At 67.8% G+C, this 57,671-nt stretch carries 42 protein-coding genes (2 of these 42 running past the window's edge); 36 read left to right on the top strand and 6 right to left on the bottom strand.

Annotated elements, in window-relative coordinates; translation table 11 throughout:
- Window positions 1-718, top strand: the 3' portion of a protein-coding gene (locus BG90_RS20285) for a sensor domain-containing diguanylate cyclase (RefSeq protein ID WP_010110881.1). It extends 218 nt beyond the left edge of the window; the window shows 718 of its 936 coding nt (coding positions 219-936); its start codon lies off the left edge, out of view; it ends in the stop codon at window positions 716-718.
- Window positions 719-906: 188 nt separating this feature from the next.
- Here the strand turns inward: BG90_RS20285 and BG90_RS20280 are convergent, their stop codons facing one another.
- Window positions 907-1,812 (bottom strand): alpha/beta fold hydrolase, encoded by a 906-nt coding sequence (locus BG90_RS20280; RefSeq protein ID WP_010117572.1) that lies wholly within the window; start codon window positions 1,810-1,812, stop codon window positions 907-909.
- Between the two features lie 705 nt (window positions 1,813-2,517).
- Here BG90_RS20280 and hpnD point away from each other — a divergent pair.
- From hpnD to BG90_RS20230, 10 genes are all read left to right on the top strand, one after another.
- Window positions 2,518-3,366: a presqualene diphosphate synthase HpnD gene (gene hpnD / locus BG90_RS20275; RefSeq protein ID WP_010110872.1), complete on the top strand. Its 849-nt coding sequence runs from the start codon at window positions 2,518-2,520 to the stop codon at window positions 3,364-3,366.
- A gap of 4 nt (window positions 3,367-3,370) precedes the next feature.
- The gene (locus tag BG90_RS37430) at window positions 3,371-3,703 is read left to right on the top strand and encodes a hypothetical protein (RefSeq protein WP_045568374.1); all 333 of its coding nucleotides are present in this window, start codon (window positions 3,371-3,373) and stop codon (window positions 3,701-3,703) included.
- An 11-nt stretch (window positions 3,704-3,714) separates the two neighbouring features.
- Window positions 3,715-5,712, top strand: coding sequence for a squalene--hopene cyclase (gene shc, locus BG90_RS20265; RefSeq protein WP_010121032.1), 1,998 nt, complete (start codon window positions 3,715-3,717; stop codon window positions 5,710-5,712).
- A gap of 6 nt (window positions 5,713-5,718) precedes the next feature.
- Window positions 5,719-6,426: a phosphorylase gene (locus tag BG90_RS20260; RefSeq protein WP_010121031.1), complete on the top strand. Its 708-nt coding sequence runs from the start codon at window positions 5,719-5,721 to the stop codon at window positions 6,424-6,426.
- A gap of 619 nt (window positions 6,427-7,045) precedes the next feature.
- Window positions 7,046-7,798, top strand: a complete 753-nt coding sequence (gene glnH, locus BG90_RS20255; RefSeq protein WP_010110862.1) for a glutamine ABC transporter substrate-binding protein GlnH — start codon at window positions 7,046-7,048, stop codon at window positions 7,796-7,798.
- Window positions 7,799-7,862: 64 nt separating this feature from the next.
- The gene (glnP, locus tag BG90_RS20250) at window positions 7,863-8,519 is read left to right on the top strand and encodes a glutamine ABC transporter permease GlnP (RefSeq protein WP_010110861.1); all 657 of its coding nucleotides are present in this window, start codon (window positions 7,863-7,865) and stop codon (window positions 8,517-8,519) included.
- Window positions 8,516-9,244 carry a glutamine ABC transporter ATP-binding protein GlnQ gene (gene glnQ / locus BG90_RS20245; RefSeq protein ID WP_010121030.1) on the top strand — a complete coding sequence of 243 codons (729 nt, stop codon included), beginning with the start codon at window positions 8,516-8,518 and terminating at the stop codon, window positions 9,242-9,244. Before glnP ends, glnQ begins: the two co-directional genes overlap by 4 nt.
- 12 nt (window positions 9,245-9,256) lie before the next feature.
- The gene (locus BG90_RS20240; RefSeq protein ID WP_010121029.1) at window positions 9,257-10,327 is read left to right on the top strand and encodes a C45 family autoproteolytic acyltransferase/hydrolase; all 1,071 of its coding nucleotides are present in this window, start codon (window positions 9,257-9,259) and stop codon (window positions 10,325-10,327) included.
- Entirely contained in the window at window positions 10,324-11,670 is a 1,347-nt protein-coding gene (locus BG90_RS20235) for an aspartate aminotransferase family protein (protein WP_010110858.1), read from the top strand. Before BG90_RS20240 ends, BG90_RS20235 begins: the two co-directional genes overlap by 4 nt.
- A 42-nt stretch (window positions 11,671-11,712) precedes the next feature.
- Window positions 11,713-12,276, top strand: coding sequence for a carboxymuconolactone decarboxylase family protein (locus BG90_RS20230; RefSeq protein WP_010121028.1), 564 nt, complete (start codon window positions 11,713-11,715; stop codon window positions 12,274-12,276).
- Window positions 12,277-12,393: 117 nt separating this feature from the next.
- Here the strand turns inward: BG90_RS20230 and BG90_RS20225 are convergent, their stop codons facing one another.
- The gene (locus BG90_RS20225; protein ID WP_010121027.1) at window positions 12,394-13,395 is read right to left on the bottom strand and encodes an MlaA family lipoprotein; all 1,002 of its coding nucleotides are present in this window, start codon (window positions 13,393-13,395) and stop codon (window positions 12,394-12,396) included.
- Window position 13,396: 1 nt separating this feature from the next.
- On the bottom strand, window positions 13,397-16,030 hold the full coding sequence (gene hpnN / locus BG90_RS20220; RefSeq protein WP_025990423.1) for a hopanoid transporter HpnN: 2,634 nt from the start codon (window positions 16,028-16,030) through the stop codon (window positions 13,397-13,399).
- Between the two features lie 587 nt (window positions 16,031-16,617).
- On the opposite strand from hpnN, the gene BG90_RS20210 reads away from it, so the two are divergent.
- The 11 genes from BG90_RS20210 (at window position 16,618) to BG90_RS20160 (ending at window position 37,262) form a co-directional block, all read left to right on the top strand.
- Window positions 16,618-18,177, top strand: a complete 1,560-nt coding sequence (locus BG90_RS20210; protein ID WP_041281805.1) for an acyltransferase domain-containing protein — start codon at window positions 16,618-16,620, stop codon at window positions 18,175-18,177.
- Between the two features lie 102 nt (window positions 18,178-18,279).
- Window positions 18,280-24,894, top strand: a complete 6,615-nt coding sequence (locus BG90_RS20205; protein ID WP_010121017.1) for an SDR family oxidoreductase — start codon at window positions 18,280-18,282, stop codon at window positions 24,892-24,894.
- Window positions 24,891-29,006, top strand: a complete 4,116-nt coding sequence (locus BG90_RS20200) for a cytochrome P450 (RefSeq protein WP_045568373.1) — start codon at window positions 24,891-24,893, stop codon at window positions 29,004-29,006. The genes BG90_RS20205 and BG90_RS20200 overlap by 4 nt, the downstream gene beginning before the upstream one ends.
- A gap of 32 nt (window positions 29,007-29,038) precedes the next feature.
- Complete coding sequence (locus BG90_RS20195; protein ID WP_374189782.1) at window positions 29,039-30,520, top strand: flavin-containing monooxygenase; 1,482 nt, start codon at window positions 29,039-29,041, stop codon at window positions 30,518-30,520.
- Entirely contained in the window at window positions 30,520-31,221 is a 702-nt protein-coding gene (locus tag BG90_RS20190; protein ID WP_010121013.1) for an ABC transporter ATP-binding protein, read from the top strand. Before BG90_RS20195 ends, BG90_RS20190 begins: the two co-directional genes overlap by 1 nt.
- Window positions 31,221-32,648, top strand: coding sequence for an ABC transporter permease (locus BG90_RS20185; protein WP_010121012.1), 1,428 nt, complete (start codon window positions 31,221-31,223; stop codon window positions 32,646-32,648). The genes BG90_RS20190 and BG90_RS20185 overlap by 1 nt, the downstream gene beginning before the upstream one ends.
- A 56-nt stretch (window positions 32,649-32,704) precedes the next feature.
- Window positions 32,705-33,487 carry an outer membrane lipoprotein-sorting protein gene (locus tag BG90_RS20180; RefSeq protein WP_010121011.1) on the top strand — a complete coding sequence of 261 codons (783 nt, stop codon included), beginning with the start codon at window positions 32,705-32,707 and terminating at the stop codon, window positions 33,485-33,487.
- Window positions 33,484-34,806 carry a hypothetical protein gene (locus BG90_RS20175; RefSeq protein ID WP_010121010.1) on the top strand — a complete coding sequence of 441 codons (1,323 nt, stop codon included), beginning with the start codon at window positions 33,484-33,486 and terminating at the stop codon, window positions 34,804-34,806. Before BG90_RS20180 ends, BG90_RS20175 begins: the two co-directional genes overlap by 4 nt.
- A 38-nt stretch (window positions 34,807-34,844) precedes the next feature.
- The gene (locus BG90_RS20170) at window positions 34,845-35,243 is read left to right on the top strand and encodes a DUF4345 domain-containing protein (protein WP_010110838.1); all 399 of its coding nucleotides are present in this window, start codon (window positions 34,845-34,847) and stop codon (window positions 35,241-35,243) included.
- A 71-nt stretch (window positions 35,244-35,314) separates the two neighbouring features.
- Window positions 35,315-36,079 (top strand): 4'-phosphopantetheinyl transferase family protein, encoded by a 765-nt coding sequence (locus tag BG90_RS20165; RefSeq protein ID WP_025990422.1) that lies wholly within the window; start codon window positions 35,315-35,317, stop codon window positions 36,077-36,079.
- A 79-nt stretch (window positions 36,080-36,158) separates the two neighbouring features.
- On the top strand, window positions 36,159-37,262 hold the full coding sequence (locus BG90_RS20160) for a triacylglycerol lipase (RefSeq protein ID WP_010110836.1): 1,104 nt from the start codon (window positions 36,159-36,161) through the stop codon (window positions 37,260-37,262).
- A 99-nt stretch (window positions 37,263-37,361) separates the two neighbouring features.
- Here BG90_RS20160 and BG90_RS37425 read toward each other — a convergent pair whose 3' ends face one another.
- A complete protein-coding gene (locus tag BG90_RS37425) occupies window positions 37,362-37,595 on the bottom strand; it encodes a hypothetical protein (RefSeq protein WP_010110835.1) in 234 nt (77 codons plus the stop codon).
- Between BG90_RS37425 and BG90_RS20155 the strand changes: the two genes are divergently transcribed.
- The 3 genes from BG90_RS20155 (at window position 37,594) to BG90_RS20145 (ending at window position 41,690) form a co-directional block, all read left to right on the top strand.
- Window positions 37,594-40,017: a putative bifunctional diguanylate cyclase/phosphodiesterase gene (locus tag BG90_RS20155; RefSeq protein WP_010121005.1), complete on the top strand. Its 2,424-nt coding sequence runs from the start codon at window positions 37,594-37,596 to the stop codon at window positions 40,015-40,017. The genes BG90_RS37425 and BG90_RS20155 overlap by 2 nt on opposite strands.
- A gap of 33 nt (window positions 40,018-40,050) precedes the next feature.
- Complete coding sequence (locus tag BG90_RS20150; RefSeq protein WP_010110832.1) at window positions 40,051-40,791, top strand: iron-containing redox enzyme family protein; 741 nt, start codon at window positions 40,051-40,053, stop codon at window positions 40,789-40,791.
- Window positions 40,792-41,093: 302 nt separating this feature from the next.
- Window positions 41,094-41,690, top strand: a complete 597-nt coding sequence (locus tag BG90_RS20145) for an MlaC/ttg2D family ABC transporter substrate-binding protein (protein ID WP_010110830.1) — start codon at window positions 41,094-41,096, stop codon at window positions 41,688-41,690.
- A gap of 98 nt (window positions 41,691-41,788) precedes the next feature.
- Here BG90_RS20145 and BG90_RS20140 read toward each other — a convergent pair whose 3' ends face one another.
- Together BG90_RS20140 and BG90_RS20135 are read right to left on the bottom strand one after the other, a co-directional pair.
- Window positions 41,789-42,436: a response regulator gene (locus BG90_RS20140; RefSeq protein WP_010110829.1), complete on the bottom strand. Its 648-nt coding sequence runs from the start codon at window positions 42,434-42,436 to the stop codon at window positions 41,789-41,791.
- Window positions 42,433-43,833 carry a cache domain-containing protein gene (locus tag BG90_RS20135; RefSeq protein ID WP_010110828.1) on the bottom strand — a complete coding sequence of 467 codons (1,401 nt, stop codon included), beginning with the start codon at window positions 43,831-43,833 and terminating at the stop codon, window positions 42,433-42,435. Before BG90_RS20135 ends, BG90_RS20140 begins: the two co-directional genes overlap by 4 nt.
- A 1,204-nt stretch (window positions 43,834-45,037) precedes the next feature.
- Here BG90_RS20135 and BG90_RS20130 point away from each other — a divergent pair.
- From BG90_RS20130 to BG90_RS20080, 11 genes are all read left to right on the top strand, one after another.
- The gene (locus BG90_RS20130) at window positions 45,038-45,736 is read left to right on the top strand and encodes an energy transducer TonB (RefSeq protein ID WP_010110826.1); all 699 of its coding nucleotides are present in this window, start codon (window positions 45,038-45,040) and stop codon (window positions 45,734-45,736) included.
- A 72-nt stretch (window positions 45,737-45,808) separates the two neighbouring features.
- Window positions 45,809-46,705 carry a MotA/TolQ/ExbB proton channel family protein gene (locus tag BG90_RS20125; RefSeq protein WP_025990420.1) on the top strand — a complete coding sequence of 299 codons (897 nt, stop codon included), beginning with the start codon at window positions 45,809-45,811 and terminating at the stop codon, window positions 46,703-46,705.
- A 13-nt stretch (window positions 46,706-46,718) separates the two neighbouring features.
- Window positions 46,719-47,141 carry an ExbD/TolR family protein gene (locus tag BG90_RS20120; protein ID WP_010121000.1) on the top strand — a complete coding sequence of 141 codons (423 nt, stop codon included), beginning with the start codon at window positions 46,719-46,721 and terminating at the stop codon, window positions 47,139-47,141.
- A 9-nt stretch (window positions 47,142-47,150) separates the two neighbouring features.
- Entirely contained in the window at window positions 47,151-47,579 is a 429-nt protein-coding gene (locus BG90_RS20115) for an ExbD/TolR family protein (RefSeq protein ID WP_025990419.1), read from the top strand.
- Window positions 47,580-47,595: 16 nt separating this feature from the next.
- Window positions 47,596-48,795, top strand: coding sequence for a tetratricopeptide repeat protein (locus BG90_RS20110; protein ID WP_025990418.1), 1,200 nt, complete (start codon window positions 47,596-47,598; stop codon window positions 48,793-48,795).
- A gap of 341 nt (window positions 48,796-49,136) precedes the next feature.
- Window positions 49,137-49,712, top strand: coding sequence for a helix-turn-helix domain-containing protein (locus BG90_RS20105; RefSeq protein ID WP_010120994.1), 576 nt, complete (start codon window positions 49,137-49,139; stop codon window positions 49,710-49,712).
- Window positions 49,713-50,028: 316 nt separating this feature from the next.
- The gene (locus BG90_RS20100) at window positions 50,029-52,830 is read left to right on the top strand and encodes a TonB-dependent receptor (protein WP_025990417.1); all 2,802 of its coding nucleotides are present in this window, start codon (window positions 50,029-50,031) and stop codon (window positions 52,828-52,830) included.
- Between the two features lie 235 nt (window positions 52,831-53,065).
- On the top strand, window positions 53,066-54,982 hold the full coding sequence (locus BG90_RS20095; protein WP_010120990.1) for an extracellular solute-binding protein: 1,917 nt from the start codon (window positions 53,066-53,068) through the stop codon (window positions 54,980-54,982).
- Window positions 54,983-54,994: 12 nt separating this feature from the next.
- Window positions 54,995-56,047 (top strand): microcin C ABC transporter permease YejB, encoded by a 1,053-nt coding sequence (locus BG90_RS20090; RefSeq protein ID WP_010112927.1) that lies wholly within the window; start codon window positions 54,995-54,997, stop codon window positions 56,045-56,047.
- The gene (locus BG90_RS20085; RefSeq protein WP_010120988.1) at window positions 56,001-57,116 is read left to right on the top strand and encodes an ABC transporter permease; all 1,116 of its coding nucleotides are present in this window, start codon (window positions 56,001-56,003) and stop codon (window positions 57,114-57,116) included. Before BG90_RS20090 ends, BG90_RS20085 begins: the two co-directional genes overlap by 47 nt.
- On the top strand, window positions 57,113-57,671 hold the start of the coding sequence (locus tag BG90_RS20080) for an ABC transporter ATP-binding protein (protein WP_045568371.1). It continues 1,076 nt past the right edge of the window; only the first 559 of its 1,635 coding nucleotides appear in the window; it begins with the start codon at window positions 57,113-57,115; the stop codon falls past the right edge of the window. Before BG90_RS20085 ends, BG90_RS20080 begins: the two co-directional genes overlap by 4 nt.

Raw genomic sequence — 57,671 nt, 5'->3', positions numbered from 1 at the left:
CGGCAGCTTCGCGTTCAGCTCGTGGGAGCAGCGGCCGTATCTGTTTCGCTTCGATCACGACCGGCCGATCACGGGCGGCGTCGACTTCATGCAGCAGGATTGCACGTTCGTGCCGATCGCGCGCGGACGCGAAGTCGAGGCCGTCTGCGTGACGATCTCCGACGTCACGCACGTGAGCGTGATGCAGCGCGAGCGCGAAGAAGCCGTCGCGAAGCTGCAGGAATACGCGAACCGCGACGGGCTGACGGGCATCGCGAACCGGCGCTTTTTCGAGGCGCGGCTGCGCGACGAATTCGAGCGTTGGCAGCGCTACGGCGGCAATCTGTCGGTGCTGTTGTTCGATCTCGACCACTTCAAGGCGATCAACGACCGCTTTGGCCACGTCGTCGGGGACAACGTGTTGCGTGTAATGGCGCGCCGCGTCGCGGACGTCGTGCGATTGCAGGATACGTTCGGCCGCTTCGGCGGCGAGGAATTCGCGTTGCTGCTGCCGTGCACGTCGCTCGACGAGGCGATGCACGTCGCCGAGAAGATCCGGCAGACGATCGGCAACACGCCGATCGAAGCGGAAGGCGTGCGGGTGCCGGTGACGGCGAGCGTCGGCGGCGCGGCCGCGCACGCCGGCGCGCTCACGCACGAGACGCTCGTCAACGAAGCCGACGCCGCGCTTTATCGTGCGAAGCGGCAGGGGCGGAATTGTTCGGTTGCGTTTGGGTGAGGCGGCGGGTTCGATCGTTGCGGGATTCGATCATTCGATCGCTTGGGTGCCGGAGTGCCGGAGCGCTCGACTGTTCGTTCACCCGTTCGCTCGGACAACTCGCGCACCTTCGGCGACCGCGACACCGCGCACGAGGCGACGCAGCCGGCGCACCGCGTCCGCTGCGTCGCTGCGTCGCGTGAACGGCGTCAGCCGCGCGCGATCGCGGCCAGCGTATCGGCGACTGCGTCCGGCTGCGCGATGAACGGCGAGTGGCTGCTGTCGAGCGTGTGCACGTGCGTGCGGTTGCCGGGGGCGAGCGCGTCGGCCTCGTCGATGAAGCGCTGCTGCAGCGCAGGCAGCAGCACCCGATCGCGCAGGCACTTGATGTAATGACGCTCGATCGCGCCCCAGCGCGCGGCCGTCGTGTCGATGCGCGTCGCGAACGGCGCCGCCGGCACGTCGCAACTGAGCAGATGGCCGACCGCCGTGTGGTCGGCGTCGTTCGCGTCGTCGCAGAGCGCGCGCTTCGCGGCTGCGCGGTACGCCGGATCTTCGCTGCGCGGATCCATCCGCAGCGCGCCCGTCGCCTTCGGGCTCGCCATCATCAGCGGCGCCAGCATTTCGCCCTGGTTCTCCGGCGCGCGCACGTAGTCGAGCCCGGTCGCGCCGGCGGTCGGCATGAACGCGGCCAGATAGACGAGCTTCGCGATCTTCTCCGGTGCGCGCTCCGCGGCCATTGTGATCGCGATGCCGCCCATGCTGTGGCCGACGAGCACGACTCGCTCATGACCGAGCGCGCGAACCTGGTCGATGGTGTGCAGCACGTGGTCGACGTAATCGTCGAGCGTCGTGCCCGCGACGGGCGACGGCTCGCTCGCGAACGCGGCGGCGTCGAGCGGGCGCTTGAAAAACGACGCGGGGAAGCGGGCGTTGATGCCGTGCGCGGGCAGGTCGCGCGCGACGGCCGCGTGGCCGTGCACGGCGAGCGCGGGGATCACCCGCTCGTAGGCCCACGCGCCGTGCCAGGCGCCGTGCACCAGCACGAAAGGCAGCGGGGACGTTCCCGCGGGGTCGCGGCGGTCGGCGATGGTGTCGCGCGGTTCGGTCGGCAAGTTTGTCTCCTGTGATTATGGTTCGAGTGGTCGATTGCAGGCTTGCGCCATCTTAGTGAGGAATCGGCGTGGCGTGGCGGTCGATGGCGCCCCAAGGGCGTATTTTGTCGTGTGCCGGGTTGTTCCATGGCGAATGCCGGCCGCCAAACGCCGAACACTGATTGCCGAGCGCCAAGTACCCAATGCCCGCCCGACGGCGACAGGCGACAGGCGACAGGCGACAGGCGACAGGCGACAGGCGACAGGCGACAGGCGACAGGCGACAGGCGCGGATTTCGCTTGAGCGCATGATGAGGGCAGAACAAAGTCTGGCAACACGTCGATTGAATTCGACCGATCATCAATCCACATCCAAGCCGACGAATTGAGACTTTTGAGAGCTGTAATCCCCGCAGACCTCCAATCTCCGTCGCGCTTCGTCCCCTATTCACGACGACGTTCACGCCCGCACCGCCCGCAAAATCGAACCACTCGTCCGCACTGCCCACGAGAACGCACCACACCGTGCCCTCCGTCTGTAATTCGGCAGCCGAACCGGGCGGCAGCGACCTTTAAAGATTGCTATACTCTCGCCCAATTCCGGTTTCCCGCCGGTAATTTGTGCCTGTCTGCGCCCATCGTTCGCGCATCTCGCACGCATTTACCATCCCCAGCCGGGCATGGCTTCTTCAATCGCCCCGCGAGGGCGCCTTAGCGGAGCTCGTCTTGGCCGTTTCCAATCCCGTCGTGGACGATAACGAAACCGACGCCGCTGCCGTCACATCGGGCAGCTCTTTCTATCTCGCGATGCGCATCCTGCCCGCGGAGCAGCGCGACGCGATGTTCCAGGTCTACGCGTTCTGCCGCGCGGTCGACGACATCGCCGACGAAGGCGGCCCGCGCGCCGAGCGCGCGGCGCAGCTCGACCGCTGGCGCGCGGACATCGACGACTGCTACGCGGGCAAGCCGCGCGCGTCGCTCGTGCCGCTCGTGCGCGAGATCGGAAAGTTCGGACTGCATCGCGAAGACTTCCACGCGATGATCGACGGGATGGCGATGGACGCCGCCGAGGACATCTGCGCGCCCGACGAAGCGACGCTCGACCTGTACTGCGACCGCGTCGCGAGCTCCGCCGGCCGGCTATCGGTGAGGATTTTCGGGATGCCGGACGAGTCCGGCCGCGTGCTGTCGCACCACCTCGGCCGCGCGCTGCAATTGACGAACATCCTGCGCGACATCGACGACGACGCGGCGATCAACCGCTGCTACCTGCCGCGCGAGCTGCTCGCACGCGAAGGGATCGCGATCACCGATCCGCAGACGATTGCGCGCGATCCGAAGCTGCCGCGCGTCTGCGCGACGCTCGTCGAGCGCGCACAGCGGCATTTCGCGCAGGCCGATGCGGTGATGGACGCGTCGCCGCGCACGCAAGTTCGCGCGCCGCGCATCATGTCGGGCGCATATCGCCTGATTCTCGAAGCCGCGGTCGCACGCGGCTTCGCACCGCCGCGCACGCCGCTGCGCAAGCCGCGCGCGCGGATGCTGCTGCTCGTGGCGCGTTACGCGCTGTTCTGATTCGATGCGGGAGACCGTCGGCGCGGGCGGCGCGCGCTTGTCCGGCCGCGCCGCGACGTTCGAACGGCGGCGCGCACTGCGCACCGCATCGCAACCCGCCGCCGCGCGCGGGCGGCGCCGATCCGATCGCACGCGACGCATGACGATCGGAACCGGCGTCTGCGTCGCGCCGATGGCTTGTCGCGCGGCACCCGCGCGGCGCATGCAACGTCCCGGCACGCGCACGCGCGTGTCGAACCAGGTGTCCGCGGGCGCTTGGACGGCCGCAGGCCGGCCCGCGACGAACAGGCGCGCGCTTCGTCCAGGCGAGATCGCCCGACGCGCGCGCCGGCAATAAGAGAGGGACCGATGAACGACATGACCGAAATGCACACGCTCGACGCAGCCGCCGCGCCGGCCGCCGATGCGCCCGCCGTGACCGCCGGCCTCGACGCCGCCGTCGCGCGCGCGACCGACGCGCTCCTCGCCGCGCAGAACGCGGACGGCCACTGGGTCTACGAACTCGAGGCCGATTCGACGATCCCGGCCGAATACGTGCTGCTCGTCCACTATCTCGGCGAGGAGCCGAACGCCGAGCTCGAGCAGAAGATCGCGCGCTATCTGCGCCGCATCCAGCAGCCGGACGGCGGCTGGCCGCTCTTCACCGACGGCGCGCCGAACGTCAGCGCGAGCGTGAAGGCGTACTTCGCGCTGAAGGTGATCGGCGACGACGAGAACGCCGAGCACATGCAGCGCGCGCGTCGCGCGATCCACGCGATGGGCGGCGCGGAGACGTCGAACGTGTTCACGCGGATTCAGCTCGCGCTGTACGGCGTCGTGCCGTGGTACGCGGTGCCGATGATGCCGGTCGAAGTGATGCTGCTGCCGCAATGGTTCCCGTTCCATCTGTCGAAGGTGTCGTATTGGGCGCGCACCGTGATCGTGCCGCTCCTCGTGCTGAACGCGAAGCGGCCGGTCGCGAAGAATCCGCGCGGCGTGCGCATCGACGAGCTGTTCAAGAGCGCGCCCGTCAACACGGGCCTGCTGCCGAAGCAGCCGCACCAGAGCACCGGCTGGTTCGCGTTCTTCCGCGCGGTCGACGGCGTGCTGCGCCTCGTCGACGGCCTGTTCCCCCGCTACACGCGCGAGCGTGCGATCCGGCAGGCGGTCGCGTTCGTCGACGAGCGCCTGAACGGCGAGGACGGCCTCGGCGCGATCTACCCGGCGATGGCGAACGCGGTGATGATGTATGCGGCGCTTGGCTATCCTGAAGATCATCCGAACCGCGCGATCGCGCGCCAGTCGATCGAGAAGCTGCTCGTCGTCGGCGAAGAAGAGGCGTATTGCCAGCCGTGCCTGTCGCCTGTCTGGGACACGTCGCTCGCCGCGCACGCGCTGCTCGAGACGGGCGACGAGCGCGCGCGCGACGCGGCCGTGCGCGGCCTCGACTGGCTGATTCCGCGGCAGATCCTCGACGTGCGCGGCGACTGGATCTCGCGCCGTCCGCACGTGCGTCCGGGCGGCTGGGCGTTCCAGTACGCGAACCCGCACTATCCGGACGTCGACGACACGGCGGTCGTCGTGATGGCGATGGACCGCGTCGCGAAGCTCGATCAGTCGGATGCGTATCGCGAGCAGATCGCGCGCGCGCGCGAGTGGGTCGTCGGCATGCAGAGCAGCGACGGCGGCTGGGGGGCGTTCGAGCCGGAGAACACGCAGTACTACCTGAACAACATTCCGTTCTCGGATCACGGCGCGCTGCTCGATCCGCCGACGGCCGACGTGTCGGGCCGCTGCCTTTCGATGCTCGCGCAGCTCGGCGAGACGAACGCGTCGAGCGAGCCCGCACGGCGTGCATTCGACTACATGCTGAAAGAGCAGGAGCCGGACGGCAGCTGGTACGGCCGCTGGGGGATGAACTACATCTACGGCACGTGGACCGCGCTGTGCGCGCTGAACGCGGCCGGCCTCGGCCACGACGATCCGCGCGTGAAGCGGGCCGCGCAATGGCTCTTGTCGATTCAGAATCAGGACGGCGGCTGGGGCGAGGACGGCGAAAGCTACAAGCTCGATTACCGCGGCTACGAGCGTGCGCCGAGCTCGTCGTCACAGACGGCATGGGCGCTGCTCGGCCTGATGGCGGCGGGCGAAGTCGACAATCCGGTCGTCGCGCGCGGGATCGACTATCTGCTCGGCGCGCAGTGCGAGCACGGCCTGTGGGACGAGACGCGCTTCACCGCGACGGGCTTCCCGCGCGTGTTCTATCTGCGTTATCACGGCTACCGCAAGTTCTTCCCGCTGTGGGCGCTCGCCCGCTATCGCAACCTGAAGCGCGCGAACACGACGCGCGTGACGGTCGGGATGTAACGGGCGATGGCTGGTTCCGGCCATTCGGCCGCGCCCGTGATCGCCGTCGCCGGGATGGCGTTCGAGGCGCGGATCGCGCGCGGCGCGGGCGTCGAAGCGGTTTACGCGGCGCGCGCGGACCGGCTCGAGCGCGCGCTCGCCGAAGCGGCCGATGCGCACGGCTGCGCGGGCGTCGTCAGTTTCGGCACGGCGGGCGGCCTCGCACCCGATCTCGCGCCGGGCGTGCTGATCGTCGCCGATGCGGTCGATGGGCCGTTCGGCGTGCTCAATACCGATTCCGCCTGGAGCGCGCGCCTCGTCGCCGCGCTCGCCGGCACGCCGATCGCGGCGCGCACGCGGCGCGGCACGCTTGCGGCGGTCGGCGCGCCTGTCGTCGACGCGCGCGAGAAGGAATCGCTGCATCGGAGGAGCGGCGCGCTCGCGGTCGACATGGAATCGCATATCGCCGGCGCGTTCGCGGCGGCGCGCGGCGTGCCGTTCGCGGTGTGCCGCGCGATCGTCGATCCGGCGTGGCGCACGCTGCCGAAAGCGGCGACGGCCGGACTGCGCGAAGACGGCAGCACGGCGATCCTGCCGATCCTGCGCGAGCTTGCGAAGCAGCCGTCGCAGCTCGGCGCGCTGCTGCAGGTCGCGGGCGACGCGCGCGCGGCGCGCTCGACGCTCGTGCAGGCGCGGCAAGCGTTCGAACGCACGGGGGCGTGGCGGATCGGCTGAGCGCGGTTTGCGGGCTGTTGCTTCGGTTGCGTTGGCGCGGGGCGGGCGATGCGGCCGCATTTCGCGCTGCAGCGCGGCGCGAGTTGGTTCGTCGTTCGAAGCGATTGCGATGAATCGTTTTCGCGTATGTCTTTGCTTGGCTCGGCGATGCGGGATGTAAGCGGATGCTTCCCGCTTCCCTTTCTTCCGCCTGCCGCTCTTCTTCTCCCCTCCCAGTCCGAAGCCGAAGCCAGCGATTCGCAGTCCCGATCATCATCGTCATTCGCGCCGGTCGCCGTCTCGCGCCGCGCGCGCCGCTCCCCAAGCTCCGCGGTTCACGCATGCCGCAGGCTCCGGTTCGATTCGGTCGGACCCCGGCGGAAGTTTCCACTGCGCACCCGCCTCAGCCGGCGCGCCCGGCAATCCCGCACCCTTCCCATTGCCAGACGAAGCCCCACGCCTAGGGGTTTTTTGCGACGCAAATTCCTGTTGCTTTCTTTTTTGGCGGCGTAGCATCCGTCGTGACAACACATGTTGCACGAATTACAATAACGACATCGCGTGTTGCGGTGCGGCTGGTGTTCGTCGCCGTTCCCCGGCCAGATCGGGGCATCGCCACTCACTGCGGAGAAGATAAATCATGGGACGCCGTTCGTTCATCAAGACAGTCGTCGCGGTCGCGCTCGTCGGCGCGAGCCTCGCCAGCGCGCAGGCGAAGGAGCTCGTCGTCGGCACCGACACCTCGTTCATGCCGTTCGAGTTCAAGCAAGGCGACAAATACGTCGGCTTCGATCTCGACCTGTGGGCCGAGATCGCGAAAGACGCGGGCTGGACCTACAAGATCCAGCCGATGGACTTCGCCGGCCTGATTCCGGCGCTGCAGACGCAGAACATCGACGTCGCGCTGTCCGGAATGACGATCAAGGAGGAGCGCAAGAAGGCGATCGACTTCTCCGATCCGTACTACGACAGCGGTCTCGCCGCGATGGTCCAGACGAACAACGCGACGATCAAGTCGATCGACGACCTGAACGGCAAGGTGATCGCCGCGAAGACGGGCACCGCGACGATCGACTGGATCAAGGCGCACCTGAAGCCGAAGGAGATCCGCCAGTTCCCGAACATCGATCAGGCGTATCTCGCGCTCGAAGCCGGCCGCGTCGATGCCGCGATGCACGACACGCCGAACGTGCTGTTCTTCGTGAACAACGAAGGCAAGGGCCGCGTGAAGGTCGCGGGCACGCCGGTGAGCGGCGACAAGTACGGGATCGGCTTCCCGAAGGGCAGCCCGCTCGTCGCGAAGGTCAACGCCGAGCTCGCGAAGATGAAGGCCGACGGCCGCTACGCGAAGATCTACAAGAAGTGGTTCGGCTCCGAGCCGCCGAAGTCGTAAGCGGCGAAGCAGGCCGGCGCGGCGTGTTTCGCCGCGTCGATCGAAACTCAATCGGGAGCTGGATGTGCAATTCGACTGGTCAGCGATATGGGCTGCATTGCCGGACTTGATGGACGGCGTGAAGCTCACGGTTTTCATCGCATTTTTCGGGCTGGCGGGCGGTTTTCTCGTCGGCATGGTCGCCGGCATGTTTCGCGCGTACGGCCCTGCCGCGCTGAACGTGCTCGCGCAGGTTTACATCGAACTGATCCGCGGCACGCCGATCGTCGTGCAGGTGATGTTTCTCTATTTCGCGCTGCCGCTGCTCGCGCATATCCGGATCGACGGCCTGACGGCCGCAATCGTCGCGATCACGCTGAACTCGGGCGCGTATCTCGCCGAGGTCGTGCGCGGCGCATTGCTTTCCATTCCCAAGGGATTGACGGAAGCGGGGCTTGCGATGGGGCTGTCGATGCCGCGCGTGCTCGTGAAGATCGTCGGGCCGCTCGCATTTCGTCGGCTGATTCCGCCGCTCGGCAACCAATGCATCGTCAGTCTGAAGGACACATCGCTGTTCATCGTGATTGGCGTCGGCGAGCTGACGCGCAAGGGGCAGGAGATCATCGCCGGCAACTTTCAGGCGGTCGAGATCTGGAGCGCGGTCGCCGCGATCTATCTCGTACTCACCGGCGTGATGACGCTCACGCTTCGCTTCGTCGAAAGAAGGATGCGCATCCTATGAGCATGGTCGAATTCCGCAATGTGTCGAAGAGCTTCGGTCACGTGCCGGTGCTGAAGGACATCAGCCTGTGCATCGACGCGGGCGAGGTCGTGGTCGTCGTCGGGCCGTCGGGCTCGGGCAAGTCGACGATGCTTCGCTGCATCAACGTGCTCGAGAAGATCACCGGCGGCGATCTGCTCGTCGACGGGCAGAGCGTGAAAGGCAAGGCCGCGGTGGTCCACAACATCCGGCTCGAAGCCGGGATGGTGTTCCAGCAGTTCAATCTGTTTCCGCAGATGACCGCGCTCGAGAACGTGATGTTCGGGCCGACCCAGGTGCGCGGCGCGTCGCGTGCGCAGGCGCGCGATCAGGCGATGGCGCTGCTCGTGAAAGTGGGCCTCGAAGCACGCGCGAACCACTATCCGTCCGAGCTGTCGGGCGGCCAGCAGCAGCGCGTCGCGATCGCGCGCGCACTCGCGATCAAGCCGAAGCTGATGCTGTTCGACGAGCCCACGTCGGCGCTCGATCCCGAGCTGCGCCACGAAGTGCTGAAGGTGATGCGCGATCTCGCGAACGAAGGGATGACGATGATCGTCGTCACGCATGAGATCGGCTTTGCGAAGCAGGTCGGCACGCGGCTCTTGTTCATGGATCAGGGCGGCATCGCCGAGGACGGCGATCCGAGGACGCTGATCGATCATCCGCCGACGCCGCGCCTGAAGGATTTTCTCAAACACGTTTCGTGATCAGGACAACCGATGAAGTTTCTCAAGCCCGTCGTCGTGGCGGGTTCGCCGCATGACATCGGCAGGCAGCTCGGCGAGCTCGCCCGGCCGGCGATGGATGCGTACTTCGCGCAGAGCAGCGCATGGCGCGCGGTCGCGCGCTGGCGCGGCCATCCGTTCGTCGCCGAGCTGCGCCGCGCGGCCGAGACGGCGTTTCCGACGCTCGTCGCCGAGCTTGACGGGCTCGCGGCCGGCCTCGGCTGGCATGCGGAAGACGTGTTCGTCTGGAACTGCCGCGGCGAGTTGATCCACAACGCGCCGGACGGCTGCACGACGCTCGCGGTGCGCACGCCGCGCGAACGGATGATCGCGCACAACGAGGACGGCGATCCGCATCTGCGCGGCAAGTGCATGCTCGTCGACGTGCGGCCCGACGGCAAGCCGGGCTTCGTCAGTTTCTACTATCCGGGCTCGCTGCCGGGCCATACGTTTGCGGTGAATCGCGCGGGGCTCGTGCAGGCGATCAACAATGTCCGCATCGGCCGTCCGGCCGCGGGTGTGCCGCGGATGATCCTCGCGCGCGCGGTGCTCGACGCGTTGTCGCTCGACGACGCGCTGCGCATGCTGTGCGACACGCCGCGCGCGAGCGGCTTCCATCACACGCTCGGCTGCGCGGGCGAGCGGCGCGTCGTCAGCGTCGAGGCGAGCGTCGCGCGCACGTCGGTGCTCGACGTCGACGGCGTGTCCGGCCATGCGAACCATCTGGTTCATCCGGGCTGCGACGCCGAAGCGCAGATCGTCACCGCGTCGTCCGCCGATCGGCAAGCGCGGCTCGCGCAGCTTCTGCCGCCGCTCGACGGCGCAGCCGACGCATCCGCGCTGTGGCGCGTGCTCGCCGACCGCGCGGGCGACGGCCTGCCGATCTACCGCGACGATCCGAACGATCCCGACGACGAAAACACGCTTGCGACCGCGCTGTTCTCGATCGGCGACGACGGCGTCGCGTTCGAGGTGCGCGAGCAGGGCTCGGTGTGCTTTCAGCAATTCGTGCCGCGGGACGCGCAGCGTCCGTCGGCGCTTCGACACGAAGAAGGACACGCATGACCACCGTATTTCATCGCGCGCCGCGCGCGAACCTGCCGGTCGCGGTCGCGGGCGACGGCATCGAGATCGTCGATTCGACGGGCAAGCGCTACATCGACGCGTGCGGCGGCGCGGCCGTGTCGTGCCTCGGGCACAGCAATCAGCGCGTGATCGACGCGATCAAGCGGCAGGCGCAGCAACTGCCGTACGCGCACACGTCGTTCTTCACGACGCAGCCGGCCGAGGAACTCGCGGACCGGCTCGTCGCCGCCGCGCCGGCGGGGCTCGAGCACGTGTACTTCGTGTCGGGCGGATCGGAAGCGATCGAAGCCGCGCTGAAGCTCGCGCGTCAGTACTTCGTCGAAAAGGACGAGCCCGCGCGCCGGCATTTCATCGCGCGCCGGCAGAGCTATCACGGCAACACGCTCGGCGCGCTCGCGATCGGCGGCAACGCGTGGCGGCGCGCGCCGTTCCTGCCGCTTCTGATCGAAGCGCATCACGTGAGCCCGTGCTACGCGTATCGCGAGCAGCGCGCGGACGAAAGCGAAGAGGCGTTCGCGCAGCGCCTTGCCGACGAGCTCGAAGACAAGATTCTCGAGCTCGGGCCGGGCACGGTCGCGGCGTTCGTCGCGGAGACGGTCGTCGGCGCGACGGCGGGTGCGGTGCCGCCCGTGCGCGAGTATTTCCGCAAGATCCGCGCGGTGTGCGACAAGTACGGTGTCCTGTTGATTCTTGACGAGATCATGTCGGGAATGGGACGCACCGGCTATCTGTTCGCGTGCGAAGAGGACGGCGTCGCGCCCGATATCCTGACGATCGCGAAAGGGCTCGGCGCCGGCTATCAGCCGATCGGCGCAACGCTCGTCAGCGACGAGATCTACCGGACCATCGTCGGCGGTTCGGGCTTCTTTCAGCACGGCCACACGTATATCGGCCACGCGAGCGCATGCGCGGCCGCGCTCGAAGTGCAGCGCGTGATCGCCGAGGATCGGCTGCTCGACAACGTGAAGGCGCGCGGCGAGCAACTGCGTGCGCTGTTGCGCGAGCGCTACGCCGGTCATCCGCACGTCGGCGACGTGCGCGGCCGCGGGCTGTTCGTCGGCGTCGAGCTCGTGCGCGAGCGCGACACGAAGGCGCCGTTCGAGCCGCAGCAGAAGCTCCACGCGATCGTCAAGCGCGAAGCGATGCAGCGCGGGCTGATGGTGTATCCGATGGGCGGCACCGTCGACGGCAATTCGGGCGATCATATCCTGCTCGCGCCGCCGTTCATCTGCACCGCGCAGCAGATCGGCACGATCGTCGAGCGGCTCGCGGGCGCGATCGAGGCGGCGCTCGCATCGATCGGCGCGGCAGCCGTGCGTTGACGTGCGGCCGCACGTGCGCATCTTTTGCTCCGGTGAACCGACATGACGAAAACAAAGATGAGGCTTCCTGAATTCCAGCGCGAGACCGCGACCGATGAGCAGAAGGCGGTGCTCGACGAGATCCTGAGCGGGCCGCGCGGCAATCTGAACGGGCCGTTTCTCGGCTGGATCGCGAGTCCCGAGCTCGCGCAGCACGCGCAGCGGCTCGGCGCGTTCTGCCGGTATCGCACCGGGCTGCCGTTACGGCTGTCGGAGCTCGCGATCCTCGTGACGGCGGCGCGTTGGCGCTCGCAGGCGGAATGGCACATCCATCATCCGATCGCGCTCGATGCGGGCGTGCCCGCCGAGGTCGCCGAAGCGATCCGAACCGGCACGGCCCCGGCGTTCGACGACGCCGACGATGCGCTGATCTTCCGCTTCGCGACCGAGCTGTACGAGACGAAGCGCGTAGCCGACGCGACGTACGACGCGTCGGTCGCGCGTTTCGGCCACCCGGTGATCGTGAATCTCGTCGCGTTGCTCGGCTATTACGCGCTCGTCGCGATGACGTTGAACGTGTTCGAGATGCGCGCCGACGGGCAGACGACGCTGCCGTTCACCGAATAGCCGGAGGAAAAACGAAGGAACGATGCGACAGGCGGCGCGCGTTCGTCGCATCCGGGCAAGACAACGGCGGCCGTTTCGGATTCGAGACGGCCGCTGTGTCGATGGGCGGGGCGTGCGTCAGTTCGTCGTCGACGGAGACTTCGCGTCCGGCGCGGATGCCGGCGCTGCGGAAGAAGCCGCCGATGCGGGCGCGGCCGCCGAAGCAGACGCGGGAGCGGACGCCGCCGCCGGCTCCGCCGCGCCGCCGCTCGCGTGGGCATCGCCGGGATCCCGATACTGCGGCAGCCCGGCCGGCTCACGCCCGCCGCCTTGCGCGCCGCCCGACGGCATCCCGCTTGCGCCGTCGCCCGGATCCTCATACTGCGGCAAGCCGCCCGGCGCGCTGCCTCCCTTGCCGTCCGCCGGCTCGCCGCCGGGTTCGTTGTAGTTCGGCAGCGATTCCTCGTCGCTCCTGCCGTGATACGTGAGCGAGCGGCGCTGCTGCACGTACGCGTCACGGACGAACGAGTACTTGTCGAGCGCGGCCTGCTGCAGCAGGTCGGTTGCGGCGAGCAGATCCGAGCGCGCGCTGATGAATTGCGCGATATACATCGGATTGCGCGCGGCGGGCTCGATGTAGTTCAGCAGATTGAAGCGGACGTCGACCGCGCGGCCGACGCCGTCGCGGAACGAGCTCGGCCCGAAGACCGGCAGCACCAGATACGGGCCCGCCGGCACGCCCCAGCGTGCGAGCGTGAGCCCGAAATCCTGGTGGTGCTTCGGCAGCCCGGCGAGCGTCGCGACGTCGATCAGCCCGGCGACGCCGAACACCGAGTTCATCGCGACGCGCATCACGTCCTGCGTCGCGTCGGTGATCCGGAGCTGCAACAGGTTGTTCGCGATGTTGCCGAGATCGCCGAGGTTCGAGAAGAAATTGCTGATCGCCGTGCGCAGCGGCGTCGGCGTCACCTTCTGATAGCCCTTCGCGATCGGCACGGCGATCGTCGAATCGACCGCGTCGTTGAACTTGAAGACCGCGCGGTTCATCGGTTCGAGCGGGTCGCCGGGGTGGCGATTGGGGCCGGTCGCGCAGCCGCTCGCGAGCAGGCAGGCGGCGAGCGCCGACGCGGTAATTCGCATCTTATTCATCGATTCCTTGCGATTGATTCGTCACGCGCTTCGTGCGCGGCTTGCCCATCAGCACGGGCTGGAACACGACGGCGCCGATCAGCGTGCACGACAGCGCGAGCGCGAGGAGGCGCCCCATGCTCGCCGTGCCCGGATGATGCGACAGCCACAGGCTGCCGAACGCGGTGGCCGTCGTTGCGGCGCTGAACAGCACCGCGTGCGTGAGGCTCGACTGCAGCAGGCCCGTCTGGCCCGCGCGCCATGCCATCACGAAATACACCTTGAACGCGACGCCGACGCCGAGCATCAGCGGCAGCGCGATGATGTTCGCGAAGTTGAGCGGCATTCCGAACAGCACGCACAGCTCGAGCGTCACGACGCCCGACACGAGGAGCGGCACGAGCGTGCGCAGCACGTCGCCGAAGCGGCGCAGCGTGATCCACAGCAGCACCGTGATCGACACGACCGACAGCGCGGCCGCCTGCAGGAACGCGTGGATGATCGTGTCGGCCGAGTGCAGGATCGAGATCGGGCCGCCGATCGCGCCCGGCTCCGCCGCCTTCACGGCCTGCGCGAAGCGGCGCAGCATCGCGTCGTCGCCGGGATCGACGCCCTTCGGCACCTTCGGCGAAATCTGCACGAGCGCGCGGCCGTCCGGCGCGATCCAGTCGCGCACGATCTGCGGCGGCAGGTTCTCGCGCGTGATCTCCGACGGCTGCAGCAGCATCGCGAGCTGGTTCAGCGCGATCTTCAGCGGCGCGGAGAACGCGTGTTCCGCGCGGTCGCGCGTCGCGCCGTCGGCGGCGGCGAGCTTCGCGAGCGATTCGGACAGATGCTTCGCGGCCGCCGCGCCCGGGCCCGGATAGTCTTCGGACGCGTATTCGAGCAGGTTCGACGCGCGCTTCAATGCCGCGACGCGCTGCGCGTCGGGCACGGGCGCCGCGGCCGGCTGCGTGAGCGCGGGCAGCAGCTCGCGCGCGGTCGCGGCGATCGTCGCGAGCTTCGGCGGCTGCGCGTCGGGGATGAACGTCGACAGCGTCGTCGTGCGGCCGACTTCCGGCAGCGCTTCGAGACGCTTCGCGGCGGCGTCGGCGGCCGCGAGCGACGGCGCGAGCATCGACACGTCGTTGATCGACGCTTCCGGCGAATCCTTCAGCGCGAGCAGCGTCGCCATCGATTCGCTGCCCGGGTCCTTCAGATGCAGCGGGCTGAAGTCGAAGCGCAGGTGCGCGAGGAGCGGCAGCGCGCCGATCACGACGGCGAGCGTGCCGATCAGGATCGGCTTGCGATGATGGTCGAGATAGTCGTCGACGGGCGCGAGGCGCGGAAAGCCGGGCGGCTTGCGCTCGCCGGGCGGCGCGAACAGCCTGATGAGCGCGGGCAACAGCGTCATCGTCGTGAAGAGCGCGACGAACATCCCGACGCCCGCGATCAGGCCGAGCTCCGACACGCCGCGGTACGCGGTCGGCAGGAACGAGAAGAAGCTCGCGGCGACGGCCGCCGTCGCGAGCGTGAGCGGCATGCCCATCGCATGCGCGGCGCCGACGAGCGCGTGCTCGAGATTCGGATCGCGGTTGCGCTCCTCGCGATACTTCACGCCGTACTGGATCGCGAAGTCGACGCCGAGGCCGACGAACAGCACCATGAACGCGACCGAGATCATGTTCAGCGAGCCCACCATCATCAGCCCGAGCGCGGCCGTGACGACGAGGCCGACGAACAGCGTGACGAACACCGACGCGATCATCCGCTTCGAGCGCAGCGCGACCCACAGGATCACGAGCACGATCGCGAGCGTCGCGATGCCGTTGACGGCCGCGCCGTCTTCGACCGATGCGAACTCCTCGTCGGCGAGCGGCTGCTCGCCCGTCAGCCGCACGACGGCGCCGAAGCGCTTGTCGAGCTGCAGCGCCTGCGCGGTCGCGCGGATCGTCCGGGAGGTCTGCTCGCCCGCCTTCAGCGCGCCGTAGTTGACGACGGGCTGCACGGTCACGAACGCGCGCGCGGGCTCGCGGGCCGCGTCGGCGTCGACGAGCGCGCGCCACGAGAACGCGGCCGGCTTGCCGGCCAGCACGTCGTCGACGGTCGCCGCGCTGCGCGCGAGCAGCTTCGCCATCCCGGACAGCTTGACCTGGCCCGACTGCAGCGGCACGCCGAGCGTCGTCGACAGCGTCGTCGCGAGGCCGGTGATGCTCGGATCCTTCGCGAGCACGTTGATGAGCGGCCGCGCGCTCGCGAGCTGCGCGGTCGTCGTCGCGACGTCCTGTTCGGGCAGGAACAGCAGGCCGTTGTGCTCGAAGAGCGGGCCGCCGCCGGGCTCGGACACCTGGCCGATGCGGCCCGCTTCGGTTTCGCGGCGCAGGCCGTCGGCGAGCGCATCGGCGGCGGCGGTCGCGAATTCGGGCGCGGGCGCCTCGACGACGGCGAGGATCGTCTGGCTGCGCTGCGGGAACGCGCCGTCGATCGCGTTGCCGAGCGCGGCCCATTGCGGGTCGTTCTCGACGAGCTTGCTGATGTCGGTGTTGATCTTGAAATGGTGTGCGACATAGACGCTGCTGAGCGCGGCGACGACGAGCGACAGCACGACGACCCAGATAGGGCGCCGCACCGACCAGGCGACGAGTCGAACGAGGACGGAAGTCAGCATGAGGCGGCGGGTTGGGGGGCTGCGGAAAGGCAAAGTATCCAAGTATACCGGCGCGCGGGTTTCAGAGTCGGCAAGGTTCCGGCGCGTGTGAATTTCGCCGGATTGTTGCGAAATAGGGTTCGAATGTCGCGGAATGCGGCGGGGAGGCGGCACGAAGGCGGGCGCAGGGCTCGTGGAGCGGCGCGGCGGCGCGTGCGGGAGCATCGCGCACGCGGACGCCTGCCGGCGCGCGCCGATTCGATCGCGACGGCCGCCAATCGGCGGCGCCGCGCGTGAATATCGATTTTCAGTCGTTTAATTCAACATTTTTAACAAACAGTGCCGCGAAATTGACTTTCGATTCGGATCGGCGCGGCGCGATGTCATGCCTATTCGATGCGTAAATGCGCTCAGAAGATATGTAGTTTGGCGAACATAGGTGTGTAAGCACGCGTGTTACTTTACGTCAATGCATTATTGGATTTAAGGATTGCATATCGCCGGCGCGATGCGTAATCGAATAAATATTCAGCAGGAGGCTGAGGAGACGAATTCTCGACCGATCGACATCGGGCCGTTCGGCGTTGGTGGTGGGTAAAGGCAATCACATGGTGCAAGTTGCATTTCTGTTTCCCGGGCAAGGCGCATTCTATGCGGGCGCGACGCGGGCGTTGAGCGGCGCGTATCCCGTGGTGCAGCAGGCGATGCAGGCCATCGATGCCGTGTCCGTCCGGCGGCTGCGCCGTCCGCTGCTCGCGACGCTGCGGGACGAGCACATCGGCGTCGAGGACCTCCTGCAATACGCGCCGGACCTGCTGCAGCTCGCGATCTATGCGACGTCCGTCTCGTACTTCGAGGCGCTGCGCGCGCACGCGGTGCGGCCCGACGTGCTCGTCGGACACAGCTTCGGCGAGATCGCCGCGCTCGTGTGCGGCGGTGCGTTCTCGATCGAGGAAGGCGCCGACATCGTCTGCGACCGGATCGACGCGTTGCGCGCGGCCGCGCCCGCCGACGGCCGGATGGCGGCCGTGTCCGCGTCGCCCGACGCGGTGCGCGCGCATCTCGCCGCGTGCTTTAGCGGCGCGCCCGAAGAACGCAAGGGGCGCGTGCGGATCGCGGTCGAAAATCATGCGTCGCAGACCGTCGTATCGGGTGCGCAAGAATGCGTCGATGAATTCTCGGCCTATTGCGCTCGGAATAATATCTCCGCGCAAATATTGAATTCGCCTTACGCATTTCATCACGACGATCTGGAAAATGCGCGGATCGAATTCGGGCGACGTCTGAAAGCTTATAAAAACAAAGCGCTCGAATATCCGGTTTATTCACCGATATTGAATCGCTATTACGCGGCGGCCGACGATCTCGGCGCGTGTCTCGCGCGCCATCTCGTGCTGCCGGTCCGGTTCGGAGATGGGGTCGCAAGACTGAAAGCGGCCGGCATCGGCGCGCTCGTCGAGTGCGGTGCGCTGAACGCGCTCAGCAAGATCGCGGTGCGCGCGCTGGGGCCCGGCGCCATCAAGACCTTTTCGGGCGTGTCGAGCGTGGGAGGCGAACTCGGCGGCCTGGAGAACGTTCTCGCATATTTCAATGGGGGTAGTGTCATGAACGACGACATTCGCGCAAGCCATCTGCAACTCGATTTCGACGAGTTCTGGCGCAACAGTGGTCCGGGGATCGTCGACAAGATCAAGGGCGAGCTCAAGCGTTACTTCGACGCGCGGGGGCTGCAGGCGACGCCCGCGCCGCAAATCGTGACCGAACGCGGCGGCGCGGCCGGTTTCGCGCCGGCCGCGCCTGTCGCGCAGGCACCGGCCGCGCCCGTCGCGCCCGCCGCACAAGCACCGGCCGTGCCCGTCGCGGCCGCCGCACCCGCCGCGGCTCCGACCGCGCCCGTGCCGCGCGACCGGCTCTTCACCGAGCTCGTCGCGATCTACGCGGAGGCGATGGAGTATCCGGTCGAAGTGTTCACCGAGACGGTCGAGCTCGAAGCGGAGCTCGGGATCGACTCGGTCAAGCAGACCGAGATCATCCAGCGGATCAGCGCCCGCTACGGGCTGCCGCCGCTGCCGGCGAACTTCCGCGCCGGCGACTTCAAGGCGATGGGGCAGATCGTCGACTTCGTCCATGAGCACCAGGGCAAGGCGGCGGCGCTCGTCATGAGCTGAGCGCCGCGCACGCACCGCGCGCCACGAGAAAAACGAGAGGAGAGGGCCGGATCAGACGGAAAGTCTCGTCCGAATGTTTGGTAATCCTGACCACTGCGATTTATGTCGAATTCCTATCTGAAGGGGAAACGGGTTCTGGTGACGGGCGGGGCAAAGAATGTCGGCAAGGCGATCTGCCGCCGCTTTGCCGAACAAGGCGCGCATGTCATCGTCAATTTCTTTCATTCGCTCGACGCGTCGAAAGAGACCGCGGCCGAGTTGCGTGCGCTCGGCGCGACGGTCGATGTCGTGCGCGCGTCGGTCGCGCAGCCGGCGCAGGTCGAGCGGATGTTCGACGAAATCGAAGCGAAGTACGGCAAGCTCGACATCCTCGTCAACAACGCGGCGTCGGGTGCGCTGCTGCCCGTCGACGACATCGAGGCCGCGCATTTCGACCGCGCGCTCGACACCAATCTGAAAGGCGCGTTCTGGTGCGCGCGCCGCGCCGCGCGGCTGATGGCGCGCGCGGGCGGCGGCGCGATCGTCAACGTGTCGTCGGTCGGCTCGACGCTCGTACCGGCGAACTATCTCGTCGTCGGCACCGCGAAGGCCGCGCTCGAATCGCTGACGCGCTATCTGGCCGTCGAGTACGCGAGCCTCGGGATTCGCGTGAACGGCGCGTCGTCGACGCTGATCGACGGCGACGTCGCCGCGCAGTTTCCCGATCCCGACAACACGAAGCGCTCGAGCATCGCGGCGACGCCGCTCGGCCGCCTCGCGACCGCCGAGGATCTCGCGGATGTCGTGCTGTTCCTCGCGTCGGACGCGGCGCGCTGGATCACCGGGCAGGTGATCGTCGCGGACGGCGGACTGTCGCTGTGCAGCGAGGCGTTGTCGCCGCGGCGCGAGTGGCGCGCGGCGGCGGATTCCTCCGCGCCGAATGGCGATGCCGCGCCGTTGTCGACCGCGTTTTCGAGCCGGGCGAGCGCTGGCGTCGCGGCTGTGCCGGCTACGTCGGCCGCGCCGCATGATGCGGGCTTCGGCGCGCACGCGGCGAAGCACGGTGCCGACGTTGCCGGAACCGTGGCCGCATCAGCGGTCGCGCAAAATGCCATGAGCGCGCATGTGCCCGCGCCGTCGACCGATTCAGCCGCGGCGCATGCGCCGGCCGCATCGGCATCCGGCGCGCACGCGGCTTACCCGGCGCCGTCAGCCGCTTCGGCCCGGGCGGATGCGAGCATCGCCGCATCGTTGCCTTCTTCCTCCGTCGCGGCGGCGCTCGCGAACGAGAACGCGAATGCGAACGCATCGAACGCGCGCGGCGCACGCCCCGCGGTGTCGGCCGACGCAACCGGCGCGCCCGGCGCCGAAGGCGCGCTCGAAGACGACGCCGACGAAATCGCCGTCGTCGGCATGGGCGTCGCGCTGCCCGGCGCGAGCGATCCGGAAGCGTTCTGGCAGGCGCTGCTGAACGGCCCCGAGCTGTTCGGCAACGTGCCGCCCGATCGTTGGGATTACCGATCGTTCTATTCGCCGGATCCGTCGGCGGAGGACAAGAGCTATCAGTCGCGCTCGGTGTTCATCGAACGCTTCGAGCCCGAGGCCCGCCTGCGCGCCGAGATCGAAGCGGCCGCCGCGCCCGACGAGCTGACGACGCTCTGGCTGCGCCATTCGTTGCGCCAGGCGCTCGACGGCGTGCGCGTTCGTGCGGGCGACCGCACGTCGTTTCTCGTCGGCTACACGGCGGACGGCAGTCAGCACCTCGAAGAAGGGATGGTGCTCGCGGCGATGCGCGCGCGGCTGCGCGACGCGCTCGGCGAAGCCGGCGCGCCGCCCGACGAGCGCGAGCGCCGCATCGCGCAGATCGACGCCGTGCTGCGCGCGCGTTACGCACGCGGCACGGGCGAGCTGTCCGAGTTCTTCCCGCATCGCGTCGGCCTGAATGCGATGCGCGGCGTGCTGCCCGACGACGCCGAATACATGATGGTCGACACCGCGTGCTCGTCGTCGCTCTATTCGGTCGACCTCGGCATCAAGAGCCTGCTCGCCGGCAAGCACGACGTCGTCGCGTGCGGCGGCGCGTTCGCGCTCGCGCCGCGCGGCTCGATCCTGTTCTCGAAGCTGCACGGGCTGTCGAAGAGCGGCGAAGTGCGGCCGCTCGACAAGGCGTGCGACGGCGTGCTGTTCGCCGACGGCGCGGGCGTCGTGATCCTGAAGCGCCTGAAGCGCGCGCTCGCCGACGGCGACCGCGTGCTCGGCGTGCTGAAGGCGTTCGGCTCGTCGTCGGACGGCAAGGGCAAGGCGATCTACGCGCCGAACTCGGCCGGCCAGAGCATCGCGATCGATCGCGCGTACCGGCAGACCGACGTGCCGAAGGACGCGGTCGACTGGGTCGTCGCGCACGCGACGGGCACGCCCGCGGGCGATCTCGCCGAATTCCAGAGCCTGCGCGACATGCCGAAGCGCGACCGGCCGGTGTACGTGACGTCGAACAAGTCGCTCGTCGGCCATACCGGCTGGGCGGCGGGCGTCGTGTCGCTGATCCAGGTGCTGCTCGCGCTCGAGCACGGCCGCATTCCGCCGCAGCATCGTTTCTCCGAGCCGCCGCAAGAATTCGACATCGGCGCGAGCGGCTTCACGATTCCGACGCAAGCCGTCGACTGGCCGCGCAAGACCGATGCGGCGCGCGTCGCCGCGGTGTCGGGCTTCGGCTTCGGCGGCACGAACGGCCATCTGATCGTCGGCGAGCATCGGCCGGACCTGCGCGCGTCGAAGCCTGCCGCGCGCGTCAATCGCGAGCCTCTCGCGATCGTCGGCTGGTCCGCGAAATTTCCCGGGCTCGGCGGCCGCGACGCGATCGCCGCGTGGCTGAACGGCGCGGGCGCCGCGCCCGGCGCGAGCTTCGGCCTCACGTATCCGCTGCCGAGCTTCGATCGCGTGCGGATGCCGCCCGCGGTGCTGCGCGCGCTCGACCGCTGCCAGTTGATGGCGCTCGACGCCGCGCACGACATGCGCGAGCAGTTGCGCGACTACTGGGGCGCGCATGCGAACGCGATCGGCGTCGTGATGGGCCACATGGGGCCGACGCGCAACGCCGCGCTGTACGCGAGCCGCTGCTATCTCGACGACATCGCGACCGCCGTGCGCGCGAGCGTCGACGACGCGTCGCGTCCGGCGCTAGACGATGCGCTCGCGCGCGTCGCCGAAAAGACGAAGCGCCTCGTGCCGCCGACGACCGAAAACTCGTTTCCCGGCATGATGCCGAACGTGATTCCCGCGCGCGTCGCGAACTATCACGATCTGCACGGGATGAACATGACGGTCGACGCCGGGCACGCGTCGACGCTCGCCGCGTTCGAAGTCGCGTCGCGCTTCCTGAGAAGCGGCGAGCTCGACATGGTGATCGTCGGCGGCATCAACGGCAACTCGGCCGACGAAGTGCAGCCTGCGTTCGACCGGCTGCTCGCCGAAGGAATCGTGCTGTTCGCGGTGACGACCAAAGCGCAGGCCGACGCGGCCGGGCTGCCGGTGCTCGCGTGGGTCGAGAGCGGCCGCGCGTTCGCGGACGCTTGCGCGCCGCAACGCGCGCTGCGCGATGCCGACGGCCGCGAAGTCACGTACGCCGGCGCCGACGGCGCGCTCGCGGTGCTGCGCGCGCTCGTCGGCGGCGAGGACGCCGCGTCGGTCGCGTTCGGCAACGATCGCGATCGGGTGCGCTTCGGCTTGCGCATCGATCGCAACGCGCCGCCGGCAAGCGGCGAAAGCACGCGCACGCATGCCGTTCCGGATGCGCCCGGCACGTCGGCGGCGGCTTCGGCGCCGTCTTCGTCGGCTCCCGTTTCTTCTCACCTTTCGGCATCGCCGCCGGCATTTGCTTCGGTATCCGCATCGTCATCGCAGCCCGTTGCGCCGATCGCGACGGATGTCCGGGCGGAAACGCCGGCGCCTGTCGTGCCGTCCGCCGCCGGCGCGTCGACCGAGAAGCGCGTGCCGATCCCCGCCACGCTGAAGGCGACCGACGTCGCCGCCGACGGCGAGCCGCTCGGCGTCGCCCGATATCGGATCGATCTGCAGGAAACGCCGTGGCATGCCGGCGCGGGCGCGATCGCGTATCTGCCCGCGGGCAGCGTCGTCGTGACCGACGCGCCCGAGCTGCTCGACGGCATCGGCATGCTGCCCGCCGATCTGCTCGTGCTGTCCACTCGCGCGACGACGTTCTCGCGCGCGCGGCTCGCCGTCGTCGACACGCTCGGCGAAGCCGCGCTGCAAGGATTGATTCCAGCGGGCGCGCGTCACCTGCGGCTGCTGACGTCGCTGCACACGAGCGCGCTCGAGCCGGATCGTTTGTCCGCGCCGTCGCCCGGGCTGCTGAAGCTGCACGACCTCGCGTTCCTCGCGCTCAAGCAGTGCTACGACGGCGTCGCGCAGCAGGGCTCGTTCATCGCGCTGCTGCTCGACGCGGTGAAGGACGACGTGCTGCATCCGGATGCGGGGATGTTCACGGGCCTCGTGAAGGCGCTCGCGATCGAGCTGCCGCATGCGCGCTCGCTCGTCGTGCTGACGGACGACGCGGACATCCGGCAAGGCGTCGCGCAGGCCGAGCGCGAGAGCGGCGCGCAGCATCTGCTGCCCGTCGTCGCGCTGTGCGGCGGCCGGCGTCTGACGCCGCGCGTGACGCGCGACGCGGGCGAGCTGCCCGCCGACGGCTTCGCGCGGCTCGATCCCGATTCGGTCGTCGTCGCATTCGGCGGCGCGCGCGGGATCACGGCCGAGCTGATGAAGGCGGTCGCCGAGCACTTCCAGCCGACGATCTATCTGATCGGCAGCAGCGGGCTCGACACGTACGGCCCCGATGTGTTCGCGGGCAGCGACGAAGCGTTCGCCCGAGGTCGTCCCGACTACATCCGCGAGCAGAAGGCGCTCAATCCGCATCTGCCGTTGCCCGCGATCATCAAGGCGTTCGAGCGCCAGGCCGACGCGCGCGCCGCGCGCCGCAACATCGACGTGATGAAGTCGTACTGCGGCCCGAACAAGGTGTTCTATCTGCGCGCCGACGTGCTCGACGCGGGCAGCGTGCGCGCGGCGGTCGACAAGATCGTCGCGGCCGGCCAGCCGATCGATCTCGTCGTCAACGCGGCGGGCCTGAACCGCTCCGCGTCGATCAACGTGAAGTCGTTCGACGATTTCGTCGCGGTGCGCGACATCAAGATTCGCGGCTACTGGAACGTGCGCGACGCGTTCGGCGCCGCGCAGCCGCGCGCGTGGTGCAACTTCGGCTCGTTCATCGGCCTGACCGGGCAGGCGGGCGAGACCGACTACGCGTCGGGCAACGATTTCCTCAACACGCAGGCCGCCCATCATCGCGCGGCGCTCGCGCGCGACGAGTTCACGATCGGCTGGACGCTGTGGCGCTCGGTCGGCCTCGGCGCGAATCCCGTCACGCGCGCGTTCCTCGAGAAGAGCGGGCTCTTCACGAGCATGCGAACCAACGAGGGCATTCATCACTTCCTGCGCGAGATCAATCTGACCGAGCGCGCGGCGAGTTCCGTGCATCTCGGCGCGGCCGAGCGGCGCGCGATCGAAGCGCATCTGCCGACGTTCTTCGAGACGCCCGAGTCCGCGCCGGCCGCGCGGACGGAACGGTCCGTGCAACCGCCGGGCTACGCGCCGAACGTACAGGCCGCGCCGGGCGCGCACGCCGGGCAGCCGGCGCAGCGATCGCATCCGGCGCCGCCGCGCGAGCGCATCGCGCCGCCGCCGAGCCACGATTTCTATCTTGGCCGCGAAGTGCGCCGCACGAGCGACAGCGTGACGTTCGAGCGCGTCTTCGACCTGCGTACCGATGCTTACCTGCAGCACCACGTCGTGAATCGCTTCGCGACGCTGCCCGGCACGTTCGTGCCGGAGCTCGCGGCCGAAGCGGCGATGAAGCTGCTGCCGGGACTGCGCGTCGTCGGCTTCCGCGACGCCGCGTTCCGCCACTTCCTGCGCGTGTACGACGCGCAGCGGCCGAGCACGAAGCGCATCCACGCGCAGGTCGTCGGCCGCGAAGGCGATGCGGCGGTCGTGCAGGTGCGGATCACGGGCGACGTGCTCGCGCCGAACGGGCAGGTGCTCGTGCAGGACAAGCTGCACTTCGAGATCAAGGCGCTCGTCGCGCCGCGCTACGCGAGCGCGCCCGTCTGGCCGATGCGGCCGGACGAGCCGCGCACGCCGGTCGCCGATCCATACCATTTCGAATCGGCGCCCGTGCGCCTGACGGGCATGTTCGTGTCGACGGCCGATACGGGCGTCACCGCGTCGGGCAAGGTCGCGCGCTATCAGCTGAGCGTCGCCCCAGACGATCCGGTGTTTTCGCGTTTCGTCGTCCCGAGCATCATGCTCGACGGCCTCGCGCGCGTCGCGGTGCTGAACTATGTCGCGGGCGATTACATTCCGCTCGCCGCGCCGGTGTCGATCGGCCGGATCGATTTGTACGAAGGCGGCAACGACTGCGAACTCGCACGCCGCTACCGCCGGATCGACCTGTACGCGACGCCCCGCGAGTTCGCGCTCGAAGGCGCGCACAATGGCAACCGCTTCGCCGCGGTGCGGCCCGACGGCCGCATGCTGATGGAGATGAGCGACGTGTCGGGCGTCGTGATCGGCTACGTGCACCGGACGACGGGCGCGTACGCGACGAAGGCCGAGGTCGACGCGCGCGCCGCGCGCCTCGCAACCGATCGGGAGACGGCATGAGCAAGCACCGTCAGGCGCCGGGGCCGCGCGGCAGCCTCGTGATGGGCAATCTCGCCGCATACAAGCGCAATCCGATCACGATGCTGCTGCGCCTGCACCAGCAATACGGCGACGTCGCGCGCAACCGGCTCGGCCCGTTCATCACGCATGCGCTCGCGCATCCGGACCACGTCCAGTACGTGCTGCAGGAGAACCATCGCAACTACGTGCGCGGGCGTTTCTACGACAACTTCAAGATGTTCTTCGGCGACGGCCTGCTGACGACCGACGGCGAATTCTGGCGCCGGCATCGGCGCGCGGTGCAGCCGCTCTTTCACAAGAAGCAGGTCGACGCGCACACGGCCGCGGTCGGCGACGCGGCGCTCGCGCTCGCGCATCGCTGGAGTGCGCTTCCGCCAGGCAAGGCGGTGGACGTCGTCGAGGAGATGATGCACCTGAGCCTGCGGATGCTCGGGCTGATGGTGTTCAACACCGACGTGTCGACGCATGCGGAAGCGGTGGGGCCGGCGGTGCGCTTCGGGATCGAAGCGATGATGCCGCAGGGCAACATGAACGACTTCATCCCGCGCTGGGCGCCGACGCGCTTCAATCGCCGGATCGCGCACGCGCGCCGCGCGATCGACACGATCATCGCGAAGATCATCGCCGATCACCGCGACGAACGCTGCGAGCCGAGCGACGTGATCTCGCTGCTGCTGAACGCGCGCGATCCCGACACCGGCGCGCCGATGACGCAGCAGGAAGTGCATGACGAAGTGATGACCGTGTTTCTCGCGGGCCACGAGACGACGGGCGCGGGCCTCGCGTGGGCGCTGTATGCGCTCGCGCAGCATCCGGCGGTGCTGCGCCAGCTGCGCGATGAGCTCGACGCGCGCCTCGGCGGGCGCGCGCCGACCGTGCAGGACTTCGAACAATTGCCGTATCTGTCGCAGGTCGTCGACGAAGTGCTGCGCGTCTATCCGCCGATCTGGGGCTTCACGCGCGATCTCGTCGAAGACGACGAGATCGGCGGCTACCGGATTCCGGCGCGCTCATCGGTGTTCATGTCGCCTTACGTCACGCATCGTCATCCGGCGTTCTGGCGCAATCCGGACGCGTTCGATCCGGAGAACTTCGCGAGCGATGCGGCGGCCCGCCATCGCTTCGTCTATTTCCCGTTCGGCGGCGGGATGCGCAAGTGCATCGGCTTCCAGACCGCGCTGCTGCAGATGCGCGTGCTCGTTGCGGTGATCGCGCAGCATTTCGATCTGAACGTGCTGCCCGGCCATCCGATCGAGCTCGGCGCGACGATCTCGCTGCGGCCGATGCACGGCATCCGTCTGATCGTGAAGCCGCGCGAGCGTCAGCAGAGTCATCTCGCGCGCGTGCGCGAGCACGAGGCCGCGCGCGCGCTGCGGCCGCTCGGCGACACGATCGAGCCGACGGGCGCCGCGTGTCCGATGGCGGCGGCGGGCGCGAGCGCTGCGGCGGGGGCGGACGCTGCGGCGGGGGCGGACGCTGCGGCGGAATCGGCGCAAGCGCTCGATGTCGCGCACGCGAGCGGCGCCGCCGTCGCCGACGAGCGTGCGGCGGCCCGGCAACACGCCGACGCCGCGAGGCTGTCGCTCGCGACGCCGAGCGATGCCGCCGCCGACGCGAGCGCCCGCGGCGTGCCCGCATGGCGCTTCACGTGGCGGCCGGCGCCCGTCGATCCGGTGCCCGATGCGCCGTCGCCCGCGTTGAGCGGCAAGCGGATCGCGCTCGTCAACGGGCGCGGCGGCACGGTCGAGCGCATCGCGGCCGCGCTCGCGCGGACGTGCGCGAAGGTGTCGGTGTTCGCGCCCGCCGCGAACGCCGATGATGCGGAGGCTGCGCGGACGTTCGTCAACGAAGCGGGCCCGCTCGACGGCATCGTCGATCTCGGGCTCGAAGCGCCGTTCGCGCTCGACGATGCGAGCGCGTGGGAAGCGCCGATGCGACGCACGGTCGAGCTGCTGAAGGCGTGCTACGGCGACTGGGCGGCGGAGGACGACACGTCGCGGCTCTTCTACGTCGCGCTCACGTGGATGGACGGAATGATGGGCTACGGCGATGCCGCCGCGGGCGCGCAGCCGCTCGGCGGACTGTGGGCGGGACTCGCGAAGACGCTGCCGCAGGAGCTGCCGAACTGCAACGTGCGCGTGCTCGACATCTCGCCCGACGAGACGGGCCGCGTCGACCGGCTCGTCGTCAACGAGCTCTATCGCTGGGGCCTCTTCGAAGTCGGCTACCGGCGGGGCGTGCGCTACACGCTGCACGCGCGGCGCAATGAACTGCCGCCGCTTGCCGTGGATGCGCGCACGACGCTCACAGCGGGCGACACCGTGCTGTTCTCGGGCGGCGCGCGCGGAATCGGCCTGTTGTGCGCGCGCGCGCTCGCCGAGCGTCACGGCTGCGCGGTGATCGTCACGGGACGCGAGGCGCCGCCCGACGGCAGCGAGCCGTGGATGGCGCTCGACGACGCAGGCTTCAAGCGATACAGCCTCGAACAGCTGCGCGCGGCGACGCCCGACAACCCGCCGAAGGCGATCCGCGCGACGTTGCAGCGGCTCAAGCGGCGGCGCGAGCTGAAGGCCGCGCTCGACGAGATGGCCGCGCTCGATCTGCCGGTCCGTTATCGGGTCTGCGACGTGACCGACCGCGCGGCCGTGCGCGCGCTGTGCGACGAGCTCGGCGATTCGCTGCGAATGGTGATCCACAACGCGGGCGTCGACCAGCCGGTGCGCCTGATCCAGAAGGGCGCCGACGACTTCGCGCGCACGGTCCGCACGAAAGTGCTCGGCTTCGCGAATCTGTGCGATGCGGTCCGCGCGCGACCGCGGCTCGTGCAGTTCTGCAACGTCGGCTCGCTGACGGGCCGCTGGGGCGGGATGACGGGCGAGACCGACTACGCGGCCGCGAACGAAGCGCTCGCGCGCCTCGGCCTCTGGGCGGCCAAGCATGTGCTTCCGCCCGCGTGCGGCGTGAAGACGCTCGTGTGGCCGACGTGGGAAGGCGTCGGAATGATCACGAACTTCTCGGTCACGCAGCGCTACATCACGCCGATGAACGTCGACGAGGGCGTGCGGCATTGGCTGCGCGAGCTCGCGTCGCCGGGCAGCGGCGAAGTGATGTTCATGGGCGCGGTCGGCCGCGCGCCGACGCCCGTGCAGATCAAGGGTTTCCAGCCGATCCGCGAGCTGCCGAACATCGGCGAGCTCGTCACGCGCCGGCATCACGTCGGCGAGCCGCTGCGCTTCCGGCCGTTCAAGCGCTTCGAAGGCCGCTATGCGATCGATCCGGCGGTCGCGCCATACGCGTACGCGTTTCGCTTCAACGGCCGCGCGGTGCTGCCCGCATCGCTCGTGCTCGAGCACGCGTGCGCGGTCGGCGACTGGGTGATGCCGCCGACGGGCGAGCCGCGCGACCTGAGCGAGATGACGAACGTCGTGCTGCGCCTCGACGCGCTGCCCGACGTGCCGAACGGCGGCGCGCCCGTCGAGATCGGCAGCGAGGCGGCCGGCTACATGATCGGCGACGTCTGGTGCGTCGACGTGCGCTGCAGCGACGCGCGCACGCAAACCGAGCTGCTCAGCATGACGCTCGTCTACCGGCCGGAGCCGGAGCAGATCGGCGCCGCATATGCGCGGCCGCCCGGCGCGACGCCCGAACCGCCGCGGCTGACGAGCGCGCCTCACGCCGCGTGGAACGGCGATCTGCTGCCGGCGGGCGACTGGAGCGTGCCCGACGACGCGTCGGCCGGCATCGTGCGGATCGGCCGCGTGCCGCCCGCCGCGGTGCTGAGCCTGTGGACGCTGCCGTTTCCGCTCGAGCTGCGCCTGCCCGTCAATCACGTCGAGCACGTGCTGCGCGTACTGCTCGCCGAATGGGGCGCGGCGCAATCCGACGCGCCGGCCGTCTGGCGGATCGGCAGCGCGAAGCTCGCGCGGCTGCCGGCGTCGTCGGCCGACGGCGTCGTCGAGTACGCGACCGGCCGCTTCGCGGTGGTCGATGCGCGCGGCTACGTGCTGCTGCGCCTCGACGACACGCGCGTCGACGCCGCGCGCACGATGCAGCCCGAAGCGGGCGCGCTTGCCGATTCGATGACGGCATGACGCGCGACCGTACCAGTGGAGGAACCACAACGATGACAACGACGAAAACGACGACGAAAACGACGGCGGCGGCAGCGGCGGCAACGTCGACGAACCGGGACCGCAGCAACCGCTATTGCATCATCGGCGGCGGCGCGGCCGGCATCGCAACCGCGAAGAACCTGCGCGAGCACGGCATCGAGTTCGATCTGATCGAACGCGAAGACGACATCGGCGGCACGTGGTACTACGGCAAGCCGTGCAGCGCGATCTACAAGTCGGTGCACATGATCAGCTCGCGCGAGTTCTCCGAATACACGGACTACCCGATGCCCGCCGATTACCCGACCTACGCGCGCGGCGATCAGGCGCTCGCATACCTGCGCGACTACGCGCGCCGCTTCGGCGTCTACGAGCACGCGGAGTTCAACCGGACCGTGCTCGAAGTCGCGCCGCTCGCGGACGGCGGGCGGTGGCGCGTCGAACTCGACGGCCACGAGGTGCGCCACTACAAGGGCGTGTTCGTCTGCAACGGCCATCTGTCGAAGCCGCAGGTGCCCGACTATCCGGGCCGCTTCGACGGGCTGCAACTGCATTCGGCGCTGTACAAGACGCCCGACGTGCTGAAGGACAAGCGGGTGCTCGTCGTCGGCGCGGGCAACTCGGGCTGCGACATCGCGGTCGAGGCGGCCCATCATGCGCGCGCGGTGTTCCATAGCACGCGGCGCGGCTACTACTACTGGCCGAAATTCCTGTTCGGGATTCCTGCCGATCGCTGGGCCGAGTGGCCGTTGAAGCTGCGCCTGCCGCTATGGGCGCGGCGCTTTTTCGGCGTGCGGCTTCTGCGCCTGACGACGGCCGGCCAGCCGGAGGACTACGGCCTGCCGAAGCCGGACCACAAGCTGTTCGAAGCGCATTTCATCATCAACTCGACGCTGTTCTATCACCTCGGGCACGGCGATCTCGTCGCGAAGCCGGACGTCGTCGAGCTGAAGGGCGACCGCGTCGCGTTCTCGGACGGCAGCGAAGAGCAGATCGACGCGATCGTCTACGCGACGGGCTTCCAGCTCAGCTTTCCGTTTCTCGATCCGTCGTATCTGCTATGGGAAAAGATGCAGCCGCGCCTGTATCTGAACATCTTCGACCAGGCGCATCCGAACCTGTTCTTCATCGGCCTGTTCCAGACGTCGACCGGCAACTGGCCGCTGATGGATTATCAGGCGCAGCTCGTCGCGCGCTATCTGCGCGCGCGCGACGCGGCGCCGCGCAAGGCCGCGCGGATCGACCGGCTGATCCGGCGCGACCGCTCGAACTGGAACGGCGGGATTCACTTCAGCGACACGCAGCGGCACGTGATCGAAGTCGAGCATTTCGCTTACCGGCTGCAACTGAAGCGGCTGATTCGCGCGCTGCCCGATTCGCGCGCGGCGCCGCGGTCGCGGCGGCCGGTGGCCGTCGCGACCGCGGCGCAAGCGCCGGCGCCCGCCGCCGCTGCCGCGCCCGCCGCCGTGCGCGTGCAGACGGGAGACGCATGATGACGATCGTCTCCGTCGAGAACATCAGCAAGACCTATCTGCTCGACAGCGTGAAAGTGACCGGCCTGGCCGGCGTGTCGGTCGACATCGACGCGAACCGCTTCACCGTGCTGAGCGGCCCGTCCGGCAGCGGCAAGACGACGCTGCTCAACATGATCGGCTGCATCGATCGGCCCGACGCGGGGCGCGTCGTCGTCGCCGGGCAGGACACCGCGACGTTGACCGACGACGCGCTGTCCGACTTCCGCGCGCGGCAGGTCGGCCACGTGTTCCAGTCGTTCAACCTGCTGCCCGTGCTGTCCGCGTACGAGAACGTCGAATATCCGCTGCTGATGGCGCGCGCGCCCGCGCGCGAGCGCGCGGAGCGCGTCGCGTACCTGCTCGACGCGGTCGGCCTGACCGGCAAGGGCGCGCACCGGCCGAGCCAGTTGTCGGGCGGCCAGCGGCAGCGCGTCGCGATCGCGCGCGCGCTCGCGGCGGAGCCGTCGCTCGTGCTCGCCGACGAGCCGACCGCGAACCTCGACAGCGTCACGGGCCAGGCGATCATCGCGCTGATGCACCGGATGCAGCGCGAGAGCGGCGTGTCGTTCATCGTGTCGTCACACGACCGCCAAGTGCTGGACGCGGCCGACGATGTCGTGCAGATCCGCGACGGCCGCATCGTCGATCGCCGCCGCATCGCGCAGGAGGCGCAAAGCTGATGCATACCTTCATGTTGGCGCTGCGCAACCTGCAGCGGAACCGGCGGCGCTCGATCACGACGCTGCTCGCGATGATCGTCGGCGTCTGCGCGGTCCTGCTGTTCGGCGGCTTCAGCAAGGACATCACGTTCGGATTGCAGACCGATTTCGTGCGGCGCAGCGGGCACTTGCAGATTCAGCGGCACGGCTATTATCAGTACGGGAGCGGCAATCCGGTCGCGTACGGGATCGGTGGCTACGAGCGGCTGATCGCGCAGCTGCGCGACGATCCGGTGCTCGCGCCGATGATCGCGGTGATCACGCCGACGCTGCAGTTCGGCGGGATCGCCGGCAACTTCGAAGCGGGCGTATCGCGCACGGTGCTCGCGCAGGGCGCGATCGCCGACGAGCAGAACCGGATGCAGCAATGGAACGACTACGGCTTCCCGCTGACGCCGAAGCCGTATCCGCTCGTCGGCACCGTGCCCGATGCGGCGATCGTCGGGCACGGCGTCGCGCGCGTGCTGCATCTGTGCGCGCCGCTGCAGGTGCCCGATTGCGGCGATGGCGATAACGCGCAGAAGGCGGCGCGCGCGGCGTCCGGCGCATCCGCAGCCGACGCGCCCGCGGACGTGCTCGCGCTCGCGGCGGCCGAAGCGGACGCGCAACAGCGCGAGCGCAACGGCGAGCGCGCCGGCGCGACGCACATCGAGGTGCTCGCGGCGAACGCGTACGGCGCGCCGAACGTCGGCGGCTTCACGGTCGTCAAGGCCGAGCAGCAAGGCGTGAAGGAGCTCGACGACGTCTATCTCGCGATGCACCTGCCGCGCGCGCAGCGGCTCGTCTACGGCGGCGACGCGCCGCGCGTGACGGCGATCGAGATTCAGCTCGCGCACACCGCGCAACTGCCCGCCGCGCGCGCGAGGATCGACCAGTTGTTCGGCGGCCGCTTCGAAGGCCAGCCGCTCGACGTGCTCGACTTCGCCGCGCTGAATCCGTTCTACGACCAGACGAACCGGATGTTCTCGATGATCTTCGGCTTCGTGTTCGTGCTGATCGGCGCGATCGTGCTGTTCGTCGTCAGCAACACGATGAGCACCGCGATCCTCGAGCGGACCGTCGAGATCGGCACGCTGCGCTCGATGGGCGTGCGCCGCAGCGGCATCCAGGCGCTGTTCGTCTGCGAAGGCGCGCTGCTCGGCGTCGTCGGCGCGTCGATCGGCGTGCTCGTCGCGCTCGGGCTCGCGTTCGCGGTCAATCGCAGCGGACTCGCGTGGACGCCGCCCGCGCGGATCGACTCGGTCGCGCTGACGGTGCGCGTGTGGGGCGAATGGCGGCTGATCGCGCTGACGTTCGTCGGGCTCGCGTTCGTCGCCGGGTTGTCCGCGTGGCTGCCCGCGCGCCATGCGGCGCGGCTGTCGATCGTCGACGCGCTGCGCTACGTATGAGCGGCGGCAATTTTCAGTTTGAACAACGAAAGATCGAATCGATCGGGAGGTGGAGCGTGCGTCGCTTGTTTCGTACATGGTGGATCGGCTTGAGTCTCGGCGCGGCTGTGCTCGCGCACGCGCAGACGCCGCCCGATCCGCAGAAGCTGCTTGCGCAAAGCGACGCGATCCGGACACCGACGAAGGCGTTCGTGCTGACCGCGACGCTGACCGAATACCGGTCCGGCAAGCAGATCGACGGCAACACGCTGTCGATCTATTCGAAGCCCGACGCGCCGGGCGGCGCGTTCCGCACGCTGGTGCGCTTCGTCGCGCCCGCGCGCGACGCGGGCAAGCTGATGCTGAAGAACGGCAACGACCTGTGGTTCTACGATCCGGCGAACCAGGCGAGCATCCGCATATCGCCGGACCAGCGTCTGCTCGGGCAGGCGGCGAACGGCGACGTCGTCACCGTCAATCTCGCGCACGACTATCAGGCGGAGCTGAAAGGCGCCGAAGACGTGATGGACGGCGATCGGCAGACGCGGCATTGCTACAAGCTGTCGCTGACGGGCAAGGCCCAGGGTCTCACGTACCACCGGATCGAGATGTGGCTCGACGCGTCGAACAGCCGGCCGGTCAAGGCGAAGTTCTATTCGGAAAGCGATCGGCTGCTGAAGAGCGCGTTCTACCGGCGCTATACGATGGAGCTCGGCGTCGAGCGTCCGACCGAGACCGTGATCATCGACGGCCTCGATCCGAGCTGGGTGACGGTGATGCGCTTTTCCGGATACGCATGGCGCGACATTCCGGACGCGTGGTTGCAACGCGATTATCTGCCCCGCTTTCAGGTGCAATGACGCGCAGATCGTTGGCGATCCTGATTTGCGCGGTCGCGGCGGCGGCATCGGCGGCGATGCCGTCGCGCGCCGCCGATGCCGGCGACGCGGACGCCGCGAAGGAGGCGGCGAACGACGCGACGAATGCCGCGCTCGATCTCGCGGACGCGACGCCTGTTGCCGCGCCGGAAACGGCGCGGCCGTGGAAGTTCAGCGTGCAGGATGCAGTGCGCTGGAGCGACGATCGCGATGCCGCTTCATCGTGGCGTAATCAGCTATCGCTCGAATTCCAGTTCGAGCATGCATTGACGCCGACGCTGAACATGAACTTCGCGATGCGGTTCGACCGTTTCGATCCGCTGTCGTCCGGCGCGGCGTCGCACCGCGACGTGATGCTCGTGAAGGAGGCGTATGCGAGCTGGAAGCCTTCGCCGCTGCTGGCGATCGATGCGGGTCGGATCAACGAGCGCATCGGTGCGGCGATCGGCTACAACCCGACCGATTTCTTCAAGGCGGGCGCGGTGAGCCTCGACGTGCCGCCCGATCCGGACAGCCGCCACACGAACCGGCTCGGCAGCGTCGGCGTGCGTGCACAGCGCGTGTGGGACTCGGGCTCGATCGCGCTGATGCTGTCGCCGCGGCTCGCGAGCCGCAGCGTGCCGGGCGATCCGTTCGCGTCGTCGGACCTGCAGCGCACCAACGGCGTCGATCGCTGGATGCTCGTCGGCAGTCAGCGGATCACGCCGGCGATCCAGCCGCAGTGGGTGCTGTACGGCGAGAGCGGGCAGTCGCCGCAGTTCGGGCAGAATCTGAGCGTGTTGCTCGGCAATGCGGTCGTCGCATACGCGGAATGGACGGGCGGCTGGCGGCCGTCGCTGATCGGCGCCGCGACGGGCGGCGGCAACCGGGATCGTGCGTTTCGCACGCGCTCGGCGGTCGGCTTCACGTGGACGCTGCCGGTCGACCTGTCGTTGACGGCGGAACTGCAGAGCAACAGCGGCGGCGCGACCGCATCGCAGTGGCGCGCGCTGCAGGCGCGCGATCCGTATGCATGGGGCCGCGCGGTGCGCACGTCGATCGCCGCGCAGGAACTGCCGTCGCGGCACGGGCTGTTCCTGATGGCCGCGTGGCGCAACGTGTTCGTGCGCCGCCTCGACCTGACGGGCTTCGCACAGCTCGATCTCGGCGCGGGGCGGCAGTACTGGGTGGAGCTGCGGCGGCGCTTCGACAAGTTCGACGTCGCCGTGCAGTTCCTGCGGCAGACGGGACCGTCGTGGAGCCGCTTCGGCGCGATGCCGGAAGCGAGCAGCGTTCAGGTGCTGGGCATTTTTTATCAATAAGACGTCGTCAATCGTCCAATAACAAGGGCCACCATACGATGAGCAAACGCATTCTGCAAATCGCCACCGCGATTCTCGCGGCCGTGCCGGTCGTCACCGGCGCGCTCGGCATGATGGGCATCCACGATCCGCTGTACGCGTCGCTCGGCGTCGCACTGCCCGCCGATGCGACGCTCGACAGCAATCTGCGCTTCTACGCGGGCGTCTGGTTCGGGCTCGGGCTCGGCGCGTTCTACACGATCCCGAACATCGAGCGCAACGGCGTGCTGTTCCGCGCGCTGTGGACGATGATCTTCGTCGGCGGAATCGGCCGGCTGATCTCGCTCGTGTCGCTCGGCGCACCGTTCCCGCCGTTCATCGGCTTTACCGTACTCGAGATCGTCGGCGCGCCGCTGTTCGTCTGGTGGCAGAGCCGCGTCGCGGCGACGGCGGACTGACGGACGAGACGGAGCAGGAAGCGCGGCCGGTCCGGCCGGCGCGCGTTTGAAACACTTAGGTTGACTGACAAATGATGGCGGAAGGATTGCCGCACGCGAGATCGCACGACGACACGGCGGCGCTGCGGTTCGGCGTCGCGAGGCCGTCGGCTGCGCTGACGGAGCGGTTGGCGCGAGGCGAGGTGCACGTGTGGCGCGCACGCGCCGACGAGGCAGGGTCGTACCTGAAGCGCGATTGCCTGTCGCTCAGCGAGCACGAGCGCGCCGCGCGGCTCAAGTATGGCGCGCATCGCGAGCTGTTCGTGTTCGCGCGCGCGATGTTGCGGGTCGTGCTCGGCGAATACCTGAGCGTCGATCCGGCGCGGCTCGTGTTCGACGTCGAGCCGGGCGGCAAGCCGGTGCTGTTCGGCCGCGATCTCGAATTCAGCGTGAGCCACGGGAGCGGCGCGGTGCTGGTGGCGATCGCGAAGAAGCGGGTCGGTTGCGATCTCGAATCGCTCGACCGAAAGATCGACGTCGATGCGCTCGCGGCCGCCAGTCTCGGCGAACGCGAGCGCGATCTGTTCTCGCGAACGCCGGCCTGCGCGCGCCAACGGCTGCTGCTGCAGCTTTGGACGCGCAAGGAAGCGCTGCTGAAGGCGCGCGGCACGGGCCTGCGGCGCGATCCGCGCGAGCTGGAGATGCCGTGGCCCGCGCTGCCCGCCGCGCGGGACGAATGCGCGAGCGACGGCGTGCGCTGGGCGATCGCCGACGTCGCGCTCGGCGCGGCATGGCGCGCGGCAGTCGCGATGGAGGATCGCGGCGCCGACGTGCACGGATTCTGTTTGGGGTGGTGAGCCGCCGCCCGGCGCTGCGACTGCGGCGAACGGGCGTGCGGCATCGTTCGAATGTGGCTTGAAACAGGGGATATCAACGATGAAATCGATGTTCGAATGCGCCGCCGCGGCGGCGCGCGTCGCGAGGAAAAAACTGGGGAGCGCATGGGCGGCCGGGATCGTCGCCGCGTTTTGCGCGCTCGCCGCGCCGGCCGCGCATGCGGATACCGCGGCGGGCGCGGTCGACGACTACGCGGCGACGCGCAATCCGATCATTCTCGTCCATGGCCTCACGGGCACCGACGATTATTTCGGGATCCTGCCGTACTGGTATGGCATGCAGTCCGATCTGCGGCGGCACGGCGCGACCGTGTTCGTCGCCGATCTATCGGGATTCCAGAGCGATATCGGCCCGAACGGGCGCGGCGAGCAACTGCTCGCGTACGTGAAGCAAGTGCTCGCCGTCACCGGCGCGCAGAAGGTCAACCTGATCGGCCACAGCCAGGGCGGACTGTCGTCGCGCTACGTCGCGGCGGTCGCGCCGGATCTCGTCGCGTCGGTGACGACGATCGCGACGCCGCATCGCGGCTCGCCGTTCGCCGACTTCGTGCTCGGCGCGCTGAAGCTCGATCCGACCGGTCTGTCGACGCCGATCTTCGGCGAGTTGCTGAACATTTTCGGGGTCCTGACGAGCCACACGCACAACACGAATCAGGACGCGATCGCCGCGCTGAACGCGCTCAGCACGCCGTATGCGTCGCAGTTCAACGACCAGTTCCCGAGCGCTGGCCTGGGCGCGCCGGGCGCATGCGCGCCGGGCGCGCCGAGCGAGACGGTCGGCGGCAACGTGCACTTGCTGTATTCGTGGAGCGGCAGCGCGTACCAGCCGATCACGGTGTTCGGCCTCACGACGGGCGCCGTCGACAAGAGCACGATCCCGGTCGTCGATCCGGCGAACGTGCTCGATCCGTCGACGCTCGTGTTCCTGACGGCCGGCAACATCATGGCGCTCAAGCAGGCGGGGCCGAACGACGGCTTCACGTCGACCTGCAGTTCGCTGTACGGAACCGTGATTTCGACCGGCTACAAGTGGAACCACTTCGACGCGATCAACCAGTTGCTCGGCATCCGCGGCGCGTACGCGGCCGATCCGGTCGCGGTGCTGCGCACGCATGCGAACCGTTTGAAAATGCAGGGTGTTTGAAAGAAGGTCGAGCGGTGGCACGCCGCGCGTCGTATGATTATCCGACGATTGCGCGGCCGCTTGCGCGGGCGGCCGCGCGCGTGCATTCATGCAAACGCTTCATATGTAACGCGACGAGCAGACGAATGTGCGCAAGACGGCCAGTTTACGCAAGACCTCCGCGAGGAACAGCGGGACAGGCCACGCATCGAGCATCTGGCGGCGGACCGGCAACGGGTCGCCGCCGGTTTGTTTCCGGCGTTTGCGCGCGCCGGGGGAATACGTGACCGCCGCGACGAAGCGGCGCGGCGGCGGGGCTGAGGCAAGGTGGATGATGAACGGGACTTCCAGCATGCGCGAACAGGCGCTCGGCTTGAATGACGGGAGTGGCCAGGCGGCCGAGCTGAGGCCGGCGCTCGACGTATGGCCGATCCTGCTGATGGTGTCGGTGCTCGTATGCGTCGTGATCGTGAGTCTCACGGTGGTGTCCTTCCTGCGGGTCTACATCGGCGGCGAGAGCACGTGGTCGAAGTCGCAGAAGGACGCGGTCATCTATCTGATCCGCTACGCGGAGACGGGCGACGAGCATGCGTACCAGCTCTACGAGGCCGCGATCGACAAGCCGTATCGCCTGAGCCTCGCGCGCACCGCGCTGCAGCGCAAGCCGCCCGATCGCGCGACCGCGCGCGAGGCGATCATCGCGAGCGGCATCGATCCGACCGACGCGACGGCGGCCGCATGGCTGCTGCCCGCGCTCAGCTGGGTCGCGAAGATCAACTATGCGCTGCAGTGCTGGATGCAGGCGGACGTCGAGCTGGCGGAATTCCGCAATGTCGCGAGCCAGCTGCACGCGCTCGTCAGCAGCGGTCATCGCGACGATCCGCGCGTGAAGGAGCTCGAGCATCGCGCGTGGGACATCAACGAGCGTGTGTCCGGGCTGCCCGATCGCTTCTCGAAGGCGTTCAGCGACGAGTTCCGCTCGAGCGTCGCACTGCTGCTCGTCTGCTATTTCGCCGCGTCGCTGTTCCTGATGTATCTCGCGCTCGTCTGGGCGCGCAAGGCCGCGCTGCAACGGCTGTCGATCCAGTACGCGCTCGATCGCAGCGAGGCGTTCGCCGAGGCCGCGCTGAGTTCGGTCGCGGAGGCGGTGATCACCGTCGGGCTCGCGAAGAACGTCGACTTCATCAACAACGCGGCCGAGCAGCTGCTCGGCTATTCGGCGGCCGCGTGCGTCGGCGCGCCGGTGTCGAGCGTACTGATGCTGCTCGACAAGGAGACGGGGCTCGCGGTCGACATCGTCGACGAATTCTGGGCGCGCGACGTGCGCACGCCGATCAAGCGCGAGGTGCATCTGCTGCGCCGCGATCATTCGAAGATCGTTGTGCAGACAACCATCTCGGAAATGGGCGACCGCGTGCACGGCCACATCGGCTACGTGCTGATCCTGCGCAACATGACGCGCGAGCAGCAGTTCCTCGAGAGCCTTGCCTGGCAGGCGACGCACGACGTGCTGACGGGGCTCGTGAACCGCGTCGAGTTCGAGCGCCGTCTCGAAATCGCGCTCGCCGACGCGACGTCCGGCAAGGATCGCGCGGATTCGATGCTGCTGATGCTCGATCTCGACCGCTTCAAGGAGATCAACGACACGTGCGGCCACGCGGCCGGCGACGCGATGCTGCGCGAAGTCACGCAGCGCTTCCAGAACTGCCTCGACGACGAGGATGTGCTCGCGCGGCTCGGCGGCGACGAGTTCGGCGTGCTGCTGCCGCACGGCGCGGGCTCGTGGCCGTCGAAGAACAAGGCCGAGCGGCTGCGCCGCAGTCTCGAGGATTTCGTGTTCCTGTGGGAAGGCGAGCGCTTCACGGTCAGCGTCAGCATCGGCGTGCTCGAGCTCTGCAAGGCGCCGCGCAATCTCGAGATGGCCGTCAAGCTCGCCGACATCGCGTGCTACATCGCGAAGGAGCGCGGCCGCAATCGCATCCAGCTCGCGGATCCGAGCGATCTGCAGCAGGCGCGCCACGTCGGCGACGTGCAGTGGAGCCGGCGCATCAAGACCGCGCTCGAAACCGACGGCTTCCGCCTGTTCGTGCAGCCGATCGTCCACACGCGCCCCGACTCGCGGATTCCCGAGCGCGCGGAAGTGCTGCTGCGGATGACGGACGGCGCGGGCCGCGACATTTCGCCCGCCGCGTTCCTGCCGGCCGCCGAGCGCTACGGGCTGATGGGCCTCATCGACCGCTGGGTGATCCGCACGGTGTTCCGCAAGCTGAGCGCGCTGCGGACGCGCGAGTACCACGAGTACAACGTGAATCTGTCGGGGGCGTCGATCTCCGACGAGCGCTTTGTCGAATTCGTGATCGCCGAGCTGCTGAGCTCCGGTCTCGAGCCTTCGGTGATCTGCTTCGAGATCACCGAAACGATCGCCGTGAAGAATCTCGAGCTCGCATCGCGCTTCATGAGCGAGCTGCGCACGATCGGTTGTCGCTTCGCGCTGGACGATTTCGGCGCGGGCATGTCGTCGTTCCGCTATCTGCGCAACTTGCCGATCGATTACCTGAAGATCGACGGCGAGTTCGTGTCGAACATGATGTCGGACCGGGTGAGCTACGGCGTCGTCAGCGCGATCAACGAAGTCGCGCACTCGATGCGTTGCAACACCGTCGCCGAGCATGTCGAATCCGATGTCGAGCTCGGCATGCTGCGCGAGCTCGGCATCGATTTCTGCCAGGGATATTTCTTTGCCAAGCCTTCGCCTTGGCGTGAAGGCGGCTATTGACGTGGTTCGATGACTTTATCTAAGGAGAGGAAATTGCATATCCCTTTTGAACGCGACGGCGATTTGATGGATATCGGGAGCTATCCACACTGGCTACAGGACGTGGTCGGCACGGTGCGGGAAGCGCGCGATCGGGTACGCTTCCACGAAGTCTTCTCATTGATGCGCGACGGCCGTCTCGCGCCGCGGCAACTGGCCGGGTTCTTCGTGAACGGCTGGCCCGTCGTCGAGCAGTTCCCGAAGTACATGTCGATGAACCTGCTGAAGGCGAACGGCCCGAACTCGTCGGGCGAAGAGAAGGCGCGCCGCTACCTGATCCGCAACATTCGCGTCGAGCTGAACCACGTCGAGCATTGGGTCAACTGGGCGGAAGCGAGCGGCGTGCCGCGCCGGCAGCTGATCGACGGCGACAGCCCGCCTCCCGCGCTCGCGCTCAGCCATTGGTGCTGGAAGAGCAGCAGTGCGGATTCGCTCGCGGCGAGCATCGCGGCGACCAACTATGCGATCGAGGGCGTGACGGGCGAATGGAGCGCGGACCTGTGCCGCTCGGACGTCTACGAGCGCGGCTTCGCCGAGGCGGTGCGCGGCCGTGCGATGCGCTGGCTGAAGCTGCATTCGAGCTACGACGACAAGCATCCGTGGGAAGCGCTCGACATCGTCGCGACGATCCTCGGCCAATCGCCGAGCACCGAGCAGGTGCGCGACGTCGCGGCCGGCATCGAGCGCAGCTTCCGTTACTTCGAGATGAGCCTCTCCTGCTGCCTCGACGCGTGAGCGCCGCGCGTCGTCGCTAGGCGGCGGGCGTCGGAAAGCCCGGCCGGCGACGGCGAGGCGAGCGCGCGTCGCGGGCGGATCGCGACGGCATGCGTCGATCGGCCGCGCACGCACGTTCGCGCGCGTCGGCGACGGCGGCATGCGCCGCGCCGCCAGCCGCATCGAGCCGCATCGTAAGTATTTCGCCTATTCGGTAACAGACCGTCACGGCGCCGCGCGAGCGCGCCAAGCTCGGTATACTGTCTCGTCTGCGCCGGCGCCGTGCCGCGTCCGGCTTCTTCTCTTCCAGGTTCGATACACGCATGAAACGTCATCTGTTTGCTTTTGTGGCCGCGGCCGTCGTGTCCGTTTCGGCATTCGCTCAAACCGCGCCCGTCGAGGTGGTCAAGGACGCCGTCGAGGGCACCGTCGGCGCGATGAAGGCGGACCCCGCCGCGCGCGGCGGCGACATGGCGAAGATCACGCAGATCGTCGAAGCGCGCTTCCTGCCCGCGACGAACTTCGAGCGCACGACGCGCATCGCCGTCGGCGACGCGTGGAAGCAGGCGACGCCGCAGCAACAGCAAGAGCTGTACAAGCAGTTCCGGATCCTGATGACGCGCACGTACGCGGCATCGCTCGCGCAGCTCGGCAGTCAGGACGCGAAGTTCTCGTTCAAGGCAGCGGGTGCGGGCGGCGCCGACGCGCTCGTGCGCTCGACGGTGACGACGCCGGGCGACAGCCAGTCGGTCGGCTACCGGCTCGGCAAGATCGGCAACGACTGGAAGATCTACGACATCGACATGTCGGGCGCGTGGCTGATCCAGGTCTACCAGGGCCAGTTCAAGGCACAGCTCGCGCAGGGCGGCATCGACGGTCTGATCGCATTCCTGACGAAGCACAACGCGCGCACGAACTGAGCGCGCTGGCCGGTCCGGCATTCGTCATGCAAAAGGGTGCCGCGCGGCGCCCTTTTTTGTTGCGTTGCTCGCGCTTGCTTGCACACGGCGCCTGACGCTCAGCGCCGGCGATGCTCGACCGCGAACTTGATCAGCTCAGCCTGCCCCTCGATATCGAGCTTGCGTTTCAGGTTCAGCCGATGCGTCTCGACCGTGCGCACCGACAGGCCGTTCTGCTGCGCGATCTGCTTGCTCGACAGCCCTTGTGCGAGCGCATCGAGGATGTCGCGCTCGCGCGGCGTCAGCCGATCGAGCGGCGACGCTTCCGCGCTTGCATGAATCATCCGCGCGGCAAGGCCCTCGCTGAAAAACGTCTGCCCGGCGAGCACCGCGCCGATCGCGCGAACGATCTCGGTCGCGGGCGAATCCTTCAGCAGATAGCCGCTCGCGCCCGCGCGCACGGCCTGCGTCACGTATTCGACGTTGTCGTGCATCGACAGCATCAGCACGCGGATCGCCGGAAAGCGTTCGTGAAAGACGCCCGCGAGCGCGATCCCGTTCATCCCCTGCATGCCGATGTCCATCAGCGCGAGATCGGGTTCGAGCGATTCGGCGAGCGCGAGCGCTTCGTCGGCATTGCCCGCTTCGCCGACGACGGCGAGGCCGGGCGCCGCTTCGAGGCGCATCTTGAGGCCGTCGCGCACGAGCGGATGGTCGTCGACGAGCAAGAGGCGCGCGGTGCGCGGCGTGGAAGAGGCAGGGGTCATCGCGTGGTTCCTGTGGAGGCGGCGCCGGACAACGGCACGCGCGCGGCGACGACCGTGTGTCCGACTTGCGAGCTGATCGCGAGCGTGCCGCCGAGTGCGTCGAGCCGCTCGCGCATGTTGCGCAGGCCGACGCCGCCGCGCGCGTCCGCCTGCGCGCGCACGGCGTCGAAGCCGCGGCCGTTGTCGGCGATCGTCAGCACGACTTCGCGCGACGACATTTCGAGCGCGACGGCGGCACGCGTCGCGTGCGCGTGGCGCAGGATGTTCGTCAGTGCTTCCTGCGCGATGCGGAAGAGCGCGGTTTTCACGGGGGCGGGCAGCGGCGGCGCGCCCCCGTGATCGATCTGCGTGAAGCCGAGCTCGACGCCCGTCTCCGCGCCGAGCTCGCGCACCAGTTGCTCGAGCGCGGCCGCGAGTCCGAGGTCGTCGAGCATCGTCGGGCGCAGCGCGTGCGAGATGCGGCGCACTTCGCGCAGCGTGTCGCCGAGCCGCGCGATGCCTTTCGACAGCGCGGCTTCCGCCGCGTTCTCGCGCGCCGGCAAGCGCGTGAAGCGCTCGAGCGCCGATTCGAACATCAGCTTCGCCGACACCATCATCTGGCTGATGCCGTCGTGCAGCTCGCGCGCGAGGCGCGCGCGCTCCTGCTCCTGCGATTCGACGACCTGCTGCGCGAGGCGCTTGAGCTTCGCGTCCGCACTGCGCGACTCGCTGACGTTCAGCACGAGCGCACACAGCGCGATCACCGCGGCGCCCGCAAGCGCGATCGTGCTGAGCCAAGTCATCGTGCGTTCGATGTTCGCCGATGCGCGTTCGTCGATCCGCGCAAGCGCGGTGTCGACATCGTCGAGATAGATGCCGGTGCCGACCATCCAGCCCCAGCGCGGCAGCGAAACGACGTAGCCGAGCTTCGGCGCGAGCCTGCCCGTCGACGGACGCTGCCACACGTAGCGCACGTAACCGCCGCCGCGCGACGCGGCCGCAATCAGCTGCTGAATCGTCAGCGAGCCTTGCGGATCGCGCAGCGTCCAATAATTGTGTCCGACCCGTTCGGGCTCGCGCGGATGCATCAGCGAATTGCCGTGCAGGTCATAGACGAAGAAGTAGCCGTCGGGGCCGAACTCCATCTTTTGCAGCATCGCGAGCGCCTGCTGGCGCAGCAGCGCGTCGTCGCGCGCGTTGTCGCGGCCCGCCTGGTACAGCGGCGCGACCGCGCTCGTCGCGAGGTCGACGTAATGCTTGAGCTCGATTTCCTTGCTCGACAGATACGCGGCCTCGATCGTCGCGTGCTGCGTGCGCGCGAGCACGGTCGCCTGCTGGCGCACGCCGAGGCCGATCGCCGCGATCGTCACGAGGAAGGGCACGATCGCGAGCAGGAAGATCTTGAATTTCAGTTTCATCGCGACGGGTATCCGCGCATGGGTGCGTGCGCCGCGCGCGCACGGCGAGCCGTACGCGGTGACGCGTCGTCGATTGTCTGTCCGGTCGGCGGCGCGCCGCCTTCAATGATGTCGCGCGCGAGTCTCATCTGGGTTCCATCGCGGGGATTGGCTCATGCCGGCGGGCAGCTTGTGGTTGTCGTTCGGCGCTGCTCGTTCCGCCGAGCGCATTCTAGCGGAAGAATCGCCGGGTCGACTTGACGGCACGCGGCTCGCGCACGGCGAATGTCCGGCGGGCATGTCCGAAACGGTGTCGCTGTTCGATGTGCTTCGCTCGTGCGGATGATGCGTCGAGATGCGCATTCGGCGAGCACACCGGCTCGCGCTTCAAGCGTGAGACGATCGGGATACGGATGATGTGACGAGTGATGTTGCGTGACGCCGCGATGTTCCCGCCATGCCGGCGGCGATCGCGAACTACCGTCCGCGACGTGACGAGCGATCCCGCGTTTCGGCGATGTCGCCGAGATACCGATTCGAACACGCGACATCATGCTCGCAACGACGCCGTGTGCGATCGGCGTTCGTCGACGACGTCGATCCTCGCGAAATTAATTAGAGATGCAAACTGATTGATCGAAGCGAAACCGCCTAAGAAGATGCGAGCGCTCGATGAAATGCTGAAAATGCGAGGATGCACTGAAAACGTAATTTCGAAATTGCAGTGCACCAAATAAGATAATCAGGCTGCTTGGCAGATAATCGAATTGACGATCCATACAAATCAATTACTTTTTCGACGAATTCAATTCAAAACGCTTACTAAATCGTTTTTCGAATAAATGCTCCAAATTTTGTGTGGGCACATCAAATAAAGTTTGACGGCAAAATTTTTTCCTTGCTATCTTCTGCACCCAAGACATGCCTTATAGACAGGCCGCTTGAAGAAAGTAAAGAACGCGCATTTCGTCTGATGATTGCGACGCGAGCCTCTACCTGACGAAAACCTGTCTGATAAGCGTTGCTGCAACAGAAAACCGGCCAATGAGCCTGCGGGGCTAAATCAATAGCGTTGCATCGGCTGAATGCGCATCGAGTAACGAAGCCAATAATTTGTATTCCAAAACAAATTGAAAGCTTGAGATAAAATGGGCGAATGACGGATCTCGTACATCGCGCCGCAACTGAATGGCTGGACGAATCATGCTTGGGGGTGAAAGTGGGTATGAAAGTCGACGAAGGCTTGGCTGTTTCAAACGACGGACTCGCGCGGCTCGGTCGTCCGCGCGAATTCGGCAAAAGGCAGCAGAACCCGGCTCGGCGCTTCGGCGGCCTCGCGATTGTGCTCGCGCTGCACATCGTGCTGGTCTATGCGCTCCTCAACGGCCTCGCGACGAAAGTCGTCCAAGTCATCCAGCATCCGATCGAGACGCGCATCATCGAACCGGTGAAGCCGCCGCCTCCGCCGCCGATGCCGACGGTCAAGCTTCCGCCGCCGAAATTCGCGCCGCCGCCCCCGCCATTCGTCCCGCCGCCGGAAGTACCGGTGCAGGCGCCGCCGCAGCCGACGATCACGCATCAGGCAGCGCCCGTGCCGTCCGCGCCCGCCGTGCAGGCGCCGGTGGCCGCCGCACCCGCGCCGGCCAAGGCCGTCAGTCACGAAGTGGGCGTCGTGTGCCCGAATTCGGACCAGATCCGCGCCTCGATGCAGTATCCGAAGGAAGCCCAGGAGAACAACATCACGGGCGATGTGACGATCGAATTCGTCGTCGATGCCGAAGGACATGTCACGAACGAGCGCGTCGCGCAGTCGGCGGATTCGGCGCTCGATCGTGCGGCGTTCAATGCGGTCAAGCAGTTCAAGTGCGTTGCGCAGGGGCAGTCGGTGCGCGTGCAGGTTCCGTTCTCGTTCAACCTGAACTGAGCCCGTATGCGGGCCGGACAGGATCGGGGCCGAACCTTGTTATTAAGTTCAACGAAAAAATTTGGAGTGGGTATGACGAAGCGTTCACTGGCCGCTCTGGCGGCAAGCATGTTGATCTCCGTCGCGGCGGTTGATGCGCTTGTCGCGCCGCAGCAGGCTTTCGCTCAGGCGAGCGACGCGGCCGTCGCGGTGTCCGCGGCGACCGCGCCACAGACGGCGAACACCGCGGCGGCGCCGGCGCCGCCGCCCGCGCCCGCCGCGACGGAAGCGGTCGAGAATCCGTACGGCCTCGGCGCGTTGTGGAAAAACGGCGACTTCGTCGCACGCTTCGTGCTGCTGCTGCTCGTCGTGATGTCGATGGGAAGCTGGTACATCATGATCGCCAAGTTCCTCGAGCAGCTGCGCGCGAACCGCCGCGCGAAGGTCGCCGACGAGCAGTTGTGGAGCGCGCCGTCGCTCGCCGAAGGCGCGAAGCGGCTCGACGAGGCGTCGCCGTTTCGCTTCATCGCCGAAACGGCGATCGAGGCGGGCGAGCATCACGACAACGCGCTGCTCGAAGCGGTCGACCGCAATACATGGATCGACGTGTCGGTCGAGCGCGCGATCACGAACGTGTCGAATCGCCTGCAAGACGGGCTCGCCTTCCTCGGCACGGTCGGCTCGACGGCGCCGTTCGTCGGCCTGTTCGGCACCGTGTGGGGCATCTATCACGCGCTGACGGCGATCGGCATCGCGGGCCAGGCGTCGATCGACAAGGTTGCGGGCCCGGTCGGCGAGGCGCTGATCATGACCGCGATCGGCCTCGCGGTCGCGGTGCCCGCGGTGCTCGGCTACAACTTCCTCGTGCGTCGCAACAAGTCGGTGATGGAGCGCGTGCGCAACTTCGGCGCACAGCTTCACACGGTGCTGCTCGCGGGCGGCAAGCGCGTGCCGCGGGCGAACGTGCAGACCGCGTCGCTCGTCCGCTGAAGCGAGGTGCGCCATGGCCATGAGCGTCGGGCAGGACGATAACGACGAGGTGATCTCCAACATCAACACGACGCCGCTCGTCGACGTGATGCTGGTGCTGCTGATCATCTTCCTGATCACGATTCCGGTCGTCACGCACACGATCCAGCTGCAGTTGCCGAAGGAAACGATCCAGCCGCTGCAGACGACGCCGAAGAGCGTCGAAATCGCGGTCAATCGCGACGGCGACGTCTTCTGGAACGAGACCCTGGTCGATGCGTCGACGCTGCTCTCGAAGCTGAAGGCGGTATCGGCGATGAATCCGCAGCCGGACGTGCACGTGCGCGGCGACCAGAACACGCGCTACGAGTTCATCGGCCGCGTGATCACCGCATGCGAGCGGGCCGGCATCGCGAAAGTCTCGTTCATTACGGAACCGCCCGCGCGCGGCGGCTAGGAGGCGACGATGGGAATGAACGTATCTTCAAGCGGCGGTGGCGAGCCGGACGTGATGGTCGATATCAACACGACGCCGCTCATCGACGTGATGCTGGTGCTGCTGATCATGCTGATCATCACGATTCCGATCCAGATGCACTCGATCAAGATGAACCTGCCGATCGGCAATCCGCCGCCGCCGGCGACGCAGCCCGAGATCGTGCAGATCGACATCGATTTCGACGGCACGACGACGTGGAACGGCGCGCCCGTCCCGAACCGCGCGGCGCTCGAAGCAAAGCTCGCGCAGGTCGCGGCCGAGCCGGTACAGGCGGAAATCCATTTGCGGCCGAACAAGCTCGTGCCGTACAAGGACGTCGCCGCGGTGCTCGCGTCCGCGCAGCGCATCGGCGCGACGAAGATCGGGTTGATCGGTAACGAGCAGTACATGCAATAACGAAGCGAGCGATCCCATGATGCAACGATGGTTGAAGTGCGCCGTATTGGCGGCCGCGCTCGGAGGCTGCTGCGCGCTCGCAGTGCCGTCCGGCGCCGCGTCCGCCGCCGAAGCGCTGCGCCCGGACGTCGCGCGGCCGCTCGGCGCCGCGCAGGATCTGTATCGCGTGCACAAGTATCGCGATGCGCTCGGCAAGATCGCGCAGGCCGCGGCGGTGCCGAACAAGACGCCGTACGAGACCTACATGGTCGAAGAGATGCGGGGCGCGGTGGCGATGGCGGCGGGCGATACCGGCGCGGCGATCCAGGCGTACGAGGCGGTGCTGGGCTCCGGGCGGCTGTCGAAGGACGACGAGCAGCGCGCGACCGCGGCGCTCGCCGGCGTCTATTTCCAGCAGCGGAACTATCCGCAGGCGATCAGGATCGCGCAGCGCTATCTGAAGTCGGGCGGCGGCGATCCCGACATGCGCACGCTGCTGGTTCAGTCGTACTACCTGTCGAACGATTGCGCGGCGGTGATGGGCCAGCTCAAGCCGAGCGTCGATGCGCAGGTGCGCGCGGGATATGCGCCTGACGAGGCGCAATTGCAGATGCTCGGCACGTGCGCGCAGAAGATGAAGGACGGCGCGACTTATCGGGCGTCGCTCGAGAAGCTCGTCGCGTATCACCCGAATTCCGCGTATTGGGACGAACTGTTCCGTTCGATTCGCGACAAGCCCGGTTATCTGTCGTCGCTCGATCTCGACATGTATCGGCTGCGGCGCGCGACGGGGGCGCTGAACGGCGCCGACGCGTACATGGAGATGACGCAGCTCGCGCTCGTCGCCGGTACCGCCGCGGAAGCGAAGCAAGTGATCGACCAGGGCTTCGCATCCGGCGTGCTCGGCCGCGACGCAGGCGCGGACCGCGAGAAGCGACTGCAGGCGCTTGCGGCGAAGCGTGCGCAGTCGCCGGCCGGCAACGCGAATCCCGTCGCGCCGATCGACGCCGGTATGAACCTCGTGTTCGCCGGGCAGGCGAAGCAGGGCATTGCGGCGATGGAGGCGGCGCTCGCGAAGGGCGGCGTCGAGCATGTCGACGAAGCGCGGCTGCGGCTCGGCGAAGCGTATTACGTTGCGGGCGACAAGGCGCGCGCCGTGCAGACGTTCCGCGGCGTGCAGGGCGGCGACGGCTCGGCGGATCTTGCGCGTCTGTGGGCGCTTGTCGCGGCGAAGTAACGATACGGGATGCGGGACGCGGTTCGGCGTGCGTCGCGGCAGGCTCTCGCGTCGACGGTGCAGCGTTGCGCGGCTACTCGTGCGGGAAGCGCGAAAAACGGCGGTTATCGGCGAAACACGGGAAAGGAGCGGCTTTGCTGATCGGTGAAACGAACGATGTCGTGTTGCGCCGCGCATCCGTGCCCGGGGCGTTCGCGGGCCGCTTGCGCACGACGTCCGCGCGGCCCGCGCGGCCTGCGTCGCGCGCGCCGGCTCGCGGACCGGCTACGCGTGCGATGTGCGCGCAGCGGAGCCGGCTTCCTCATCACAAACGATTCTTGATCGCGGGATTGTGTGTTGTCATGGTTTTGCCACTCGACGAATCGGCGGTAGTCGCAGCCTCGATCGGAATCAAGATACGGGCGCTGCGTCAGCGACTCAAGCTCACGCTCGACGAAGCGGCCGCGGCGGCCGGCATATCGAAGCCGTTTCTGTCACAGGTCGAGCGCGGACGCGCGACGCCGTCGATCACGTCGCTCGTCGGAATCGCGCGGGCGCTCGGCGTGACGATGCAGTACTTCGTCGACGCGCCGACTGAAGCGCGTTCGGTATGCCGCAGCGAAGCACTTCAGTACTTCAGCCTCGCGAATTCGACGAACGCGTTCGCGCGCCTGACGAACGTCGTCGACGGCCGGCAGCTGGACGCGATCCTCGTCCGGATGCCGGCGGCGCAGCCGCTGTCGGAAGTCACGACGCACGCGGGCGAGGAGTTTCTATATGTGATGAGCGGCCGGGTCGAGCTGACGCTGGAGGACGTGACGTTCACGCTGGCGGCGGGCGACACCGCGCACTACGAATCGACGACGCCGCATGCGTGGCGCAACGGCGGCGACAGCGAGGCGCTGATCGTCTGGGTGGGGACGACCAGGTTGTTCTGAGCAGGTTGCGCGGCGCGTGGCGATTCATGAAGGCAAATGTAAGGATTCCTGATGTCATGGGGCGGCGATACGCCGCGACAGCCGGAACGAGAAGAAATGAAACAGCGGGACGTCGCTCCGTTGAAATTTCGTCAACCTAATAAATTGAAAAGAAGCGAAAGATCGTGACAGCGCAAATGCGTCGATGGTTAGGCGGCGTCCGGCGGGCAGTCGGGCAGCAGCGGGGGCGGTACGCGAGTGCCGCGAGTCGGGCGCGGAGTTCAAAAGATTGCCGCGCGCAACGGGTGGGGTCTTACTGACGAGTGAGAGGGGAAAGATGAAGCAAAGAGCATTGGCGTTGGCGATCAAGCGGATCGTCTGGGCCGAGTTGGCGTTGACGGCCACGCTGGCGGCGCCGGCGTTCGCACAGAACCAGCCGGCACCCGGCGCCGCCGCGGCGTCGGCGCAGAACCCGAGCATCGCGGTCGCGCAGGCGGATGCGGCAGCGAGCGCGACGGGCGCCGTTTCGGCGCCCGCGCCCGCTTCCGGCGCCGCGGAGGCGACGGGCGCGGCACCTGCCGCACCTGCCGCAAAGAGCGGCGTCGCGCAGATCAAGCGCTTCGAAGTGACGGGCTCGCTGATCCGCAGCGCCGACAAGGTAGGCTTTCAGCAAGTCCAGACCGTCACCGCGAAGGACATCCAGGACAGCGGCTACACGAACGTCGCGGACTTCCTGCGCGGCGTGTCGGCGAACTCCGCAAGCAGCTGGAGCGAAGGCCAGACGAACGGCTTTGCCGCGGGCGGCGCGGGCATCGCGCTGCGCGGCCTGAGCGAGAAGTACTCGCTCGTGATGGTCGACGGCCAGCGCGTCGCGCCTTACGCGTTCGCGTCGAACGGCACCGATACGTTCTTCGACCTGAACACGCTGCCCCTCAACATCATCGACCGCATCGAGATCGTGAAGTCAGGCGCCGTGTCGCAGTACGGCTCGGATGCGATCGCGGGCGTCGTCAACATCATCACGAAGCACAATTACCAGGGGCTGCAGCTCGACGGCAGCTACTCCGGCGCGACGCAAGGCGGCGACGGCACGACGAAGTTCAGCATTCTCGGCGGCTTCGGCGATCTGAACGCCGACCGCTTCAACATCACGGCGGCCGCGAGCTACTACAAATCGAACGGCTTCACGATCGCCGATCGCGACACGACGAAGAACCAGGACTTCACGAACCGGTCGGGTGGGCTGTCGCTGCTCGCGCCGTCGTTCTGGCAGACCAACGGCGGCGCGACCGCGCAGGCGCTCAGCAACTGCCCGTTCGGCGGCGCTGTGCGCCCCGCCGCGAGCAACTATCTGAGCGCGGGCGCCGGCATGGGCGGCACCGTGTGCGGCTTCAACTCGGCGGAGTCGACGTCGATCGCGCCGTGGACCGAGCGCCTGAGCGCGAAGGTGCATGCGGACTTCAAGATCGACGACAAGACGACCGCGTTCGCCGATCTGTGGGAAAGCAACAATACGACGGTGCAGAACAACGGCGTGCTGACGGTGGGCAGTCCGACGACGCCGAGCCTCGTCCTCAATCCGGCGACCGGCAAGCTGAGCCAGTTCAATTCGGTCGTCCCCGCGAGCAATCCGTACAACCCGTTCGGCGTCGACACGCCGCTCGCGTACACGTTCCCGGCAGCGGCGTCCGACCGGACGAGCTCGAACTTCTGGCGCGCCGCGACGGGCGTCAAGGGCTCGTTCGCGCTGCCGTACGGCGACTGGGACTGGTCGGCCGCGTACACGCACTCGCAGAGCGTCGTGTCCAACACGTTCAACAACGTGCTGAACGCATCCGTCGTCAACGACATCTACCAGAACGGCACGCTCAACTTCGCGAATCCGTCGGCGACGCCGAACGCGTTCAACGGCCTGTACATGAAGACGAGCAACCTGGGCATATCGAAGCTCGATGCGCTCGACGCGACGCTGTCGACGCCGAACCTGTTCAAGCTGCCCACGGGCGACGTCGGCTTCGGCCTCGGCGCGCAGTTCCTGCACGAAAGCGAGTTCATCGGCCAGGGTTCCGAGGCGCTGAGCGGACAGGTCCTGAATCCGCTCACCCAATCGGTGAACGGCTCGCGCAACGTCGCGGCGGTCTACTATCAGTTCGACATCCCGATCATCAAGAATCTGACGTTCAGCCAGTCGGGACGCTACGACCATTACAGCGACTTCGGCGGCGCGTTCTCGCCCCGCTTCGCGCTGCGCTATCAGCCGATCAAGGAATTCACGATGTACGGTTCGTACAATCGCGGCTTCCGCGCGCCGACGTTCGTCGAGAACACGCCGTCGCAGAACATCGGCCTGCAAACGTTCGGCAACTCGCTCGTCAACACGCTGCAGACCGGCAACACGAGCCTGCAGCCCGAGCGCACGCGCAACATCAACATCGGCTTCCAGGCTTCGCCGACGCGCTACACGGACTTCGGCTTCGACTTCTACAAGATCTTCATCGACAACGTGATCGGTCAGGCGAGCCTGAACTCGGTGATCGCGGGCAACAATCCGTCCCAGGTCGTGCGCGATCCGGTGACGGGGCAGATCACGTACGTCGTGCTGCCGTATCAGAACCTCGGCACGCTCGAGACCGACGGCTTCGAGATGACGTTCCGTCAGGCGCTGCCGACGAAGTACGGCACGTTCACGCTGTCGGCCGACTGGGCGTACGTGCATCACTTCAACATCGGCTTCCCGGGCGCGGCGACCGTCGATTCGGCGGGCAACAACTTCGCGATCACGCAGCCGTTCGGCGCGAGCATCCCGCGCTGGAAGGGCAATACGTCGCTGAACTGGGCGTATCGCAAGTGGAACGCGACGCTGAGCTGGGAGTTCACGGGGCCGTACGCGCAGGCGCTCGGCGTTTCCGCGCCGACGCAGGCGGCGGACCACGTCGGGTCGTACAGCCAGTTCAACCTGTATGCGAGCTACACCGGCTTCAAGAACTGGACGCTGTACGGCGGGATCAACAACATCTTCGACCGTGCGCCGCCGTTCGATCCGGTCTGGCAGAACGCGCTCAACCAGAACGGCTACGACCAGTCGCTGTACATGTACTACGGCCGTGTGATCCAGGTCGGCGCGACGTACAAGTTCTGACGCCGTTCCGCATCGTCCATCGACATTCGGCGGGCCGCTCCGCTTCCCTAACCACCCCTTTGGAGCGGCCTCTTTTTTGCCCGATGCCGAGAGACGAAGCAGCAGCGAAACAGCGGCGAGACGGGACCGGATGTGCGGCGCTGGACGCGAATCGTCCACGCCAATCCGTCACGTTCGAATTGATTTTTCATCGGCGTGACGCCGATATGATCGTACGCAGGTGACGATGAGACCAATGACGTTGCGTTTGCCGTCCGCGGCGTGCTTCGCGAGGCGCGCATGGGCCGCCGTGCGGATCGCGGCCGTCGCGTGCGGGACATTCGTCGTGTGCGCCGCCGCGCCGTCGAGCGCGCACGCCGCCGCGGCGCTCGCGCAATACGGCGAACCGAAGTATCCGCCCGCCTTCACGCATTTCGACTATGCGAGCCCCGGCGCGCCGAACGACGGCGCGCTGAATTTCGAGAACTACAACGAGGCGCAGAGCTACGATTCGCTGAATCCGTTCCTCGTGCGCGGCTCGCCCGCGCCGGACATCCAGAACCTGATGTTCGACACGCTGATGCAGCGCAGCTGGGACGAGCTCGCGTCCGAATACCCGCTGATCGCGGACGGCGTCGATGTCGCGCCGGACCGCGGCTCGGCGACGTTCCATATCAATCCGGCCGCACGCTTTTCGAACGGCGATCCGATCACCGCGGCCGACGTCAAGTATTCGTTCGATATGCTGATGAGTCCGCAGGCGTCGCCGCTCGTCAACGCGCAGTTCGCGATCGTCAAGCGCGCGACGGTCGTCGACCGGCTGACGATCCGCTTCGACTTCAAGCGCCCCGAGCGCGCCGCGCCGCTGATTGCGGGCGATCTGCCGGTGTTCTCGCCGAAATGGGGGAGGCGGGCGGACGGCACGCGGCCGCCGTTCGACCAGATCGTGAGCGACCCGCCGATCGCGAGCGGCGCGTACCTGATCGAGCAGCGCAAGAACGACAAGCAGATCGTCTACGCGCGCAATCCGCATTACTGGGCGGCCGATCTGCCGGCGCGGCGCGGGATGTTCCGGTTCGCGCGCGTGTCGTTCAAGCTGTATCTCGATCAATACACGATGCTCGAAGCGTTCAAGGCGGGCGACGTCGACGTGCGGATGGAATACAGCTCGACGCAGTGGGCGCGCCGCTACGTCGGCAAGAACTTCCGCAACGGCATGCTGAAGAAGGGCGAGTTCCCGGACGGTCCCGCGCAGATGCAGGGCTTCCTCATCAACATGCGCGAGCCGAAATTCCGGGACGTGCGCGTGCGCCACGCGCTGGCGCTCGCGTTCGATTACGACTGGATGAACCGGATGATGTTCTACGGTCAGTACCGGCGCACGAACAGTTTCTGGGAGGCGAGCCCGTTCGGCGCGTCCGGGATGCCGAGCGGGAAGGAACTCGCGCTGCTCGATCCGTATCGTGCGGAGCTGCCGCCCGAAGTGTTCGGCCCGATGGTCAAGCAGCCGACGACGCTGCCGCCCGGCTCGCTGCGCGAGAACCTGAAGCAGGCGCGCGACCTGCTCGCGCAGGCCGGCTGGCATTATCGCGACGGCGCGCTGCGCGACGCGAGCGGCGTGCCGATGACGATCGAGATCATGGACGACGAGCCCGGCATGGATCGATTGATCCTGCCGTACATCCAGGCGCTCGGGATGCTGGGCATCCAGGCGCACATGCACGAGATCGACAGCGCGCTGTACCAGAAGCGCCTCGACAACTTCCAGTACGACATGACGACGCTGATCTATCCGCCCGTCACGATTCCCGGCGCGGAGCTCGTGCGCCGCTTCGGCAGCGCGGCGGCGTCGGAGGTCGGTTCGGAGAACTATCCGGGCGTGCGTTCGAAGGCGGTCGACGCGCTGATCCGCGCGGCGCTCGCGGCGGACACGCTCGACGATCTGCAAACGGCGACGCACGCGCTCGACCGCGTGCTGATCAACCTGTACATCCTCGTGCCGCAGTACTACCTGCCGAACGCGCGGATCGCCTACAAGACGACGTACGGGCATCCGTCGGTCATTCCGGCGTCCTATCAATACGAGGACTGGATCATCGACTACTGGTACCGGAAGAAGCCGGCGGCCGGCCCGGCGCAGGCGCCGGCGTCGAACCCGGGCCCGGCCGCGTAGCGGGGAGCGACGATGCTTGCATACATTCTCAGACGATTGCTGCTGATGGTGCCGACGCTCGTCGGCGTCGTGACGATCACGTTCGTCGTCACGCAATTCGTGCCGGGCGGCCCGGTCGAGCAGGTGCTCACGCAACTGCGCCACGGCACCGCGCGCGGCGGCGAGGCGGGCGGCGGCGGGGGCGGCTATCACGGCAGCCAGGGCGTCGATCCGCAGCAGATCGAGCAGATCAAGAAGCAGTTCGGCTTCGACAAGCCGCCGCTCACGCGCTACGTGATGATGCTGAAGAGCTACGCGACGTTCGATCTCGGTCAGTCGTACTACGCGCATGCGAGCGTGTGGAGCGTGATCCGCGCGAAGCTGCCGGTATCGATCACGCTTGGGCTTTGGACGGTGATCCTCACCTACCTGATCTCGGTGCCGCTCGGCATCGCGAAGGCGGTTCGCAACGGCTCGCGCTTCGACACCGTGACGAGCGTGCTCGTGCTCGCCGGCTACGCGATTCCCGGCTTCGTGCTCGGCGTGCTGCTGCTGATGCTGTTCGGCGGCGGCACGTTCTGGCAGGTGTTCCCGATGCGCGGCCTCACGTCGGACAACTTCGACGAGCTGTCCGCGCTCGGCAAGGTGCTCGATTATCTGTGGCACGTCGTGCTGCCCGTCACCGCGTCGGTCGTCGGCAATTTCGCGATCGTCACGATCCTGACGAAGAACACGTTCCTCGAAGAGATCGGCCGGCAATACGTGCTGACCGCGCGCGCGAAGGGCGCGCCGGAGCGCGACGTGCTGTGGAAGCACGTGCTGCGCAACGCGGCGATTCCGCTCGTCACCGGCCTGCCCGCCGCGTTCGTCGGCGCGTTCCTGAACGGCAACCTGCTGATCGAGACGCTGTTCTCGCTCGACGGCATGGGGCAACTGTCGTACGACTCGGTGATCCGCCGCGACTATCCGGTCGTGCTCGGCTCGCTGTTCCTGTTCACGCTGATCGGTCTCGTGACCAAACTCTTCGCTGACGTCTGCTATGTCCTCGTCGACCCCCGCATCCAATTCCACCGCGTGGACCACTGATCCCGCGTGCGTCGCGTGCGCGGCGTCGCCGTCGCCGTGGCGGCGCACGTGGCTGCGCTTTCGCGGCCAGCGGCTCGGCTACTGGAGCCTCGTGATCTTCGCCGTGCTGTTCGCGATCAGCCTGTTCGCCGACGTGCTGTCCAACGACCGGCCGCTCGTCGTCCGCTACGAAGGGCACTACTACTTCCCGATCGTGAAGGATTACCCCGAGACGCGGTTCGGCGGCGATTTTCCGGCGAAGGCGAACTACCTCGATCCGTACATCCGCTCGAAGATCGAGTCGAGCGGCAATTTCGCGATCTATCCGCCGAACCGCTACCGCTACGACACGATCGACTACTTCGCGTCGCGCCCGTATCCGGCGCCGCCGTCGGCGAGCAACTGGCTCGGCACCGACCAGTTCGGCCGCGACGTGCTTTCGCGGCTGCTGTACGGCTTCCGGCTGTCGGTGCTGATGGCGGTCGCGCTGATGGTGTCGGGCGTCGCGATCGGCGTGCTGACGGGCGCGCTGCAGGGCTTCTACGGCGGCCGCGCCGATCTGATCGGACAGCGTCTGATCGAGATCTGGAGCGCGTTGCCCGACCTGTATCTGCTGATCATCTTCGCCGCGATCTTCGAGCCGTCGCTGTGGCTCCTGTTCATCCTGCTGTCGATGTTCGGCTGGCTCGTGCTGTCCGACTACGTGCGCGCCGAGTTCCTGCGCAACCGCGCGCTCGATTACGTGAGGGCCGCGCGCACGATGGGGCTCACGAACCGGCAGATCATCTGGCGGCACGTGCTGCCGAACAGCCTCACGCCCGTCATCACGTTCCTGCCGTTCCGGATGAGCGCGGCGATCCTGTCGCTGACGAGTCTCGATTTCCTCGGCCTCGGCGTGCCGCCGCCGACGCCGAGCCTCGGCGAGCTGCTGCAGGAAGGCAAGAACAATCTCGACGCGTGGTGGATCTCGATGTCGGCGTTCGCGGCGCTCGTCGTCACGCTGCTGCTGCTGACGTTCATGGGCGACGCGCTGCGCAACGCGCTCGACACGCGCACGCGCGGCTCGGCGTTCGGCGGAGGTCCGCGATGACCCGGCCGCTGCTCGAAATCGACCGCTTCTCCGCGGCGTTCGGCGACAGGATCGCGGTGTGCGAACTGAGCCTGTCGGTCGCGCGCGGCGAGCGCGTCGCGCTCGTCGGCGAATCCGGCTCGGGCAAGAGCGTCACAGCGCTGTCGATCCTGCGGCTCGTCCAGCACGCGACGCTGTCCGGCCGGATGCTGTTCGACGGCGAAGACCTGCTGGCGAAGACCGAGCGGCAGATGCGCGGCATCCGCGGCGCGGACATCGCGATGGTGTTCCAGGAGCCGATGACGGCGCTCAATCCGCTCTACACGATCGGCAAGCAGATCGCCGAGAGCCTGCGGCTGCACGAAGGATTGCGGCCGGGCGAAGCGCGGATGCGCGGAATCGAGCTGCTGCGGCGCACCGGCATTCCGGAGCCCGAACGAAGGATCGACAGCTTTCCGCATCAGCTGTCGGGCGGCCAGCGGCAGCGCGCGATGATCGCGATGGCGCTCGCGTGCCGGCCGCGCCTGTTGCTCGCCGACGAGCCGACGACCGCGCTCGACGTAACGGTGCGCGAGC

The organism is Burkholderia oklahomensis C6786, from assembly GCF_000959365.1.
Taxonomy (GTDB): domain Bacteria; phylum Pseudomonadota; class Gammaproteobacteria; order Burkholderiales; family Burkholderiaceae; genus Burkholderia; species Burkholderia oklahomensis.
Note: the sequence above shows the minus strand (reverse complement) of the source record. Positions and strands in the feature narration are given on the sequence as shown.

Bases quoted from the DNA above. Each gene is read 5' to 3' on its own strand.
- BG90_RS37430 (WP_045568374.1), top strand. From the start codon at position 3,371: ATGCGGGAGACCGTCGGCGCGGGCGGCGCGCGCTTGTCCGGCCGCGCC.
- shc (WP_010121032.1), top strand. From the start codon at position 3,715: ATGAACGACATGACCGAAATGCACACGCTCGACGCAGCCGCCGCGCCG.
- BG90_RS20260 (WP_010121031.1), top strand. From the start codon at position 5,719: ATGGCTGGTTCCGGCCATTCGGCCGCGCCCGTGATCGCCGTCGCCGGG.
- glnH (WP_010110862.1), top strand. From the start codon at position 7,046: ATGGGACGCCGTTCGTTCATCAAGACAGTCGTCGCGGTCGCGCTCGTC.
- glnQ (WP_010121030.1), top strand. From the start codon at position 8,516: ATGAGCATGGTCGAATTCCGCAATGTGTCGAAGAGCTTCGGTCACGTG.
- BG90_RS20240 (WP_010121029.1), top strand. From the start codon at position 9,257: ATGAAGTTTCTCAAGCCCGTCGTCGTGGCGGGTTCGCCGCATGACATC.
- BG90_RS20235 (WP_010110858.1), top strand. From the start codon at position 10,324: ATGACCACCGTATTTCATCGCGCGCCGCGCGCGAACCTGCCGGTCGCG.
- BG90_RS20230 (WP_010121028.1), top strand. From the start codon at position 11,713: ATGACGAAAACAAAGATGAGGCTTCCTGAATTCCAGCGCGAGACCGCG.
- BG90_RS20225 (WP_010121027.1), bottom strand. From the start codon at position 13,395: ATGCGAATTACCGCGTCGGCGCTCGCCGCCTGCCTGCTCGCGAGCGGC.
- hpnN (WP_025990423.1), bottom strand. From the start codon at position 16,030: ATGCTGACTTCCGTCCTCGTTCGACTCGTCGCCTGGTCGGTGCGGCGC.
- BG90_RS20210 (WP_041281805.1), top strand. From the start codon at position 16,618: ATGGTGCAAGTTGCATTTCTGTTTCCCGGGCAAGGCGCATTCTATGCG.
- BG90_RS20205 (WP_010121017.1), top strand. From the start codon at position 18,280: ATGTCGAATTCCTATCTGAAGGGGAAACGGGTTCTGGTGACGGGCGGG.
- BG90_RS20200 (WP_045568373.1), top strand. From the start codon at position 24,891: ATGAGCAAGCACCGTCAGGCGCCGGGGCCGCGCGGCAGCCTCGTGATG.
- BG90_RS20195 (WP_374189782.1), top strand. From the start codon at position 29,039: ATGACAACGACGAAAACGACGACGAAAACGACGGCGGCGGCAGCGGCG.
- BG90_RS20190 (WP_010121013.1), top strand. From the start codon at position 30,520: ATGACGATCGTCTCCGTCGAGAACATCAGCAAGACCTATCTGCTCGAC.
- BG90_RS20185 (WP_010121012.1), top strand. From the start codon at position 31,221: ATGCATACCTTCATGTTGGCGCTGCGCAACCTGCAGCGGAACCGGCGG.
- BG90_RS20175 (WP_010121010.1), top strand. From the start codon at position 33,484: ATGACGCGCAGATCGTTGGCGATCCTGATTTGCGCGGTCGCGGCGGCG.
- BG90_RS20170 (WP_010110838.1), top strand. From the start codon at position 34,845: ATGAGCAAACGCATTCTGCAAATCGCCACCGCGATTCTCGCGGCCGTG.
- BG90_RS20165 (WP_025990422.1), top strand. From the start codon at position 35,315: ATGATGGCGGAAGGATTGCCGCACGCGAGATCGCACGACGACACGGCG.
- BG90_RS20160 (WP_010110836.1), top strand. From the start codon at position 36,159: ATGAAATCGATGTTCGAATGCGCCGCCGCGGCGGCGCGCGTCGCGAGG.
- BG90_RS20155 (WP_010121005.1), top strand. From the start codon at position 37,594: ATGCGCGAACAGGCGCTCGGCTTGAATGACGGGAGTGGCCAGGCGGCC.
- BG90_RS37425 (WP_010110835.1), bottom strand. From the start codon at position 37,595: ATGCTGGAAGTCCCGTTCATCATCCACCTTGCCTCAGCCCCGCCGCCG.
- BG90_RS20145 (WP_010110830.1), top strand. From the start codon at position 41,094: ATGAAACGTCATCTGTTTGCTTTTGTGGCCGCGGCCGTCGTGTCCGTT.
- BG90_RS20140 (WP_010110829.1), bottom strand. From the start codon at position 42,436: ATGACCCCTGCCTCTTCCACGCCGCGCACCGCGCGCCTCTTGCTCGTC.
- BG90_RS20135 (WP_010110828.1), bottom strand. From the start codon at position 43,833: ATGAAACTGAAATTCAAGATCTTCCTGCTCGCGATCGTGCCCTTCCTC.
- BG90_RS20130 (WP_010110826.1), top strand. From the start codon at position 45,038: ATGAAAGTCGACGAAGGCTTGGCTGTTTCAAACGACGGACTCGCGCGG.
- BG90_RS20125 (WP_025990420.1), top strand. From the start codon at position 45,809: ATGACGAAGCGTTCACTGGCCGCTCTGGCGGCAAGCATGTTGATCTCC.
- BG90_RS20120 (WP_010121000.1), top strand. From the start codon at position 46,719: ATGGCCATGAGCGTCGGGCAGGACGATAACGACGAGGTGATCTCCAAC.
- BG90_RS20115 (WP_025990419.1), top strand. From the start codon at position 47,151: ATGGGAATGAACGTATCTTCAAGCGGCGGTGGCGAGCCGGACGTGATG.
- BG90_RS20110 (WP_025990418.1), top strand. From the start codon at position 47,596: ATGATGCAACGATGGTTGAAGTGCGCCGTATTGGCGGCCGCGCTCGGA.
- BG90_RS20105 (WP_010120994.1), top strand. From the start codon at position 49,137: ATGGTTTTGCCACTCGACGAATCGGCGGTAGTCGCAGCCTCGATCGGA.
- BG90_RS20100 (WP_025990417.1), top strand. From the start codon at position 50,029: ATGAAGCAAAGAGCATTGGCGTTGGCGATCAAGCGGATCGTCTGGGCC.
- BG90_RS20095 (WP_010120990.1), top strand. From the start codon at position 53,066: ATGACGTTGCGTTTGCCGTCCGCGGCGTGCTTCGCGAGGCGCGCATGG.
- BG90_RS20090 (WP_010112927.1), top strand. From the start codon at position 54,995: ATGCTTGCATACATTCTCAGACGATTGCTGCTGATGGTGCCGACGCTC.
- BG90_RS20085 (WP_010120988.1), top strand. From the start codon at position 56,001: ATGTCCTCGTCGACCCCCGCATCCAATTCCACCGCGTGGACCACTGAT.